This window comes from Sphingomonas qilianensis (genome assembly GCF_039614825.1).
Classification (GTDB): domain Bacteria; phylum Pseudomonadota; class Alphaproteobacteria; order Sphingomonadales; family Sphingomonadaceae; genus Sphingomonas; species Sphingomonas qilianensis.
In genome coordinates, this window is the sequence record NZ_JBDIMF010000004.1 from 171,650 (window position 1) to 228,245 (window position 56,596).

A 56,596-nucleotide genomic window follows, 5' to 3' on the forward strand; every position below is an offset into this window, starting at 1 on the left:
CAAGGACGGTACGCTGATCCCCGCGAGCCTCGTCGTGATGGCGGTCGGAATCCGCCCGTCGGTTGCGCTCGCGCGCGATGCCGGGTTGGAGATCGGTCGCGGGATCAAAGTCGATGACCATATGGTCACCAGCGACCCGTCGATCCTCGCGGTCGGCGAATGCGTCGAACATGACGGCAATGTCTACGGCCTCGTCGCACCGCTATGGGACATGTGCCGCGCGCTCGCCGATGGCCTGACCGACAGTCACAGCGGTTATCGCGGATCGGTGACCTCGACCAAGTTGAAGGTCGCCGGGCTCGACGTGTTCTCGGCGGGCGATTTCTCGGGTGGCGGGGCGTGCGAGGACATCGTCCTGCGCGATGCGTCGCGCGGCATATACAAGCGCGTCGTGGTGAAGGACGACCGGATCGTCGGCGCGGTGCTGTACGGCGACACGACCGATGGCGGCTGGTATTTCGACCTGCTCAAACGCGGCGAGGATATCGCCCCCATCCGCGACATGCTGATCTTCGGCCAAGCCTTCGCCTCGGGAGGGGCGCAAGCGGACCCTAAGGCGGCCGTTGCGGCGCTCTCCGACGATGCGGAGATCTGCGGCTGCAACGGCGTCACCAAGGGACAGGTGGTGGCGTGCATCGGCGCCGGCAATGCGACGCTCGATGCGGTCCGCGCGACCTGCAAGGCGTCGGCGTCGTGCGGATCGTGCACCGGGCTGGTCGAGACGCTGCTCGCGGTCACGCTCGGCGACGACTATTCGGGCGAACGCACCGTCAAGACGATGTGCAAATGCACCAGCTTCGGCCACGACGACGTCCGCCGCGAGATCGTCGCGCAGGGCATGCGCTCGATCCCGGAAGTCATGCAGAAGATGAGCTGGTCGACGCCCGACGGCTGCTCGTCGTGCCGCCCTGCGCTGAATTACTATCTGCTCTGCGCGCTGCCGGGCGATTACAAGGACGACCAGCAGAGCCGCTACGTCAACGAACGGCTGCACGCCAACATCCAGAAGGACGGCACCTATTCGGTCGTGCCGCGGATGTGGGGCGGGCTTACCAACCCGCGTGAGCTTCGCGCGATCGCCGACGTCGTCGAGAAATACGATGCGCCGATGGTCAAGGTGACCGGCGGCCAGCGGCTCGACATCTTCGGCATCAAGAAGGAGGATCTGCCCGCGGTCTGGGCCGATCTCAACGCCGCCGGGATGGTCAGCGGCCACGCCTACGGCAAGAGCTTGCGTACCGTGAAGACGTGCGTCGGCTCCGACTGGTGCCGGTTCGGGACGCAGGATTCGACCGGGCTCGGCGTCAAGGTTGAGCGGATGACCTGGGGCTCGTGGATGCCGCACAAGTTCAAGATCGCGGTCAGCGGCTGTCCGCGCAACTGCGCCGAGGCGACGATCAAGGATTTCGGCGTGGTCTGCGTCGACAGCGGCTACGAGTTGTCGGTCGGCGGCAATGGCGGGATCAAGGTCCGCGCGACCGACTTCCTGTGCAAGGTCGCGACCGAGGAGGAAGCGATGCACTATTGCGCCGCCTTCATCCAATTGTACCGCGAAGAAGCACGCTATCTGGAACGCACCGCGCCGTGGATCGAACGGATCGGGGTGGAGTATATCCGCGAACGGATCGCCGATGATCCCGCCGGCCGCGAGGCGCTGGCGGCTCGGTTCCTGTTTTCGCAGCAGTTCACGCAGGACGATCCGTGGGCGGCGCGCGCCGCGGGCGAACATCGCGAACAGCACGCGCCGATGGCGCGCTTCACCCCCATCGACAACACGCGAGAAATGGCATGATCGGCGAATGGCTCGATATCGGCTGGGTCGATGAGATTCCGGTGCGCGGCAGCCGCACGGTGCAAGTCACCGGGGGCGACGACATCGCGGTGTTCCGCACCGGCGAGGGCAAGGTCTTCGCACTGGCCGATCGTTGCCCGCACAAGGGCGGACGGCTCAGCCAAGGCATCGTCCATGGCGGTGCCGTCGCCTGCCCGCTGCACAATTGGCGGATCGCGCTCGATACCGGCGAAGCGCTGGGCGAGGACAAGGGTTGCACGCCGGTGATCCCGGTTAAGGTGAGCGGTGGACGCGTGCTGCTGTGCCGGGCGAGCACGATGGCGGCGGCGGCGTGAAGGTGCCCCGGTGAGCACCTCGGTCCGCACCACCTGCGCGTATTGCGGCGTCGGCTGCGGCATCCTGGCGACACCGACCGGCGCGCGCAGCGCATCGATCGCGGGCGATCCGGATCACCCCGCCAATCGCGGCAAGCTGTGCTCCAAGGGTACGCACCTCGGCGAGACGATCGGGCTCGAGGGGCGCCTGCTCACGCCGATGATCGGCCAGCGCCGCGCGAGCTGGGACAAGGCGCTCGACCTCGTCGCGCGGCGCTTTCGCGACACGATCGCGCAGCACGGGCCGGGCAGCGTCGCCTTCTACGTGTCGGGCCAGTTGCTGACCGAGGATTATTACGTCGCCAACAAGCTGATGAAGGGCTTTATCGGCTCGGCCAATATCGACACCAATTCGCGGCTGTGCATGGCGAGCGCGGTGGCCGGGCACAATCGCGCGTTCGGCGAGGATATCGTGGCCGCCAGCTATGACGATCTCGACGCCGCCGATCTGATCGTGCTGGTAGGATCGAACACCGCCTGGTGCCACCCGATCGTCTATCAGCGGATCCGCGCGCGCTGCGCGGCCGGCGCCAAATTGGTGGTGATCGACCCGCGCCGCACCGAAACCGCGGACGAGGCCGATCTGCATCTGGCGATCCGCCCGGGCACCGACGTCGCGCTGATGAACGGGTTGCTCGCCTGGTGCCGCGAGGCGGGCGTGATCGACGACGTTTATTTGGCAGCGCACGTCGCGACGCCGGAGAATTTCTGGGACCGGGTTGGAGAGGGAAGCGACCTGTGGTCGGTGGCGCGCATCTGCGATGTGCCGCCGCAAGACCTCAGGCGCTTTTTCGAATTGTTCGCCGCGCATCCGCGCACCGTGACGATGTTCAGCCAGGGGGTGAACCAGTCGCTCTCGGGCACCGATCAGGTCAACGCGATCACCAATCTCCACCTCGCCACCGGGCGCATCGGCAAGCCGGGTGCGGCGCCTTTCTCGATCACCGGCCAGCCCAATGCGATGGGCGGGCGCGAGGTGGGCGGGCTCGCCTCCAGCCTGGCCGCGCATATGGATTTCACGCCAGACAATATCGCGCGCGTCGGGCGCTTCTGGGCCGCGCCCAACATGGCGACCAAGGCGGGGCTGAAGGCGGTCGATCTGTTCCGCGAGCTCGGCCATGGCCGGATCAAGGCGATCTGGGTGATGGCGACCAACCCGGCAGTGTCGATGCCCGATGCCGGCCGGGTGCGCGAGGCGCTGGCGGCGTGCCCGTTCGTCGTCGTCTCCGACGTGATCGCTGAGACCGATACCTCGCTCCACGCGCATGTCCGCCTGCCCGCCACCGCCTGGGGCGAGAAAGACGGCACCGTGACCAATTCGGACCGCACGGTCAGCCGCCAGCGCGCTTTCCTCCCGCCACCGGGCGAGGCGCAACCCGATTGGTGGATCGTCACCCAGGTCGCGCGGCGGATGGGGTGGAAGACCGCCTTTGCCTATGACCGCGCTGCCGATATCTGGCGCGAGCATTGCCGCCTGTCGACCTATGAAAATGGCGGCGCGGGATCCCCCGGCGGGCGCCTGTTCGCGCTGCCCGGGCATGCGGCGGCGGGCAATGCCGCCTATGACGCGATGGCGCCGTTTCGCTGGGGCGGGGCGCCGTTTGCCGATGGCCGCTTTCCGACCGCCGATGGCCGCGCGCGCCTTGTCTCGGTGGCGCAGAAGCCGGTCGCCGCCCCGCTCGCCAACTGGCCGATGACGCTCAACACCGGTCGCTACCGCGATCATTGGCACAGCATGACGCGCACCGGCCTGTCGCCCAAGCTGGCGCGCCACCGCGAAGAACCGCTGGTCGAAATCCATCCCGACGATGCCGCGCGGCTGGGCATCGTGGATCGCGGCCTCGCGCGCGTAATCACGCCACAGGGCGACAGCGTGTTTCGCGCGAGCGTGGTGGCCACGCAGCGCGCCGGCGACCTGTTCGTGCCGATCCACTGGACCGACCACACGGCGCGCGGCGGCCGCGCCGGGCTGCTGCCCCGCCCGCTTGCCGATTCCGTTTCCGGCCAGCCGGGGTTCAAGCTGACCCCGGCGCGGATCGAGCCCGTCGCCAGCGCCTGGCGCGGCTTCGCCGTCATGCGCGGCGAACTGGCTACCATGCCCGACTGTTTGTGGGCGACGCGCGTCGCCGTGCCCTGCGGCACCGCCTGGGACCTTGCCGGGGACGGTGATCCCGCCGGGCTGGAGACATTGTTGCCAAAGGGCCAGCGGATCGAGGCGATCGATGCCGCGCGCGGCAGCCGCCGCATCGCCATCCTGAGCGGCGGCCGGCTCGCCGCGGCGCTATTCGTCGCCCGCGACGGCGCCCTGCCGCCGCGCGACTGGTTGGTCGCGCAGCTCAGCGAAGCGGTCGCCGCGCCCACCCTGCTCGCCGGGCGCGCGCCCGGCGTACAGGTCGATCGCGGGCCGATCGTGTGCGCCTGTTTCGATGTCGGCCTGAAGACCATCCTCAGCGCGATCGCCGACCAGCATCTGGCCGACGTCGCCGCGATCGGCACCGCACTCGGCGCCGGCAGCAATTGCGGATCATGCCGCCCTGCCCTCGCCAAACTCCTCGCCAGCGAAGGATCGATCCATGCCGCATGATTTCCCGCCGGGATCGGTCTGGCTGGTCGGCGCGGGGCCGGGCGATCCCGACCTGCTGACGCGCAAGGCCGAGCGGCTGCTGGCCGACGCCGACATGGTCTTTTACGATGCGCTCGTCGGCCCGGCGATCCTCGCGCTGGTGCCGCGCGGCACGGAGCTGGTCGCCGTGGGCAAGCGCTCTGGCCGCCATTCGAAGGATCAGGGTTCGATCAACGATCTGCTTGCCGCCGCCGCGCTGGGCGGCAAGCGCGTCGTGCGCCTCAAGGGTGGCGATCCCTCGATTTTCGGGCGTTCGACGGAAGAGATCGCGCATCTTACCACCCGGGGCATTGCGGTTCAGATATGTCCGGGCGTTACCACCGCCAGCGCTGCCGCCGCTTCGGCCGGTGCATCCCTGACTCTCCGTGGACTTGCGCGCAAACTGACCTTCGTCACTGCCCACGCCCGCGCCGGCGAAGCGCTCGACCTCGACTGGGTCGCCCTCGCCACCGCCGATGCGACGCTCGCTATCTATATGGGTCGCGCGGCGGCGGCCGAAATAGCATGCCAGTTGATCGCCGCCGGTCGCGCGCCCGATACGCCGGTCATGGTCGCCGTGAATGTGTCTCTCCCCGCCGAGCGCATCGTGCGCGGCAGGCTTTCAGCGCTTGCCTTCCTGGTCGAGACGATCAGTGATAGCGATCCATCACTGCTCCTAATTGGCGAGGCGATCGCGCCCGTTGAGCGCGGTCGGGTGGCCGTGCCGGCCAGGACCGTTTGCGAAGGTGGAAACTGAGACGCCGTAGCGCCATCTGCGCTTGGATCGCCCCGGCTCACGGCTCACACGCCGCTCTCTGCGCCCTTCAGCGTGCGCCTTACCAGCCAGCTTAATGCGTCTCCAGCACGACACTGTCGCATTGAAGGGGCGGGAAGGACACGCGCCACAGCGCCTAGCTAGCCGTTTGACGCGAATATGCTGTAGCGCTCGCGCCAGGCGTCCACCTCGTCCCGCAAATATGCTGGTGCGGGATCTCCTGAGATCACAAGGCGGGCCACGTCATCTTCAGGATGCAGCAACATCTTCTTTGATCCGTCGCTGAACCAGACGGGGACTAGCTGATTGCACAGACTGTCGAGTATTGCAGCAGCCATCCCGTTCTGTATCGCCTTGCTGCCTGCGAGCGCACGGACGTTGACTGAAACGGCTTCGAAGCAGTTCTGCGGCGCGGGCACGAAATTCAGCGATACGAGGAGACCAGACCGATCCGGGCGGGCGGCATCCGGCAACGTCGCCACTCGTCGCCAGGCGCAGAACCAGGTCCGGCAGATGCGCGGCCGTACGGCATGTATACGGCACCCGTCGGCGGATAGGTTGGCGCACTGCGTTCCCGCAGGTTTGGAAAAACCCGGCGTATCCACCGTGAGCACAGAGCAGCACGCCGTGCACTCGCCACAGTCTCGATTAGCGAGGACCGGTCCCAATAAGATGGTTTCCAAGTCAGGCTCGGTTTGCATCGGCGTCGCGTGCCTCTACCCCGTCTGAAAAACAAGGGGGCGACGCCGATCCAACATCAGTTTCCCTCAGCGTCTACCGAGAAGACCATCGGCTTGCCGCGCGACACCGGCTCCCACCCCGCCATTAGCGCTGCTCGCACCCCGCGGGAAACGGTTGCGTCGTCGAGTTGAAGACGCCCCCGCAGCAATCCCTTCAAGAGGCGCTTGGGCGCCGGGAATTCTAAGAGCGCCTCACGTTGAGCATCTCGCTGTAGCAGCGCAACGGTCATGCCTTTCCAGCCATCGTCATCCGACCATTGCGGTTCGCGCTGGAGGTGCCAATCGTACATGAGGCCATCGACATCAACAGAGCCGGTATTGCTGCGGGATTTTGACATGCCGGCAGCCGTAGCATGCAGATCGTGCCAAGCCACGCGTTCATCGTTGATCGCAAGGCCAATGCCGGGCGCGCAGCGCCGCGACCAGACGAAACGATGAGAAGCGCCGCGCGTTGTTGATCAATGATCTCGCTAACTCTGCTTATGACCGCGTCGTTAATGACCGCGCCTTCCACGACCATCTCTACGATGAAATGGGAGAAGCGCGTGTTGCTCGTTAGCGTGCCCAATGCAAACGACCCTTTGCTGAACGACCAGCGTCGCATCATCGCTCGTTGGAGGTCCGGCGCGGAAGAGCGCGATCTTGCCATCGTCGAGATCGTAGGGGACAAAGTGATAGGAGCGATCGATCCGGCGGCCTCGCTCCGCCGGCGCTACGTGCTGCCTCGCGCCGGTTTCACAATCGTGCTGATCCGCAAGGATGGTAGCGCCAAGCTGCGCGGAACACGGCCAATTTCTGCCGCCATGCTGAGGACGACAATCGACGCGATGCGGATGCGTCTCAGCGACAGGCGCTAGCAACCTTAGCACTGCGGCGACTGGACCTTGCGGACTTTGCCGGCCGCTTACGAAATCATCTCTAGGCATTCGTTCTGCTTCGGCGCGAACGCGCTTGGCGCAAACTCCGGTCGGGACCCATTCGTCTAAGCGAGTGCAGGACGGACAGCGGAACAATGCGGCGCTCGCGCCGTTAATTTATCACAACCGGAGCTGGCCGCAGCGCCGCAGTCAGCGCGCTGGGATCGTATCGTCAGCGCTGGCTCGCGCCGGCAACATCTCGCGCAGATTTTAGGCTGTCGCCAAGGGCGGACGCCCCAACATGCATCAAAAGGATTTGATATGAAGACGAACCTCACCATCGGCGCGGCGCTCTTTGCCGTCGCGCTTGCAGGTTGTAACCAAAGCCCCGCCGACAAGCTCGCCGATCGAGTGGAAAACGCTGCGGACGTTCGTGCCGACGCGATGGAAAACCGGGCTGACACGCTGAAGGCCCGCGCCGAACAGGTCCGCGATACCGGCGAAGAGCGGGCCGATGCGATCTCGGCTGCCGATCGCAACGTTGCGGCCATGTCCGAGGAACGGCGCGATGCCGTCGTTGCCAATGAAGCGCCGGCCGTCCGCTAATATTGCCCATGCCGAGCACCATTAGCCAGCAGGGTATGATGCGCGATCGCCTGTGGTTGATTGCCGTGTTGCTGACCGCCGTCGTCGTACCGATCTTTGCTCCGTCAAGGGCGGCTGTCGCCGCCGTCCCGCAAGACGCCAGCGTGTGGAACGCCGCGTCAGTTGCGGCGCTGCAAACGGCGCTCGCTGACCGTGCGCACCATGGCCTTGATCATATCGACTTTCTACCGGCGGGAAATAACCCGCCTGACGCAGCGCTCAACGACGCCGCTTTACGATATGCTCGGGCCTTGGCGCACGGCGTGATCGATCCGGCGACGTTACACGATCCGTTTACGCTGGCGCGGGCTGAGAGCGATTTAGAACCCGCGCTCCACGCAGCGCTGTCTCGCGGCACGTTGCTTGAGTGGCTCTCCAGCCTGGCGCCATACGATGCGGAATATGAGCAGCTTTCTCTTTCCTATCGACAGGTCGCCGCGCAGCCCAATACAGCGGAGGCGCTGATCGGTGCGGGGCTGCTCAATGTGGGCGGGGCGGACGCGCGCCTGCCTGCGATCATCGCGCAGCTCATCCGGCGCGGCCTGTTGCCGGGGGATTACCCGGGGCAACCCGCGTCCCCTGGCGACCGTCCGCTGCGATACACTGAGCAAATCGCCGACGCGGTCAAGGCGCTGCAAACCGAATTCGGCCTTGCCGCGGACGGGGTCATCGGGCCCGACACGCTAGGCATCCTAAATCGGGGCGCCAGCGATCGGGCACGGGCGCTGGCCGTTGCGCTCGAACGGCGTCGCTGGCTTTCGCGCAAACCGCCGGCGACGCGGATCGACGTCAATACCGCTGCCGCGCTGTTATACTATTATCGCGACGACACGCTGGTCGATACGCGCCGGGTGGTGGTGGGCAAGACCGGTACCGAGACGCCGCCGCTTCAGTCACCGATCTATCGGCTCGTCGCCAACCCTACTTGGACCGTCCCCAAATCAATTCAGAACGGCGAACTCGCCAATGTTGGTGCGGATTATTTCGAAAGTCACAATATGGCGCTTCGCGGGGGCTGGATCGTTCAGGGATCAGGTCCTGACAACGCGCTCGGCTTGGTCAAGTTCGACATGTACAACCAGCATGCCATATACCTGCACGACACTTCGGCGCCGGAGTTGTTTGATCGCAGCCAGCGGCATCGCAGCCACGGCTGCGTCCGTGTCGAGGATGCTTTGGGCTTTGCCCAGCTCCTGGCCGAAGATCAGGGCATCACCGAAGCGTGGCAAGCCGCGCGAGCGGACGGCGGGCAACAGTTCGTCGCGCTGACCAAGCCGATCCCAGTTCGGCTCCTTTATCATAACGCTTTCGTCGGCGATGATGGACGGTTGGCGTATCGCACCGATCCCTATGGCTGGAACGGCCCGATCGCCCAGAAGCTGGGTTTGCCGGCGCGGGTCGAGCCGCATTCGCAGCAAGATGAGGGGGATCTCGCGCCATGAACGCCCGCGTCGGTCAGGCCAGCGGCATGAGTTCGCGCTGGTCATGGCTGGTCCGCCTGCTGTTCCGTCGCATCTGGTTGCGCGCTGCCTTGTTTAGCCTGTGTTCGGTCGGGCTGGCACTGCTGGCAGCGGTCTTAGCGCCCTATATCCCCTATGATATCAGCACCAAGATCGGCTCGGACGCAGTCGACAACATACTCGGCATTCTCGCCTCGTCGATGCTGGCGGTAACCACTTTCTCGCTGACCGCGATGGTCTCGGCGTTCGCGGGCTCCGCTAGCACGCTTTCGCCGCGCGCCACGCAACTGTTGGTTGAGGATTCGACCGCCCAAAATGCACTGTCGACTTTCCTCGGCGCGTTTCTCTTCTCGATCGTTGGCATTTGCGCGCTGTCGACGGGCATCTATGGCAAGTCGGGTCGCGTCATTCTGTTCATCGGCACGATCATCGTCATTGCGATCATCGTCATCACCTTGCTGCGCTGGATCGGGCATTTGTCCAATTTCGGCCGCGTCGGCAATACGATCGATCGCGTCGAAAAGGTCACCACGGCGGCCATCGATCGCTCCGGCTATGCGCTAGGTGTTGCATCCGTCGACCGCGTTGCCTCTATCGGTGGTCATGTCGTATTTCCGGAGCAGATCGGCTATGTCACCCATATTGATGTGACGGCGCTCGAGGCGGTTGCGTCGCGCCTGGGCTGCGCGATCGAGGTGCAGGTAATGCCGGGAGCATTCGTGACGACGACGCGTGCAATCGCTTGGCTGGAGCGCCGAGCGGTCGAAGGCGACGCCGATATTCGCGCCGCTTTCACGTTCGATCATCACCGTCTATTCGATCATGATCCCCGGCTTGGGCTCATCGTGCTGTCGGAGATCGCCGCGCGCGCGCTTTCGCCTGCCGTCAACGATCCGGGGACCGCGATCGCCGTGCTCGGATCCGGCGTGCGGGTGATAACCGCGATGGTCGATCAGGAGCGCCCTGCTGCGGCAGGTAGCGATCTTGTCCAACTGCCCCGATTGGCGATCGGCGATCTGCTCGACGATCTGTTTCGCCCCATCGCCCGCGATGGCGCCGGTATTGTCGAAGTCGCGATCAAGCTGCAACGCTCGCTCGCCGAAATCGCGGCTGTCACGCCGCAGGCGTATGGCTTGCTGGCGCTACGCGCCGCCGACGCGCTCGCGCGCTGCGAGGCGGCAATGCCGTCCAAAGCGGATTTGGAGGCTGTGCGATCCACCCATCGCGCCTGGTGGGGGAAGGATATCCGATCCGCCACGAGCCAATGTGCCGGCGAAGCATGACGACATATAGCCAGGTGCCGCAGAACCTTGTCCCCGATCTCTGACCGGCGGCACTGGCATTGTAAGAGCACCCTTTGAGATCAACGTTGGGCAGCATCTGCCGTATTCGGCGCATGCGATGGCTACGCGACCTGCGCCGAGAAGCGCGGCCCCGGCCATTCTTGACGCGGCCTATCGCCGACCAAGGTCATGCCGGCTCCTTCTGTCGCGCGCACCGGAAGCGATGCTGCATCACAACCGTCGAGACAGAAGATGTTCACCCCGTAGTGATCCGGGGCGGCGCGTTTGCGGTGGAAAACGTAAATGCCACAGCGGGTGCAGAAGTGGTGCTTTGCGCGCCGGCTGTTCCACTCGTACACCGCCAGGCAATCTTCACCGGCGTCGATCCGCAAGGCTGCTTCTGGCACCTTGGCCATCAGCGCGTGACGTTTCACACAAAGGGAGCAATCGCAGGTCGTCAGTTCGACGAGATCATACGTCACGGTGAAGCGCACGGCACCGCAATGGCAGGATCCAGCATGCGTGCTTACCATCGAGCGATTCCCTCCAGATAGAAAACGCACTCCCCCTGCAGTTCGACACGGTCGCCCAGAAGGCGGCAGCGCAATTCGCCACCTCGTGCCGATGTCTGAAAGGCGTAAATTTCATTCTTGCCGAGACGTTCTGCCCAATACGGCGTCAGCGCACAATGAGCGCCTCCGGTCGCTGGGTCTTCCGGAATGCCCTTCGCGGGAGCAAAATACCGGCTTACGCAATCATTTTCGCCATCGCCGGGCGCTGTCACGATCACACCCGCGCACGCCATGCTCTGGATCGCGCGCAAATCAGGCGACAGACAGCGCACATCGTCCGCGCTCGCGAGCACGGCAATGATGTTGAAGCCGTCCCACGCTGTTTCCTCGACCGGGACGCCGAGCACGTCCGCGAGATTTTCCGGTGGCTTCATTGGCTCGCACTGACGCGCCGGAAAATCCATGAGATAGCCGCGTTCCGCGCGACGAACGGTTAGCGGGCCGCTCGCGGAATGAAACACTACAGACTCGCGGTCAGTCTCCAAACGCTCCAGCACCACGGCCGCGCTGGCTAAGGTTGCGTGTCCACAGAGCGGCACCTCTACGGTCGGCGTGAACCATCTGATCCGAAAGTCGCCGCCTTCCGCAACCAGAAAGGCTGTCTCAGCCAAATTATTCTCGTTGGCCAATGCCTGACAAACGCCATCGTCCGGGTAACTTTCGAACAGCATCACCGCGGCCGGATTGCCGGCAAAAGACCGCGAGCTAAACGCATCGAGTTGAAATATGCGTGCTTCCATGTGGACACGCTAGCCGTAACGACCTCCGCATTCCAGCGCATGCCGGTCGTCGCGCTCGATTGTCGCAATTCGCTACGCTACGACTTTCCGATGTCACGCGAGATTTACATGGAAACTGGTGGTGTTCTACCTTGAACCTACAGCCTTCGTGTTATCGATTATTGTTAGTTGATCTGATCTTGGGGTTGGAGGTCTGCGCGACCATGAGAGTGTTTGCAACATCACGGGGGGATGGTGAAATGGGGCTCGCATACAGCGGCGTGACATCCGGCCTGCGCCAGACAGCGTGGCGCGCGCTTGCCCTATGCATTGGCCTGCTGATCACCGCCCCCGCTTCGGCAGAGGCGCCAAGCGCCGCGCTCGTCGGCAAGGTCAACGCCGCGATCGATGCCGATACCGACCGGCTGGTCGCGGTCTTCAAGGATCTGCACCAGCACCCGGAGATCGGCTTTACGGAAACGCGTACAGCGGCAATCGTCACGCGCGAACTCAAGGGGCTTGGTTTTGCCGTGACCACCGGGATTGGCAAGACGCTATGGTTTCGGGCCGACATGGACGCGATTGCCGTGCGCGAATCGACCGGGCTGGCCTATGCGGCGACGAAACCGCAAAGCTTGCCCGATGGCCGAGAAAGCGAGGTCATGCACGCCTGCGGCCATGATGCGCATATCACGTGGCTTCTGGGACTCGCAAAAGCGATGGTCGCGCTCAAATCGGCGTGGACGGGCACCTTGGTGGTGTATGCGCAGCCCGCCGAGGAATTGGGTCTCGGCGCACAAGCCATGATCGACGACGGCCTTCTCACGCGCGGCTTCCCCAAGCCCGATTTCGGCCTGTCGAGCCACACCGCCCCCGGACCAGTCGGCTATGTCTCCAATTCGGCGGGCGTGCGCATGGCGGGAATGGATCAGCTCGACATTAGTTTTACGGGATTGGGCGGCCATGGTTCAGCGCCGGAATTGACAATCGACCCGGTTGTCATGGCCGCTCAGGCCGTGCCGTCGTATCAAACCATCATCAGCCGGAACGTCGATCCGCAGTCGGCGGCTGTGCTCACGGTGGGGGCGATCCAGGCCGGTACGGGAAACAATGTCATCCCGCAGACGGCCAAGTTGCTGATCAACCTGCGCTGTTTCAAGCCCGATGTGCGCGCCTTGATGATCAAGCGGATCGATGAGGTGAGCCGGGGCGTGGCGATCGCGGCGGGCGTTCCTGAAGGCAAGCTGCCCGTGCGGACGATGAAGGGCGGCGCGGGTCCGTTGATCAACGATCCAGCGCTGGTCGATACGGTAAATCCGGCGCTGACCGCGCTGCTCGGGACCGACAAGGTGGTCAACAACTTCCCCGCGGTAATGGGGTCGGAGGATTATCAGGAAGTGATGGACGCGGCCCGCGTGCCGTATGTCTTTCTGCTGATCGGCGTGGCGCCGGTCGATCAGTTCAAGGCCGCATTAGCGGCGGGAAGATCCGCACCCTATTCCAATCACAACCCCGATTTCTTTGTCGATCTGGCCGCGATTCCAATCGGCGCCAAAGCGGACACGATCGCCGCGCTATCGCTGCTGGCCAAATAGATCGCCGCCGGGAGGGCGTAGCAATCATCGCCCCCCTCCCGAGTTCGGCCCTCGTGGAGGCAGCGGCTACCCTTGCTGCGCCATCGTGAGGACGTATGCGCAGGAGGTCGAATGCGAGCATATGGATATTCGTTTATCGAACTTTTCGGCATCGGGCCTGCACGGCTTAGTTGCCGAGGCGTAATGCCACCCGATCAGCGGTTGCCGCTGCCAATTCGGCGCGGGCCGCGGCGATACGGGCAAGTGCATCGACTAGCCGCAGGCGCGCGTCAGTGGCGGTTTCCTCGCGCTGGTTGACCAGGAAGAAATCGCCCGAGCCGAGCTCGAACCGGCGGCGCTCGGCCGCGGCAAGCCGATCAGCGAGGTTACGTTCTTCTTCTGCGATCACTGCGAGCCGCTCGGTGGCGCCGACGGCGATGACGATTGCCTCCACCTCGATCGCAATCTGATCCCGCAGGAAGCGGCTGCGCTGTGCCAGCGCGTCGATTTCCGCACGCGCCTCGGCGAGCCGTCCCTTCGCCGCGCGGTTCTGCAGGGGTACGCTGAAGCGAAAGCCGATCGCCGCGTCGAGCGGGGTTCGGCTCGCGCCGCCCAGACCGACCGCGCCGATATCCTTACCCAGCTCGCCGCGCAGATCGAGCCGCGGTGCAAGGTCGTTCTGCGCGAGCATCAGCCGCGCGGTTGCCTGGTCGATGCGGGTCAGGATCGTTCGGTAATCGGGGCGCGCGACTGCTGCGGCGACTTTCGTGGCGACAGGAACACCGGCCAGCGCGGCGGCGTCCTCGGGCAACCGCGCGTCCGAAACCAGCAGCGGCGCGCCCGCATCGTCACGCAAATACAGCGATAGCGTATTGGCCGCGGATGCGATATCCTGCTCGGCGCGCACCACCAGCGCACGGCGCCGGACGAGGTTCTGGTCATTTTCAGTCAGCAGGATCTCCGGCCGCGCGCCCAGCGTGACCAACCGCCTGAACGCCCCGCGCCGCCGCTCCGCCAGGTCGAGCAGGTCGCGATAGGCGCGCAGTCTGAGGCCGGCGGCGACCCAATTCTGATACGCGTCGATCGCCCGGCGCTGCACGCCGATCGCCACCATCTCCGCCTCGAACCGCGCCACATCGATATCGGCGCCGGCGACGCTGCGCCGCGTGCGTCGCTCGTCGACCACCCGATCGCGGAGCAATGCGAACAGCGCGCCTACCTTCGCCTCGCCCAGCCGGTTGGTATAGGCTTGATCCTCGTACACCGGGAACGTGCCGCGCGACGCCCGGTAGCCGCCATAGACATAGCCGCCATTGCCGGTCAGCGGGCGCGTCGCGCGGCTTTCGACCACGCTGCCATCATAATAGCCGGCGACGCGCGACCGGCCTTCAACGTCGAACACCGTATCGAATGCTCCTTCCGCCGACAGCGAACGCCCCTCGGCCTGCCGGACGCGCGCGAGCGCCTCGACGATCTGCGGCGCCGAGCGGGCAGAGGACTGCAACACCTCGTCGAGCGTCAGCGGCTCCTGCGCGCGCGCGATGCCCGGGCATAGAGCGAGCAGCAGCGCGAGAAGACAGCGCATCATTTCTTTGCGTCCTTCTCTTCACCGTCTTTGCTCGCCATGTCTTTGGCCTCGCCTTTCGCCACGGCGGCCGGACGCCGACCGAATTCGAGCGGAAAATCGTTGAGCTGGCGCCACAGCTCGTAGCCAACGAGCACCGTCTCGCCCTGCACCCAGCCGCGCACTTTGCCCCCCGGGCGGACATAATCGCGCGCCGGCCAGGCGGGCTTGCCCGGCTGGGGTTCGACGAGGATGCGGAACAGCCCATCGGGCGAGGCCGTGGGATCGATCATGCGGACGCGTCCGTCGAACATGCCCTGTGCGACCGACGGCCAGCCGCTGAACTGGATCGCCGGCCAGCCTTCGAACTCCAGCCGGACGGGGCGGCCGGGATGGACGAGCGGCACGTCGCGTCCGTCGATGAACAGTTCGACCGCGCGTTCCACCCGCTCAGGAGCAATCACCGCGAGCACCGTGCCGGGCGCCACCATCGACCCGCCGGTGCTGGCGTTGAGCTGCTGGACGCGGCCGTCGCGCGGTGCGCGCACCATTTGCGCGGACTGGCGGTTGAGCTGGATGTCGATCCGGTTGAGCTTGGCGCGGGCCTCGGCGAGCTTCGCGCCGGCATCGGCGACCTTGATCTGCGTCTGTTCGTAGTCTCGCCGCGCGGCGAGGCCCTCGGCAAATAGCTGCGCGGTGCGCGACACGTCGATCCCCGCGACCGCGCGGCTCTGCTGGATCGCCGCGATCTCTGCCAGAACCTGCGCACGTTCGGCGCGCAGCCGCGATAACAGATCGGGATCGAGATCGACGACGCGCGCGATCGGATCCCCGCGTTCGACATGCTGCCCGTCCTGGACGTACCAGCGCTCGACCCGCCCGGGGACGAACGCGGTGACCTGCTGCTGCCGGTCGTCGGGATCGAGCGCGATGACTTGGCCGGTTGCGTTGGCGGTCTGCACCCACGGCACCAGCGCCATGATCGCACCCGCGACCGCGATGCCGATGACCAGCAGCCAGGCCAGCGTCGCAGCGACACCCGGCGGGCGCATCGCCGCCAGTGTCGGGAAATGCGCGGCGTGATCAGGGCTGTCTGTCATCGCGCGCCTCCGCTTGGGTATCGGCGATCAGCGCGGCCCAACTTGTAAAGCGTTGCTGGCGGTGCGGTTCCAAGCGGAACCAGCCATCGAGGCTGATGTCCTGGGGCCGGCCGGTACATAGCAATGTCGTCGTCCCCGCGGCCTTCAGCCGGCGCAACACCTCTACCAGTCGCTCGGCCGGAAGCAGGTCATAGAGCTGTGACAGCATCAGCACGCGTGGGCGGACGAGCAAAGCGTTGGCAAGCTTTAGCGCCATCACCTCGCCGATCGACAGCGGATAGCCCGGCGCGGCGAGCTGGGTGTCTAGTCCGTTCGGCAATCGCGCAACGCGATCGCGCAACCCGACCGCGTCGAGCGCGTCGAGCATCGCGCCAGAGCCCAAGGTGTTGGAGGCCAACGTCAGATATTCCCGGATCGTGATCTCGACGATCGTTGGGCGATTGATCACCATGACCTGCGAGCGCAACTGATACATGTCGAACGTCGCCATGTCCGCGCCGCCGATCATAACCAACCCCTGCGCCGGCACGACATGCCGCTTCAGCACCATCTCGAGCAGCCGCTCGGTGTCCCCGCCGGCCAGCGTCACAAGCTGTTCCCCCGCCGCCAGCGCAAAGTCGAACCGCGCCCCCGCCACCTCGACACCGTCGAGCCGCACCGCGCCATCGGCGGGCGCTTGTCCCGCTCCCAACTTCGTCACAGCGCGTTCCTGCGGGATGGAGAATAGCAGCGACAGTTCCTCCGAGCTGGCGGTCAGGTCGTACAGCGTATCGAGATACCAGCCGAGCTGCGACACGCCGTAAAACACGCCGCTGAGGATCAGCTCGGCGGCGACCAATTGCCCGATCGACAGTTCGCCGCGCAGGATCAAATTGCCGCCGAGCGCGAGCAATGCCGCACTGGCGAAAGCGTAGAGCAGCAAAAAGGCCACCGTCTGCGTGAAGCTGTAGCGAAAATAGCGGCGGTGCCGGTCTACATAGGCTGCGGTGACGGCCTCGGACCGGTCCATCGCGAAATCGAGATGCCGGCTCGATTTGTAGAAGCCGTTCGACCCGCCGACGCTTTCCAACCAGCGCGCCGCATCATGCTTGGCGTGGCTGAGCGCGACCGCCGAGCGGATCGAGCCGCGCGACCAGAGCATCCAGATCGCCAGCACCAGCAGCAGCAGCAGCGCGTTGAAGGCGAGGAAGAACGGGTGATAAAAGCTCGTGACCGCCAACCCGACCGCAGACTGCAGCAGGATCGTGAAGCCGCCGATAACGAGGCTGGGCACTGCCTTTTGCACCACCACCAGGTCGAAATAGCGGTTGAACAGATCGGCGCGATTCTGATCGGCAAAGAACGGGTTTTGGGCATGGACCGCGCGGCGCGTTATCTCGGCGACGATGCGGGCGTAGAAGCGTCGTTCGAATAGCGCCATGATCCAGAACCGCGCAGCGCTCAGCGCTGCGACAAACGACAGTAGCAGGAACAACAGCCCGGCAAGCGTCCAGAGCGGCGCAGGCAAAGCGGTGTTGGCGACGCTGTTGATCAACAATTGCACCGAGATTGGCGTCGCCAGCGACAATAAACTGATCGCTACGCCGTAGACGATCGCAAGCCGAACGTACGGCATTTCGGGGCCGACGATCTCGGCGAGCCATGCGCCCGCCTCGCGCCACCCTATCTGGTTGTCTGCCATTGCCTTGATCCGCCGTAATTGGTCGGCTCGTAGGATCGCCGCAACAGTTCATTGGCGCAAGTAGCAGTGGACTATACGATCGATAGGATATGCCTATGGGCCAACCGCGCGCAGCAGGTCGGCAATCAGCTGATAAGCTGGCGCGCGTCCGGCCCCGCTACGCCAGAGCAAGCCGATCTCGCGGTACACTCTCCCGCCCTTGATCGGGCGCACGATGATGTCGTCGCCGTCGCGCACTTCCTGGCGGACATAGAGCTGGGGCAGAAACGCGAGGCCCATGCCCATGCCGGCCATCTGGCGGATCGCATCCAGGCTGGTGCCTTCATAATCGTTCAGCACGACCGCACCGACATCCGCCGCGATCGTCGCGACCTGCTGTGCCAGCCGGTAATCGGCGACCAGCGTCAGCAGGTTCTGTCCGGCAAGATCACCCATTTTGATTATCGGCTTCGCGGTGAGCGGATGATCCACCGCCATCGCCAGATACAGCGCCTCGCGAAACAGCCGTTCGCTGTGGAAGCCGCGCCCCGCGACGGGCAGCTGCGCAAGGATCAGGTCATGGTCGCCGGCGGCGAGGCCGGTGGTCAGTGCGGTGGGTAGGCCTTCGCGAACGTGAATCCGCAGGGTCGGGTGCTCGCGGTGCAGCCGCGCGACCAGGCTCGGCAGCAGATAGGCGCCGAGCGTCGGCGACACGCCAAGCCGGATCGTCCCGACCAGCGCATCGGCCGACGCGACGCGGACGTCCTCCAGATCGGCCACGTCGACCAGAATCCGCCGCGCGCGCTCCAGCAACTCGCGACCAAGCGGGGTGAGGATCGCCCGCCCGCCGCGCTCAAACAGCGGCGCGCCGAGGATCGTTTCCAGCGCGCGAATCTGTTGCGACAGCGATGGTTGCGACACCCCCATCTGCTCCGCGGCGCGCGTGAAGCTGCCGGTTTCGGCGAGCGACGCGAAATAGCTCAGTTGACGTATCGTGGTCTTCGGACGGTGCATGGTTCACCCTAGCGGGACAACGTCGATCGGCAGTAGTCTTTTCAAATGCGCCTCGACGACGTCAGCGATTTGCAACATGGGTCCCGCCACGGATGGCGATGTAAGCCGCCTTAAACCATTGCGAAATTCAGCGGCGCATTGGCTCTGGCGCCCTGAAATGTTAGCGCTATGAACAGCGGGGACGATGCGAACAGCATCGCACGACATAGGGAAAGAGGATGGACATGGCGCGATACGCTGCATGCGGGCTGATCGCCGTGCTGTTGGCCGGGACCACCGCGACCACGACAGCTACCGCACAAACGACGATCCGGACGCCGGCTCAGCCAGAAATGGTGCTGGGCAAGGCGGGGTATTACGAAGCGCCCGCAGTCAACGTCCTGGTCTTCTCCAACTGGTATGACGGCCTGTTCGCCGATTCGAAGATCAGCGGCGTCGAGATCATCCAGCAGGGCACACGCACCGCGACCAACGGCGATGTGCGCCTCTCCTCCACGCCCGGACAGTGGGATGCCATCGGGCGGCTCGTCGAGCGCAAGGTTGATACAGCCACCGGCGCCATCACCGTAACGCTCGAATATCCAGATTATAACTGGCGGTATCAGATCCGATCGGAACGCCGCGACGGCGCGGTCGCGGTGTCGGTGATCTTGGACGCGCCGGTGCCCGCCGCTCTCGCGGGCAAGGCGGGCTTCAATCTCGAATTCCTGCCGACCGCGTATTTCCACCACAGCTACATGGCGGACGGGCGCACCGGCACCTTCCCGCTCTACCCCGCCGACGCGATGACCGCGACGCCCGAGCGCAACGCCGCCAGCGGCCGCAACGAAGGGCCGGGGGCGGAGCCGACCGCGATCGCGCAGGGCACCCGCTTCGTCCTGGCGCCCGAAGATCCGGCGCGGCGGGTGACGATCACCTCCACCGCGCCGGTGCAGTTGTTCGATGGGCGCAACCAAGCGCAGAATGGCTGGTTCGTGCTGCGCTCGATCCTGCCCAATGGGCGGACCGGCAAGGTGCTGGAATGGACGATCCAGCCGAACAGCGTTCCCGGCTGGCTACGCCCGCCGGTGATCGCGCATTCGCAACTCGGCTACACCCCGACGGGGGCCAAGGTCGCGACGATCGAGCTCGACCGCAACGATCGTCGGACGCTGCCCGCGCGCCTGCTGCGCATCGGCGAGGATGGACGGATGACGCCGGTAAAGACTGCGCCCGCCAAACGCTGGGGCGATTACCTGCGTTACAATTACCTTCAGCTCGATTTCAGCGCCGTCCGCGATCCCGGCCTCTACGTCATCGAATATGGCGAGACCCGCACCGCCCCGTTCCGCATCGCCGCCGACGCCTATGCCGGGGCGTGGCATCCCACACTCGATGTCTATTTCCCGGTCGCGATGGACCATATGTTTGTCAACGAAGGCAACCGCGTGTGGCACGGCGACGCGCACCGTGACGATGCCCGGCAGGCGCCGGTTGATCATGAACATATCGATCTCTACGCGCAGGGACCGACTACCGACACGCGCTTCAAGCCGGGCGACCATATCCCCGGCCTTGCCGTCGGCGGCTGGTTCGATGCCGGCGATTTCGACATCCGCACCCAATCGCAATATCAGGTCGTCCGTTCGCTGGTCGACACGTGGGAACGCTGGCGCCCGACCCGCGACACGACCAGCGTCGATTGGACGCGCCGGCGCACCGAACTGCACGTCCCCGACGGCACGCCCGACCTCCTCCAGCAGATCCGCCACGGCGCGCTACAACTGATCGCGCAGTTCGACGCGGTCGGCCATGCCATTCACGGCATCGTCGAACCCGATGTCGCGCAATATACGCACCTCGGTGACGCCTCAACCAAGACGGACGGGCTGATCTACGATCCGATGCTCAAGATCGGCGAGGAGAAAAATGGTCGCAGCGGCACGCCGGATGATCGCTGGGCGTTCACGACGAAGGCCTCGGCGCTGAACTACGGCTCGATCGCCGCGCTTGCCGCGACATCGCGCGCGCTGAAAGAGATGGACCCCGCCCTGTCGACAAAGGCGTTGGGCATCGCCACCAAGATCTGGGCGGAGGAACAGTCGCACGCGCCCGACCTTTATCAACACGGCAACACCACCGGTGGCCCGCTCGATGCCGAACGCTTCTCCGCAGCGGTCGAACTGCTGCGCACGACGCGCGATCCGCGCTATGCGACTGCAGTACAATCGCTTTGGCCCGCGATGGAAAAGACCTTTATGTTCAACCCCCGCGATGCCGTCGCGGCCATCCCCGTGATGCCGGCCAGCTATCGCGACGGCATGATCCCCGCCGTCCGCGCCTTTGCCGCCGCCGCCACGAAGAACGCGACTGCCAGTCCGTTCGGCGTGCCGATCACCACGGGCGGCTGGGCCGGGAGCGGCACTGTCCTCAGCACCGCACTCAACGCATATGTCCTCCACAAGGCGTTCCCGGAAATCATGCCCGCCGACCCGGTATTCCGCGGCCTCGAATTCCTGGTCGGCCATCATCCCGGCTCCGACATTTCGTTCGTGTCCGGCGTCGGTACGCAGTCCAAGGAGGTCGCCTACGGCAACAACCGCGCCGACTTTTCCTTCATCGCCGGCGGCGTCGTGCCGGGCGTGCTGGTCATCAAGCCCGACTTTCCCGAAAACCACGAGGACTGGCCATTCTTCTGGGGAGAGAACGAATATGTCATCCCCGAAGGCGCGATGTGGATCGAGCTCGTGCACGCCGTGCAGGATCTGCAAGCGGCCCCGGCAGGCTGACGATGGCCGCTCCTCCACCCTCCATACCCGCCATCACTGACACGGTCGTCGAATATATATCGTTGCCCGGGTGAAGCGGCATTCACGGCATTGTCCGCCTAGGTGGCTTCCAGCCGCCGTGATTGCTCCGGAGTGATCGTGGTCGCCGGCCGAAATGCGTCGCCCGCCATATAGCCCTCCAAGCTGGCCACCAGCTGGCGGCTGACAGGATCCTCTGCATCCGGGCCGTCGACCGCAAAGCCGCAGACGATCACCCGGCCCCGGCCGACCTTCAGTTCGATCACTAGACCCAGCGGGCGGGCGGTGAACCAGTCGTCGATTACCCGCACGTCTATGGGCGTCATCTGCGCGATCGGCTTTGTCTTCATTTTTCGGACGCTGCCCGAAACGCAGGGCAAAACGCTCGAACAAATCGAACAGGACTGGCGTTGATGCCAACGCGGGTCGGAACGCTTAAACCAGTTCAGGCATAGCTTGCCGCTGCGCGCGCCCGACGGCGCAGCGAAGCACCAACCAAACCGAACCCACTGACCATCATCACCCACGATGCCGGTTCGGGGATAGCGGCAGCGAATTGGAAGTTGGACGCCGTGAAGTTCGCCAATGACCCCGGATTTCCAGCCAGGTTCGTCAGGCGCGCCAGGATCTTGAGGTCTGCCGTCGGCTCGGAAAGGTTTGTCGAAAACACCAGCCGCGGCTGATCAAGCGCGCTATTGAAGTAGATAAAGAAACCGGCGCCGTCCGAAGTAATCCGATTGGCTAAAAGATTCGCGGCGCTACCCGCCCCGAATGGGGTGCCTAAATCGGCGTCATTGTCGGTGTCACCCACAACGATCACGTTCAGCCCCGAGGTCGGCAGGCCGGAGACAGTCCCGGTTCCAAAACTGATTCCCCCCCAAAGTCCAAACGCAGATCGATCGAAAACAAACAAATCATTGGCAATATCAAACGTGATGAAGGTCTCGCCGCCGATCACTTGGCGGCCCGGAGTGGTGAGCGCCGTTGTGCCGGCGAAGGGGTCCGAATCAAACACGAACGTGCTGGCAGCAGCCTCGGTGGAGAGGACCATCGCAAGCGCGGCGACCGTGGTGCGGGAAAAAGCCGAAAGGATCATCTTCACACTCCCTCTAAATCAGGACTGGACTCGATTCTTATCGTTATTCGCTTTTATCACAGCCGATGAAGAAGCAAAACTGAGCGACCATTAATTTCACGTCTCGAGACATCGAAGCAGCGGCGTAAACGACCTACTTGGGCCGTTTTTACCGAATTTGGCATGACGTTCGCTCGAAACTGTCGACGATGGTACAACTTGAACACTCGGCGGCAATTGCCGAGATGACAGGATATCAGTCGTTTGGCGGCCGTCACGCGCTGTGTTAAAAATACTCCGCTAATTCTAACCGAGTGCCCCAAACGGGCGCGCCGGCCTCGACCATTTTCAGCGACTTAATACGGATATGACGAACTGATCGGCGAGGAACTACGCATTTGACGCCGCCGTCTCTCCGTCCTGCAGTTAATGTCATTTTGTTAATTTTCCGACAGTCTGCTGCCTTATACTGCCATAGCAAGCCGCCGGTGACGCGGCACAATAGTACAAACATGACAGTCCACCATCATTGCTTCACCGGCACATATATAATAAATTGACATGGAGAATCATCGAGATTTGGCGAATTTTGGTTGCCACTCCGCAGAAATTACTTTTCACAACTTTCTCCACAGGATCTTTAGTAATTTTCTCGGAAGGATTTGGCTTCGGTCGTGTGCGAAGAGGAGCTTTTGTAGTCCGTTCTTCCGACTGCACCCCCGGGATGGCGAACGGCGCAACCAAGCCCCTCCACCGACCTGATAAATGGAAGGACAATCCATGGACGGGAATGCCAGCCACGCTACGCCCACGCTGGGCTTCGCCGCGACCGTGCGGCGCGTCGATGCCCTCTTCAACGCAATGTCCGCCGACTATCTGCTGCGCGAGCAGTTCGTGACCGACCCAGCACAGATATTGGCCGAGTACGTGCATGGCCGGAAGCTGCCGCCGGAAGAAGCTCTGTCGCTCAACCGTCTGATCTATCTCATGATGTCGAATGAAGGACTGGTCAGCTGGTTTCTCGATCGTGCTCTGCGCTATGACGAGCCTCCGGCACAGCAGGTGGAAGATTTTGTCGAGGCATTCAGCGCCGCGGTGCTTGAACATGGCGACGCCTCGCTGCTCGCCGCGCTCATCCGCGGCGCCGCCGTCAGCGTGCCAATTGTGCGTCTTGACGAGCGGCTAATCTCGGAAGCGCTCCGAACGCTGCTGGCCGTGACGGACGGGACGGAGCACTCCCCATCCGGCACGGGAACGCAACAGAGCGGCACACACGTAACAGAGCACAGCACCGGCGGCGGCGGCACCCGGGGCTGGATTCACTCCTTTGCCGCCGGAATGCGCGCCGGGCTTGTCCTGTCGGACGCCACCGAACATTCTCCTGGCGGTACGGGAACGCAGCAGAGCGGCACGCATGTCACGGAGCATAGCACGGGCGGTGGCGGCACTCGCGGCTGGCTCGAACGGGGCTTCTTCGGCCCCCGGCTGGCCACCATATCGTTAGAAGCACTGGCCTTGCATGCGACGAATCTCAAGCGCTTGGGCCTGTTGCAGCGCGATCAGGGCGGCGGATGATGCCACCCTCGCCGATGGCTGCGATCCGCGCTGTCGAACATGGAGCCGGCGTCCGCCGGAATCAGCTGACCCAGCTCGTCATCGCCGGCGCACGTGCCGAAGCGCTACGCCTTTGCCACACAATGTTTGCCGAGGGAGACGACCCGATCCGCTTCCTCGACGATCGGTTTATGGACTGCCTGCGTGGACAGGATATCCACCGCGCTGGCGAATACGCCGCTTTGCTCTCCACCCTTCTTTGGGGCAGCCAGTGGCTGCGAGAAGAGGACGGGCCGCCGGTTTTCCCCAATCAGACGCGCGTTTTCCTGACCGCGTCCAAACTGCGGCATGACTGGGAACAGATTTCCTATCTGCGCGCCCGCGGCATCTTGGGCGACCAGTTCGAACCGATCCTTGCCCACTATCAAAAGCTCATTGAGGCAATGCGACCTGCCGGCCGGGAGACACCCCGGGAGGTACCGACGCCGCTGGACCCCGAGAACAGCGCGCGGATCGGTCATGTCTACAATCGTATTTTGCACCGGCGATCGACCCCGCGGGTACCACGAGCACTTTCCGCCTCGTGGAGCGCCGGGCAAGTCGAAGACGAGTATCTCGCCAGCCGCTGCGGCATTGCCATCGTGGACGAATTCCTGTCGCGGGACGCGCTGGAAAGTCTGCGACTTTTTTGCCTTGAGTCGACCGTCTGGTCGGGCAATCGCTATAATCACGGACGGCTCGGCGCGTTTTTCCGCGACGGCTTTAATTGCCCGCTCCTGCTTCAGGTCGCGGAGGAACTCAGGGACGCCTTGCCCCGGGTGATTGGGCGAAACTACCCCCTTCAGCAGCTTTGGGCGTTCAAGATCGGCCAGCCTTTGCCGGCGGATTCGACCATTCATGCCGACTTCGCCGCCATCAACGTGAACTTCTGGATCACACCGACCAGCGCAAATCGCGACGAAAGCTCCGGCGGAATGGTGATCTATGATGCGCAAGCGCCGCTGAACTGGAATTTCGATTTCTACAACGGAAACCTGGATGCGATCGGTGCTTATCTGCAGCGCAAACAGGCCAGCTCGATTCGGGTGCCATATCGGCAAAACCGAGCAATTATCTTTAACTCCGATCTCTTCCACGCGACCGAAGCCGTTGATTTTGATCCCGACTACGAGAATCACCGGATCAATATCACCATGCTTTTTGGTTACCGGCATCAAGACATGCATCATCTCGACAGTCGCCTGGACCCCGCCGCGCCGCGACCGGCTCTGGGCGCGTCGGGATGGCGCTCCGCTGCCTTTCGGCGGTAATAGCGGGAGCCGGCGTCATGATCTCTCAATACGGCCAGGACCTGTTCGTGCTCGAAATTCTATTCGGACAGCGCGGCGGCTTTTTCCTCGATTCCGGAGCGTCCGATGGGGTGAAATTCAGCAACACGCTGTTGCTGGAGAAATACTATGGATGGCAGGGCATCTGCGTTGAGCCCAATAGTAAATTTTTCCGCCAACTTGAGCATAATCGGAATTGTCCGTGCATCAACGTGTGCTTCTATGACACGAATGGATCTGCGGATTTTCTAGAAGATGCCCTAGCCCTAGGAGGAATATTAGCGGAATATGCACCGGATCACCTCGCCTATGCTCAGGCAAGCTTCAAATTAAAAACGGACAAACAGGGACTTCTGCCAACGGTGCCGAAAGCGACGCGAACCATTCGTTCAGTCTTACAACAATATGATGCGCCAAGGATAATAGACTATTGGAGCCTCGACACTGAAGGATCCGAGCTTACTCTTTTAAAGAGCTTTCCGTTCGACGAATACTCTTTTCGGATATTGACGATTGAACATAACTGGCTGCCGCAGCGAAAGGAAATACGAGAATTTCTCGCTGGGGCGGGATATCGCTTCATTACGCCTCTGGGTTGCGATGATTGTTATGTTCGCGAAAAAGATTATCGCCACGTCCTAGAAGCTCTGGCTGGCGCCGCGTGGCGCAGCGCCGCGTGGCGCCGCCGGGGAGCTTTCGCCAATTGATCGCCCGCCGCCCTTGAACGATCTCTCGCCTGTTTCGCAGAGCCCCTGCCACGCTTTCGCCGGCGCCGTGAACAATATTGGATGGTCGGCTGTGAGCATGCCAGTCCGACCTTTGACAGCGAATAATCCCGGGCCTCCGGTTGATGTGGGCGACCCTCTCCATGATCAACCCATCGATACATTGCGGACGGCGGCCATATCGCCAACATCGCCTGCCCAAATCGGTGCATCTCCGTCGGAGCCAACGACGCCCAGGAAACCAACCATCGATTGACGCTAAGCCGTTATAATATGAAAGAAGGTTGGCTGTTCTTGGAAAACCATGCCGCCGGAGGCCGCGATGAAATTCTGCGTAATCATCGCGGCTGCGCTGGCGGCGGCCCCCGCCGCCGCGCAGGTCACGCCGCACACGGCCCCGGCGGCAGCGCCGCGGACCATTCTGTTTGTCGGCAACAGCTTTACGCAGGGTGCCCTTTCGCCGCTGCGCAATTGGCGCGCGGACACGGTCAGCGATCTCAACAATGCCGGCTATGGCGGCGTGCCCGCCTTGTTCAAGCATTTCACCGAACAGGTGCGGCTCAATTATCAGGTCAGCCTGGAAACGCAGGGCGGGCAGACGCTGGGCTTCCATTATGACACGCGCCGCGGGCTGCTTGATCGCGCCTGGAACGTCGTCGTGCTGCAGGAATATAGCACGCTGGATCCGCAGCGCCCGGGCGACGCCACCGCCCTTGTGCGCGACACGGGCCGCTTCGTCACACTGTTCAAGACGCGCAATCCCGCGGTTTCGGTGCATCTGATGGCGACCTGGAGCCGCGCCGATCAGACCTATCGCCCGACCGGCCATTGGTACGGCAAACCCGTCACCGCCATGGCGGAGGATCTGCGTCGCGCCGCCGATCGCGCGCGCGCCGCCGCGCCCGGCCTGTCCAGCGTGCTTCCCGTTGGGCAGGCCTGGAACCGCGCTTTTGTCACCGGCGTGGCGGATGCCAATCCCTATGACGGCACCGCCTTCGGGCAGCTCGGTCTGTGGTCGTTCGATCAATATCATGCCAGCCTGGCGGGCTATTATCTCGAGGCGCTGATCGTGTTCGGCCGCGTCACCGGCATCGATCCCCGCATCCTGGGCCGGGGCGAGGGCGCAGCGGATGAGCTCGGCCTGTCGCCCGCCCAGGCGGCGGCGCTGCAGACGGTGGCGAGCGAAGAGCTCGCCGCCGACCTGATCCGCCCGCGGCGCTAGCCCCCCCTTAATCCGCGAACACCGCCGCGCGCTTGCCCATATTGGCGGCCACCGCCTCCATCATGTTGGGCTTGCCGATCACCTTCATCTGCTCTTCCGTCTCCGCCACCAGCATCGCACGCGGATCGGCGTCATGCGCCATGTTGCACAGCCGTTTGGCGCCGCGAACGGCATGCGGCGAGCGCCCGGCAATCTCGCGGGCGAGGGCCATCGCCGCGGCGTACGGATCATCCGCAAGCCGCGTGACGAAGCCATGCGCCAGCGCTTCCGCGGCAGCGAATTCGCGTGCGGTATACACCAGCTCGCGCAACACGTCGTCGCGCACCAGCCCGCGCCAGATCGGGAAGCCCGCCATATCGGGCACCAGCCCCCAATAGGTTTCACGAATGGCGAAGCGCGTGTCCGGCGCGGCGATGCGGATATCGGCACCGGACATGATCTGGAAGCCGCCACCCATCGCAACGCCGTGCACCGCAGCGATCACCGGCATCGGCAGAGTGCGCCAGCCCCAGGTGACGTGCTGCGGCAGGATCGCGCCGTGCGCGTTGCGCGGATCGAGCGCCAGGCCGGATCCCCCGGCCGCCATGCTCGCCATATCCAGCCCGGCGCAAAACGCCCTACCCTCGCCCGACAAGACCACGCAACGGACATCCTTGCGCGTCGCCAGCGTATCGATCGCCGCGCCGATCGCCTTGAACATCGCCGGATCGATCGCGTTCATCTTGTCCGCACGGGTAAGACGCACGTCGGCGATATGGTCGGCAATGGCGATGGATACGCGCTCGGTCTGCTCAGTTTGATCGGTCATCGGCCATCTCCTACCTGTCGCCTCTAGCTGCCGCTGCCAGTTGTAATATGCAACCCACCTCAGGCACTTTGCGTCGACCCGTTGGCCGGTATAGACGCGCCTCATGAGCATCCCGAATTTCGTCTTTGATCCTGAGCGCTTTATGAAAAGCGGCGCGGGCGGCCATGGCAGGCATCTTGGCCTCATTTATAGCGCGCACGGCCCCGATTGGGCAGAAATGGCGATGCCCTATGATCCTCGGCTGATCGGCGATCCGGAAAGCGGCGTGATTGCCTCGGGGCCGATCCTGTCGATGATGGATATGGCCACCAGCATGTCGGTATGGCTCAAGCTCAACGGCTTCCGCGCGCACGCCACGCTCGATCTGCGCGTCGATTATCTCCGCCCAGCGACGCCGGGCAAAACGGTGATCGGGCGCGGCGAATGCTACCGCATCACGCGCTCGATCGCCTTCGTGCGGGGCCAGGCGCATGACGGGGATCCGGCCGATCCGCTGGCGCATGTCGCCGGCACGTTCATGGCGCCGGAGGGCTATTTCTGATGCTGCCGCCCTATGCCGAGACGCTCGGCCTGTATGTCGATCCCGAGCGCGCCGATGGCTGCCGCCTGATCATGCCCTATGCCGATGGCGTGCTCGGCCGTCCCGGCTTCCTGCACGGCGGCGCGATCAGCGGGCTGATGGAAATGGCTGCGATCGTCGCCTTGCAGCGTGCCTTGGCCGAGGATGGTGGCGGCCGCATCAAACCGATCAACGTGACGGTCGATTTCATGCGCGGCGGGCGCGACAAGCTGACCTACAGCGCCGGCATCGTCACGCGGCTGGGCAACCGCGTTGCCAATGTCGAGGCGACGGCATGGCAGGATGACGCGGAAAAGCCGATTGCCGCGGCAAGAATGAATTATCTGATTGTGCGGGCGTGATCCGCGCGCCAATGCCCCCCGGCCGTCATCCCGGCGAAGGGTGGGATCTCATGCGGCAGGCGCAGGACGGGAACCGCAGAAGACCACAGCCTTCGCTGCGGTGACGCTATTCGGTTAGGGGGTGGTTGGCGCGACGGCATCACCGCCCCGCCGTCAGCTTGATCAGCCGCCCCTGCGATCCACGCTGGCCATCCTCCAGCACCCAGATCGCGCCATCCGGCCCTTGCTCGACCTCGCGGATGCGCGCGCCCATATCCCATTGATCGCCCTTCGACGCATTGATCCCGTTGAGATCAACGCGGATCAGCGCCTTGCTCGATAACCCGCCGATAAATGCATCACCCTGCCACGCAGGGAACATCTGGCCCGAATAGATCATCAGCCCGGCCGGCGAGATGACGGGATTCCACGATACTTTGGGCGCCTCGAAGCCGTCGCCCGGCGCATGATCGGGAATGTCACGCCCGTCATAATGGCTGCCGTTCGAGGCGTTTGGCCAGCCGTAATTCTTGGCCGGCTGGATCAGATTGACCTCGTCACCGCCTCTCGGGCCCATTTCCTGTTCCCACAGATTGCCCGCCGCATCGAACGCGATACCAAGCAGGTTGCGATGGCCATAGCTCCACACGGCCGGGTCAAAGCCCTTGGCGGCGAGCGGATTGCTCGGCGCCGGCTTGCCATCGAGCGTCAGCCGCAGCACCTTGCCAAGCGTCTCAGTCCGATCCTGCGCCGGATCGAATTTCTGCCGATCGCCATTGGTAAAGAACAGATATTGTCCGTCGGGGGAGAAAGCGATGCGGCCGGAAAAATGCCCGTCGCCCGCGACATAAGGCTGGGCGCGGAACAGCGTTGCGACATTATCGAGCCGCGCCACACCGCCACTTTCGCTCAGCGTGCCGCGCGCCAGCACCACACCCTTGCCGTTCGCGCCAAGCTGCGAGAAGCTGACATAAACCTGGCGGTTTTTGGCAAAGGCTGGCGCCAAGACGACATCCATAAGCCCGCCCTGCCCCTCGCTCGACACCGTCGGCACGCCCGCCACGGTGGTTATGGCGGCGCCATCGGCCGAAACCAATTTCAGCTGGCCGGCCTTTTCGGTCACCAGCATGCGGCCGTCGGGCAGGAAGGTCATCGCCCAAGGTGATTCGAGATCGGCAACCACCGTCTTGGTGAACGGCGCGGTAGCGGGCGCTGCGGCGTTACCGCCGCAGGCGATCAGCAAGGCGGGCAAAGTCAGATATATCGTGCGCATGGTCATCCCCTGATCCGGTTCGTAAAGGCCAACGCGCGGCGCCGATGTTGGATGCTTGCCACCGTCCCTCTACCGGCCTATATCATAGCTACATTCTCTACATCGTCAGGTGAAGAGGCTGGAGCCACCCGGTTCCGGCGGCAACAACCCATGTCTTGCAATCAACGTCTGGAACATCCTTGGCCGATCTCGCCAAACTGACGGCACTCATTGCTCCCGAGGCGGAAGCCCTGGGCTTCGATCTCGTGCGCGTGAAGCTGTTCGGCGGCGCGGGCGACATCACGTTGCAAGTCATGGCCGAGCGGCCCGATACGCGTCAGCTGACGATCGACGATTGCGCCGAATTGTCGCGCCGCATTTCCGACGTGATGGATGCCGAGGATCCGATCGAAAGCGAATATCGCCTCGAAGTGTCCTCCCCCGGCATCGATCGCCCGCTGACCCGTTTGCAGGATTTTGCCGACTGGGCCGGGCATGAAGCGCGCATCGCGCTGAAAGCGCCGATCGAGGCGCGCAAGCAATTGACCGGGGATCTCGTCGGCGTCGAGGGCGATCGCATCTCGATCGACGTCAGCAAGCATGGCATCATGACGATTGGCTTCGATCAGGTCGCCGATGCCAAATTGCTGTTCACCGATCGGCTGCTCGCGGCGACCCGACCGCTCTCGATCGAAGGCGCGGACGAGGAAGAAATCTTCGAAGACGATAGCGACGACATCGAAGACCAAGACAATGACGACGCGGCGCCGACCAGCGCCACCAATAGGCAAGAAGGATAAATCATGGCTCTCAGCGCCGTTTCCGCCAACAAGGCCGAGCTGCTCGCAATCGCGAATGCCGTCGCGACCGAGAAGATGATCGATAAGGCGATCGTGATCGAAGCGATGGAGGACGCGATCCAGCGCGCCGCGCGCTCGCGGTACGGCGCCGAGAACGACATCCGTGCCAAGCTTGATGGCACGACCGGCGATCTGCGCTTGTGGCGCGTCGTCGAAGTGGTCGAGCAGGTCGATGATTACTTCAAGCAGGTGAACCTGAAGGAAGCCGAGAAGCTGCAGAAGGGTGCGGTCGTCGGCGATTATATCGTCGATCCGTTGCCCCCGATCGAATTCGGCCGCATCGCCGCGCAGGCCGCCAAGCAGGTGATCTTCCAGAAGGTCCGCGATGCCGAGCGCGATCGTCAGTATGACGAGTTCAAGGATCGCATGGGCGAGATCATCACCGGCGTCGTCAAGCGCGTCGAATTCGGCCATGTCGTGGTCGATCTCGGCCGCGCCGAAGGCGTCATCCGCCGCGATGCGCAGATTCCGCGCGAAGTGGTGCGCGTCAACGATCGCATCCGCTCGCTGATCCTCAACGTCCGCCGCGAAAACCGTGGCCCGCAGATCTTCCTCAGCCGCGCGCATCCCGATTTCATGAAGAAGTTGTTCGCGCAGGAAGTGCCGGAAATCTACGACGGCATCATCGAGATCAAGGCCGCCGCGCGTGATCCGGGCTCGCGCGCCAAGATCGGTGTCATCTCGCACGACGGTTCGATCGATCCGGTCGGCGCGTGCGTCGGCATGAAGGGCAGCCGCGTGCAGGCGGTCGTGCAGGAAATGCAGGGCGAGAAGATCGACATCATCCCCTGGTCGCCCGACACCGCGACCTTTGTCGTCAATGCGCTGCAGCCAGCTTCGGTGTCGCGCGTGGTGATCGATGAGGAAGAGGATCGTATCGAAGTCGTCGTGCCCGACGATCAGCTGTCGCTGGCCATTGGTCGTCGCGGCCAGAACGTGCGTCTTGCGTCGCAGCTGACCGGCAAGGCGATCGACATCCTGACCGAAGCCGACGCCTCCGAGAAGCGCCAGAAGGAATTCGCCGAGCGCACCGAAATGTTCCAAACCGAACTCGACGTCGATGAGACGCTGGCGCAGTTGCTCGTTGCCGAGGGCTTCGGCGCGCTGGAAGAGGTCGCTTATGTCGAGGTGCAGGAAATCGCCTCGATCGAAGGTTTCGACGAAGATCTCGCCGCCGAGCTGCAGAGCCGTGCGACCGAGGCACTAGAGCGCCGCGAGGAAGCCAATCGCGTGCTGCGCCGCGAGCTCGGCGTGGCCGACGATCTTGCCGCGTTGCCGCACCTCAACGAAGCGATGCTCGTCACGCTCGGCAAGGCCGGTATCCTGACGCTCGACGATCTCGCCGATCTGGCGACCGACGAGCTGGTGCAGAAAAAGCGCCAGGAACAGCGCCGCCGCGCCGAAACGGACAATAAGCGCCCCGAGGACAAGGGCGGCGTGCTTGGCGAATACGGCCTGTCGGACGAGCAAGGCAATGAGATCATCATGGCCGCGCGCGCGCACTGGTTCGAGGATGAGCAAGCCTGATGCCGTTCGTCAGCATCCGCATGGCGGGCAGCGCCACCAAGGAGCAGAAAGCGGGACTCGTCGCCGACGTCACCGCCAGCCTGGTCGCGCGGCTGGGCAAGAACCCCGCTGCGGTGCAGATCGTGATCGAGGAAGTGAATACGGAAAATTACGGCGCCGGGGGGCAGTTGATCGCCGATCGGGACGCGCCGAAACCGCAGGAGGACGCGCATGCGGAATCCTCACGATGACACGCTAGGCGCTACTTCTTCTCCGCTTGCTGGCGGGACCGACGGCGCGCCGGGCGGGGCTCTCCGTTCGGATACGCGCGCCAGTGCCCGTAAATCGAGCGACCCGATCCGCCGCTGCATCCTGATCGGTGATCGCGCGCCGCAGGCCGCGCTGGTGCGTCTTGCCCTCGGCCCCGATGGTAGCGTGCTGCCCGACGTGCGCGCCAAGGCCCCCGGTCGTGGCGCGTGGATCGGCGTGACCAAAGCCGAGCTGGAAACCGCCATCGCCAAGGGCAAATTGAAAGGCGCGCTGGCACGCGCGTTCAAGACCGGGCCGATCGGCATCCCGGACGACCTTCCGCAAAAGGTCGAGACCGCGCTGGAACGCGCCGCGCTCGATCGGCTCGGGCTAGAATCGCGGTCCGGCGGGCTGTTCAGCGGCGCGGAGAAGATTGAGACCGCGGCGCGCTCCGGCAAGCTCCATCTGCTGCTGCACGCGTGCGATGCGGGCGCCGATGGCAACCGCAAGCTCGATCAGGCCTGGCGCGTCGGCAACGATGAAGAAGGCAGCGATCGCAGGGGGTTGGTTCTTCCGGTCCCGCGCACCATATTGGCCGTGGCACTGGGCAGGCAGAATGTGGTACATATCGGCCTGACTGATCCCGATGCAGCCAGGCGGGTGCGTGAAACGCTCGACCGCTGGTTGCATTTCATCGGCCCTGACCCAATCCTCCCGCCTTGCGAAACGGCCTCGCAGGGCGCATCGGCGTCCCAAGAAGACGGCGATGATCTGACTACCGATTTGGCCGACGACAGTTACGAGGAATTCGAGTGAGCGATACCGACAACGAGAAGCCGAAACTGGGTATGCGCGCGCCGCTGGGGCTGAAGCGCACGGTCGAGACCGGCCAGGTGAAGCAGAGCTTCAGCCATGGTCGCTCGAATACCGTGGTCGTGGAAGTGAAGCGCCGCCGCATCCTGGCGCCCGGCGCCGCGCCCGAAGCGCCAGTCGTCGAGGAAGCCGCACCGGCGCCGGTCGCGGCTCCCGCGCCCGCCGCCCCGCCGCGTCCGGCGCCTGCCCCGGTCTCGCCCGCCAATTCGCTGCTGTCCCGCCAGGAACTGCAGACCAAGTTGCTGCGTGAAGCCGACGAAGCGCGCATGAACGCGCTTGAGGAAACGCGCCGTCGCGAGGAGCGCGAGCGTCTCGATGCGGCTGACGAAGCCCGTCGCCGTGCCGAAGAGGCACGCCGCGCCGGTGACGCCGCCGATTCGCCCGCCGCGCCCGAGCCTGCGCCGCAACCCGAGATCAAGGCCGAAGCACCCGCGCCCGCAACGGTGCCGATAACGCCCGAACCGACGCCAGCCGTCGCACCAGCAGCGCCAGCGCCAGCGCCAGCGCCGGTCGCTGCCCCCGCGCCGGTCGCACCACCAGCGCCGGTCGCACCACCGGCGCCTGCGCCCGTCGCCCCACCGGCTCCGCCGGCCCCGACTTTGTTTGGGCTTGATCCCAGCATGCCGGCGCCACGTCGCTTCACGCCCGTGCCCCGCCCCGAGCGCCCCAAGCCGGCGCCGGCGCCCGTCGTCGCGCCCGAGCCGGCGGCGCAGCCGACCTCGTCCAACCCGCCCTCGGCTCCGGCCAGCCCCGGCAGCCCGATCAAGCGCGCCGGCGAGACTCTGCAGCGTCCGCAGCCGACACGCGGCCGGACCGGCGATGAACGTCGCGGTGGCAAGCTGACGGTCAATCGCGCGCTCAACGATGGCGATGGCGCCCGCGCCCGTTCGCTCGCCGCACTGAAGCGTGCGCGTGAGAAGGAAAACCGTCGCATGGGCGGCCCGCGCGAAGTGCAGGCCAAGCAGATCCGCGACGTCGCCGTGCCGGAAGCGATCACCGTCCAGGAGCTCGCCATTCGTATGGCGGAGAAGGGCGCCGATCTGGTCAAGACGTTGTTCAAGCTGGGCATGCCCGTTACTTTGACCGAGACGATCGACCAGGACACGGCCGAGTTGCTGGTTACCGAATTCGGCCACACTATCGTCCGCGTCAGCGATTCGGACGTCGATCTGGCGATCGAGGGCGATGTCGAGGCGGACGAGAACGCTGTACCGCGTCCTCCCGTCGTCACGATCATGGGCCATGTCGATCACGGCAAGACGAGCTTGCTCGATGCGTTGCGCGGCACGGATGTGGTGCGCGGCGAAGCCGGCGGCATCACGCAGCATATCGGCGCCTATCAGGTCACCCTGAAGGACAAGTCGAAGATCACTTTCCTCGACACGCCGGGCCATGAAGCGTTCACCGAAATGCGCCAGCGCGGCGCCAACGTGACGGATATCGTCGTGTTGGTCGTGGCGGCGGACGACAGCATCAAGCCACAGACGATCGAGGCGATCAACCACACTAAGGCGGCCGGCGTGCCGATGATCGTGGCGATCAACAAGGTCGACAAGCACGGCGCCAATCCGCAGAAGGTCCGTGAGGAACTGCTGCAATATGAGGTGATCGTCGAGGAAATGTCCGGTGACGTGCAGGACGTGGAAGTTTCTGCGCTGCAGAAGACCGGGCTCGACGAACTGATCGAGAAGATCCAGCTGCAGGCCGAACTGCTCGAATTGAAGGCCAATCCCGATCGCGCTGCCGAAGGCACCGTGATCGAGGCCAAGCTGGATAAGGGCCGTGGCCCGGTGGCGACGATCCTCGTCAATCGCGGCACGCTGAAGGTCGGTGACATCTTCGTCGTCGGTGGCGAGAGCGGCAAGGTTCGCGCGATGACCAACGACAAGGGCCAGCAGATCAAGGAGGCCGGTCCATCAATGCCGATCGAAGTGCTCGGCCTGTCGGGTGTCCCGCGTGCGGGCGATCCGCTGTCGGTCGTGGAAAACGAGGCGCGCGCACGCGAAGTGGCGGAATATCGCCAAGGCGTGATGACCAGCAAGCGTACCTCGTCGGGTCCCGCCAGCCTCGAGAGCATGTTCAGTGCACTCAAGGAAAAGCAGGCGATCGAATATCCGCTGGTGGTGAAGGCCGATACGCAAGGTTCGGTCGAGGCGATCGTCAACGCGATCAACAAGATCTCGACCGATCTGATCAAGGCGCGCGTGCTGCATTCAGGCGTTGGCGGCATCACCGAGAGCGATGTGACGCTCGCCGGTGCTTCGGGCGCGCCGATCATTGGCTTCAACGTCCGTCCCAACGCCAAGGCACGCGAGATCGCCGAACGGCAGAAGGTCGCGTTCAAATATTATGACGTGATCTACACGCTGACCGACGAGATCCGCGCCGGTATGGCGGGCGAGCTTGGCCCCGAGGCGTTCGAAACGGTCGTTGGCCGCGCGGAAATCCGCGACGTGTTCTCGGCAGGCAAGCACGGCAAGGCAGCCGGTCTGCTCGTTACCGAAGGCATCATCCGCAAGGCACTCAAGGCGCGTATCACCCGGGCAGATGTCATCATCTATCAAGGGGAAATCGCCTCGCTGCGTCGCTTTAAGGACGATGTCGCGGAAGTGCGCGCAGGTCTGGAGTGCGGCGTGACGTTCACGTCGAATTTCGTGGATATCAAGCCGGGCGACTTCCTCGAAACATTCGAAGTCGAGCTGCGCGACCGTACTCTTTGATTTCAGCTGTCATGCCAGCGCAGGCTGGCATCTCGTGCCGCAGGGCTGACCCCGCCGTCTTCCCTGCGGCACGAGACCCCGGCTTTTGCCGGGGTGACGCAGGCAGGAAGGCCGCGTCATGAGATCCACCGATACCTCCGAATCCCGCATTGTCCGCTTGCTGCGGGTCGGCGAACAGATGCGTCACACGCTGAGCGACATCCTCGCCCGCGGCGATGTGCATGACGAGACCTTGGCCAAACACATGGTCACGGTCACCGAAGTGCGCATGTCCCCCGATCTGCGCCACGCGACTGTGTTCGTGAAGCCCTTGCTCGGCAAGGACGAGGAAGCCGTGTTGAAGGCATTGCGCACCAACACCGCATATCTGCAGCGCGAATGCGCCAACCGCATCAGCATGAAATATGCTGCAAAGCTGAAATTCCTGATCGACCAGAGCTTCGACGAAGGCAGCCATATCGAGCAATTGCTGCGCGATCCAAAGGTTGCACGCGACCTGAATTCTGCTGACGATGCAGACAACGCAAACGGCTGATGGCCAAGCTGTACTTCTACTATGCCAGCATGAACGCCGGCAAATCGACCAATTTACTGCAGGCCGATTTCAACTATCGCGAGCGCGGCATGCGTACCGTGCTGTTCACGGCGGCGATCGATGATCGCTTTGCGGCGGGCACGGTTACGTCGCGCATCGGGCTCGGCGCTGATGCCATCGCGTTCGAGCGGGATACCGATCTGGTCGCGATCGTGCACCGCGCGGGCGAGGCACCGCCAGCGTGCGTGTTGGTCGATGAGGCGCAGTTTCTCACCGCTGCCCAGGTCGATCAACTCGCCACGCTGGCTGACGTGCACGGTATCCCGGTGCTCGCATACGGCCTGCGCACCGATTTTCAGGGCGAGCTGTTCGAGGGCTCCGCGCGACTGCTGGCCATTGCCGATACGCTGATCGAGATAAAGTCCGTGTGCATGTGCGGGCGCAAGGCGACGATGAACCTGCGCGTCGATGCCGCGGGCATGCCCGTTGCCGAGGGGCGACAAACGGAAATCGGCGGCAATGACCTGTACGTCGCGCTGTGCCGGCGGCATTTCAACGAAGCGCTTGGTGCCGGCGCCGGAGCGTAAAGATGCATGGCTGGATCATTCTCGACAAGCCTCTCGGGCTCGGGTCGACGCAGGGCGTCTCGGCGGTGAAGCGGGCGCTGCGCGATGGCGGCTATGGCAAGTTCAAGGTCGGTCATGGCGGCACGCTGGATCCGCTCGCCACCGGGGTGCTGCCGATTGCCATCGGCGAGGCGACGAAGCTTGCTGGTCGCATGCTGGACAGCGACAAGGTGTATGACTTCACGATCGGCTTTGGCGTGCAGACGGATACGCTTGATCTGGAAGGCAAGACAATCGCAACAAGCGACGCGCGGCCCACGCTGGCCGAGATCGAAGCGGTGCTGCCGCGCTTCACCGGCCCGATCGAACAGGTGCCGCCGGCCTATTCCGCGCTGAAAGTCGACGGGCAGCGGGCATATGATCTGGCTCGGGCGGGCGAGGAGGTCGTGCTGGCAAGCCGATCAGTGGTCATTCACGCTCTTCAGGCATGTCATCCCAGCGAAAGCTGGGATCTCGATGAGGCACGCGCACCCGTTCCCTCGCAAGTCTCCAAATTTCGCTTGGGTGACAGTGGAGAAGTCGGCGCCGGTTTGGATGCCATCACCCTCACCGCGCACGTCTCCAAAGGCACCTACATCCGCAGCCTTGCCCGCGACATCGCCCTCGCCCTAAACACCGTGGGCCACGTCACCATGCTGCGCCGGACCAAAGCCGGCCCCTTCACGCTCGAATCCGCGATATCGCTGGACATTCTGGCCGAAAACGGTAAGGCCCGCGCGCTAGAAGACAAACTCCTGCCCTTGAGGGCGGCGCTGGACGACATCCCGGCCCTTCCTCTTACCCCCGATCAGGCAGGGCCGCTCCGACAGGGGCGGGTGTTGATCGGGATTGTCGCAGACGACGGCCAATATTTTGCGTGTTTCGGGGATCTCCCCGTGGCGCTGGTGGAGGTCCAGGACCGCGAGGTCCGCGTCGTTCGTGGCTTCAATCTGTAGCTCGATGTCGAAGGACTGAAGAATATGACGATTACCGCAGAGCGCAAGGACGCGCTGGTCAAGGATCACGGCCGCGCCGAAGGCGATACCGGTTCCACCGAAGTCCAGGTCGCGATCCTCACCGAGCGTATCCGCAACCTGACCGAGCATTTCAAGACGCACAAGAAGGACAATCATTCGCGCCGCGGGCTGCTGATGATGGTCAACAAGCGGCGCTCGCTGCTGGATTATCTCCGCAAGACGGAAGGCCAGCGCTACCTCGATCTTATCGCGAAGCTCGGTCTTCGCAAGTAACCCGGAAACGGCGCCTTCGGGCGCCGTTTTCATATCCTCTTTCGCCATTCCGCAATTCGGCGGCTTGGCCAAGCAGGGCCACGACAGGCCCGAAACCGCGCAGGCCGGCTTAGCCTGCACATAGGCCCCATCCGCATCTGGCGGGTGGCGTTGAAGGAAACAATATGTTCGATACCAAGACCGTAAGCGCCCAATGGGGCGGCAAGACGCTGACGCTGGAAACCGGCCGCGTCGCGCGCCAGGCCAATGGCGCCGTGCTCGCCACGCTCGGCGAAACCGTCGTGCTCTGCGCCGTAACGGCCGCACGCACCGTGAAGGAGGGCCAGGATTTCTTCCCCCTCACCGTCCATTATCAAGAAAAGTATAGCGCCGCCGGCCGCATCCCCGGTGGCTTCTTCAAGCGCGAGCGCGGCGCCACCGAAAAGGAAACGCTGACCAGCCGCCTGATCGATCGGCCGATTCGGCCTTTGTTTCCGGAGGGTTTTTATAACGAGATCAACGTTATTTGCCAGGTGCTCAGCTATGACGGCGAGAATGAGCCGGATATGCTGGCGATGGTCGCGGCATCCGCGGCGCTGACCATTTCGGGTGTGCCGTTCATGGGGCCGATCGGCGCGGCGCGCGTCGGCTATATCGACGGGGAATATATCCTCAACCCGACGGTGGAGCAGATCAAGGAGGGCGAGCTCGACCTGGTCGTCGCGGCCACCGGCAATGCCGTAATGATGGTCGAATCCGAAGCCAAGGAGCTGTCCGAAGAGGTCATGCTCGGCGCGGTGAAGTTCGCGCATGACGCGTGCCGCGAGGCGGCCAATCTGATCATCGACCTGGCCGAGCAGGCCGCCAAGGAGCCGTGGGAAATGGCCGAGCAGGCCGATCTCACCGCCGCCAAGGACAAATTGAAGAAGCTGATCGGCAAGGACATCGCCGCCGCCTATAAGGTGACCGACAAGTCCAAGCGTTCGGACCTGCTCAACGCCGCGCGCGCCAAGGGCAAGACCGCGTTCGCCGATGCGACGCCGCAGGACCAGATGGCCGCGGGCAAGCTGATGAAGAAGCTGGAAGCGGAAATCGTCCGCGGCGCGATCCTGAAGGACGGCACGCGCATCGACGGCCGCACCACCACCGAGATCCGCCCGATCGAGGCGATGGTCCACTTCCTGCCGCGCACGCACGGCTCGGCGCTGTTCACGCGCGGCGAGACGCAGGCGATCTGCACCACCACGCTCGGCACGCGCGACGCCGAGCAGATGATCGACGGCCTCAACGGCCTGTCCTACGAAAACTTCATGCTGCACTATAACTTCCCGCCCTATTCGGTCGGCGAAGTCGGCCGCTTCGGCGCCCCCGGGCGTCGCGAAGTCGGCCACGGCAAACTCGCCTGGCGCGCGCTGCACCCGGTGCTGCCGAGCAAGGAAGAGTTTCCGTACACGATCCGCGTGCTCAGCGACATTACCGAGAGCAACGGCTCGTCGTCGATGGCGACCGTGTGCGGCGGCTCGCTCAGCATGATGGACGCCGGCGTGCCGCTGAAGCGCCCGGTCTCGGGCATCGCCATGGGGCTGATCCTCGAAGGCAAGAACTTCGCGGTATTGAGCGACATCCTCGGCGACGAGGATCATCTCGGCGACATGGACTTCAAGGTCGCCGGCACGTCCGAGGGCATCACCACGATGCAGATGGACATCAAGATCGCCGGGATCACCGAAGAGATCATGGGCAAGGCGCTGGCGCAGGCCAAGGAAGGCCGCGCGCATATCCTGAACGAAATGGCCCGCGCGCTCGACCATACGCGTGAAGAACTTTCGGCACACGCGCCGCGCATCGAGACCTTCTCGATCGACAAATCGAAGATCCGCGAAGTGATCGGCACCGGCGGCAAGGTGATCCGCGAGATCGTCGCGCAAACGGGCGCCAAGGTGGATATCGACGACGAGGGCGTGATCAAGGTCAGCTCGTCCGATCCGGCGCAGATCGAGGCGGCGGTGAAGTGGATCAAGGGCCTCGTCGAGGAAGCGGAAGTCGGCAAGGTCTATGACGGCAAGGTCGTCAACCTGGTCGATTTCGGGGCGTTCGTGAACTTCATGGGCGGCAAGGACGGGCTGGTGCACGTTTCGGAAATCCGCAACGAGCGCACCGAGAAGGTCAGCGACGTGCTGAGCGAAGGCCAGGACGTGAAGGTCAAGGTTCTGGAAATCGACCCGCGCGGGAAAGTGCGCCTGTCGATGCGCGTCGTGAACCAGGAAACCGGCGAAGAGCTGGAAGACACCCGCCCGGCGCGTGAACCGCGCGAAGGCGGTGATCGTGCGCCGCGCGGCGAGGGCCGTGGCCCGCGTCGTGATGGCGATGGTGGCCGTGGGCCGCGCGGCGACGGTGGTGCTGGCGGCGGCGGTGGCCGTGGTGACGGCGGCGCCGATCGTGGCCCGCGTGGCCCGCGTCGTGATGGCGATGGCGGCCGTGGCCCGCGTCGCGATGGCGGCGCCAAGGACGATGGGCGTCCGGCGCGCACAGAGAGCGGGAGCGAGGGCGAGCCTGAGTTCGCACCGGCGTTTTTGAACACCGATCGCGACTAAGCGCTAGCGTCTGCTTCGGCGGATAGAGAGGCGGCCCGGTGGCGACACCGGGCCGTTTTTTGTGTTGGCAAGCAGCATGGCGGTTCAAATGCCTCCCGCTCCGGCAAAATTCATAGATAGTCGTCATTTATCAACAGCTTGTCGCCGTTCGACCGTAATGCGCCAACATTGTGACCAACATAATGGATTGGCGGGATTGCGGCATGATCAGTCCTTCGATCATAAGGAGCCTTCACGTTTCCGGCGCATCGGGCGTTTGATAGGATAGCAGATTGCCAAAGTTGAAACCGAAAAACGAGCGCGACACAGAAAACCTCGTCCGTGACCGATATCGTAACCTTGGCTATAATCAGCCGGGAAGCGGGGTAGTCGTGACCGAACAAGCGACGCTGATCGAAGCGGCGCGTAAAGCGCTTTCGGCAGCAAGCAAGGCGGGCGGCGGCGGTAAGGGCGCGCCGGAGTTTATCGTCAGCGATCCGAGCACGCCGGACTTTATCATGGTCGTTGAATGCAAAGCATCGGTAGCCGATCATGCTTCAACCACCGCCGCAATCGATCTGCTGTCTGGCCCGCCGGGGAAATGCCAGACGAGTATAGAAGAAGAGTGTCGCGCTTCGCCGTGGATGGTGCGTTACATTACGCAAAGCACCTTTCAAAAGCGTTTAATGTAATCGCTGTCGGAGTTAGCGGGCAAACGTCTGCTGAACTTATCATATCGACGTATTTGCATACGAGGGACGCTGAAAAGCCTAAGCGCCTTACAACGAAGGGGGGCACCCCGGTTGATGACCTAATTCCATGGCCTGACTATATAGAACATGCAACCTTTGATCCTGCCGTCCAGTCGGTAAGACAGGCCGATTTGATGGCGTTCTCGCGCGAACTTCACGACTTTATGCGATCCGATATTAAAGCCAGTGAGAGCGAGAAGCCGCTTTTCGTTAGTGGAACATTGATAGCGCTGCGAAACAAAATATTCGCTAAAACGTTCAACGACTATACCCCGGATAAGCTACCGGCTGCTTGGCTGTCTGCTATCAAGACCGAACTGTCGGAAGCTGAGCTTCCGAAGTCAAAGCTTCTGACTGTAGTTTTACCATATACCGCTATCGCGGCGCATCCGGAACTTCCAAAGCCTAATAAAAGGTATCCCCGGGGCGTATTAAACGAACTTATCACGCGACTGAATGACAAAGTTTGGCCATTTATTAGTGTATACCATGACTTTGACGTTGTTGGCCAGTTCTACGGCGAATTCCTTAAATACACTGGCGGAGACAAGAAAGCCCTAGGTATTGTTCTTACACCTAGACATATAACGGAACTATTTGCGTTACTAGCCAACGTTAATAAGGATAGCAAAGTTCTTGATCCTTGTGCAGGAACCGGCGGCTTCCTCATCGCCGCTATGCACCAGATGTTCAAGACTGCAATTACTGAAAGTGAGAAAGAATCCATAAAGAAGAATGGATTGATTGGGGTTGAGCAGCAGCCAAATATGTATGCTCTCGCTGCAAGCAATATGCTTTTACGTGGAGACGGAAAAGCAAATCTTCATCAGGCCTCTTTTTTTGAGCCTGACATTCTGAAAGAGATCAAGCTTCGTAATTGCGACGTAGGGCTGATTAACCCACCTTACTCGCAAGACGATGAAGAGTTGCATGAACTATACTTCGTCTTAAAAATGTTAGAGTGCCTAACTCCGGGCGCAACGGGCATTGCTATCATACCAATCAATTGCGCGATCTCGCCCCATAAAGCGCGTGCGGAGCTTTTGCGTCTTCATACCCTAGAAGCTGTCATGTCATTGCCAGTTGACTTATTCGCACCTGTCGGGGTGATTGCATGTGTCATGGTATTCACTGCCCATAAGCCGCATTCAGTATCTAAAAAGAAAACTTGGTTCGGATATTGGAGTGATGACGGGTACGTGCGCACGAAACATTTGGGTAGGATCGATCAAAATCGAACCTGGAATGATACTAGAGATCATTGGGTAGAGACGTTTCGGAACCGGGAAATAATACAAGGATATAGTGTTTCTCGTAAAGTGACGGATGCAGATGAATGGTGCGCCGAAGCTTATATGCAGACGGACTACACCACGATCACGCCGAAGGACTTCGAGAAAGAGGTTCGAAACTATCTAGCCTTTAAGATCACGCATGGCGATCTGCAAGAAGATGCAGTATAATGGTTAAGCTGAATTCGGTATTCAATGTTGAGTATGGAAGTAAGTTGGACCTCAACAAAATGTTACTTGTTGATAAAGCAGGTGGCGGTGTTAATTTTGTTGGGCGATCGTCGGTTCATCACGGCGTCTCGGCGACCGTGGCTCGTTTGTTTGATAAGGAGCCATATCCGGCGGGAAGTTTAACGGTTGCCTTAGGCGGGACAAAGCTGCTTGCATCATTTGTTCAGCTTGAAGAATTTTATACCGCGCAAAACGTCGCGGTTCTGACGCCGCTCGTGGAACTCACCTTGGCCCAGAAGCTGTATGTCTGCCTAGCGATCCGTCATAACCGCTTTAGATATTCTGCGTTCGGCAGAGAGGCCAATCGTACCCTCCGAACATTAGAGATTCCGGCGGTGGCGGATTTTCCTGCATGGATAGGAAGCGTTTCCGCAGACCTAGACGTGAGCAAGTATCAGGCTTCGGCATCTGGCTCAAAGATCGTGGAAATATCCACGGTCGGGTGGTCGCTATATAGACTTGATAATCTTTTTGAGATTAAAAAGGGACTGCGTCTTACTCAATCTAAGATGACAGATGGAGAAATTCCATTTGTTAGTGCGATCGATAAGAACAATGGGATACGTCAGAAGATCGGCGCCGCTGCTAAGCACTTAGGTAATTTAATTACCGTAAGCTATAACGGTAGCGTCGGTGAGGCATTTTATCAACCGACTCCGTTTTTCGCGTCTGACGATGTAAACGTGCTGTACCCGAAGTTTAAGCTTACCGAAAACATTGGATTATTTCTGTGCGCGATTATTCGCAAAGAGGCTTTCCGCTTTAGCTATGGGCGGAAGTGGACTGCTGAAAGAATGCGTGCGACCGAAATACTGCTACCTTCGGTTGGGGGCTTGCCAGACTGGTTGTGGATCGAAGAATTTATGAGTTCGGTCCCGGGGTCAGCGGCTCTAGTACCGGACGTGATCGATGCGCAGCTTCTTTCCTTGGCGAATGCTTGAAAGACCTTTTTCGCCGGACACCGATTTGGATTGCCCCGCGATGGCGTTCTGTCTCGACCGGCGGAAACGTCCAAAAGAGTATGAGCCAGCGAGACAGCCCAATGAGACGGGACATCCGTCTCATTGGGTCTGATTCCAATTGTCGGACTGGAACGATGTGATCGACTTTTAGGCGGAACGACCCTCAGCAAAAAGCAATAGACCACGTCGTCCGAAACCGCTGTGGCGCCGCCGGCCGGCTTCGGTGCCGGTCGCGATTTAGCTCTCGCCAAATCTCGACGCCGGGCTGTCCTACAGACCCCAATCCAGCATATCTGATCCGTTCCTGTCACAGCCCAAGGGAACACATTACCATGAGCGCAAAGACCAGCCCGGCCCGCCGCGCCGCCTTCATGGCGGCGGTGGCGGAGACGGGGAATCGGACGTTGGCGGCGGAGCGGGCCAAGGTGTCGGCGTCATGGGTAACGCTGCACCGCAAGACCGACCCCGCATTCCGCGCCGAGCTGGACGCGGCGCTGGCCAGCGCGCGGGCGCGGCTGACGGCGCAGCGCGGCGGTGCGGCGGGGATGACGCCGGCGGCGGGCTGGCGCGCGCTGGCGGGGGAGGAACTGGTGGTGCGTGGCGGCAACGGGCGGCGCACGCAGATCGCGCGCGCGCGGCTCAGGCAATGGACGCCGCGGATCGAGGCGCGGTTCCTGGCGGCGCTGGCCGGATGCTGCAACGTGCGCGCGGCGTGCGCCGCAGTGGGGCTGAGCGTGGCCTCCGCCTATAATCACCGCGCGCGCTGGGCGGCGTTTGCGCAGGGCTGGGACGAGGCGCTGGCGGTGGGCTATGAGCGGATCGAAGGCGCGCTGCTCGCGGCGGGCTGCGCCATGCTGGAGCTGTCGCGCGCGGGCGGCGGCGGGCCGGATGCGGATCGGGGTGCAAGCGCAGCGCGGGAGCTGGGCGAGATCGCGCCCGAGCTGCTGATTTCCGGCATGACCGTCGACGCGGCGCTGCAATTGCTGTGGCTGCACCGGCAGCAGGTGCGCGGCGCGGGCGGCGCGCCGGGGGCGCGGCCGCGCGCGCGCGACACCAACGCGGTCTATGCGCGGCTCGAACGGCAGCTCGACCGCTTCGACCGCCAGCGCGCGCGCAAGGCCGCGGGCCGGGCGGACGCGGCGGCGGATCGGCGCGGGATCGCGCACGGCGCGGCGGTGGTGCGGGGGCTGGGCTCAGGGGCGGCCCGGGGGGACCGGCCGCCGGAGGTTTGACCTTGCGGGCGGCGGCTGGTGCGATAGGTTGCGGCCATGTTCTGGATCGCCCTGGCTCTCGGGATTGCGCAGCAGCCCGCGCCGGCGCCCCCGCCGGAACCGCCGGGCTTCGACCCGCAGGTGATCGACCCGGCCAGGGACGATCGGCCGCGCATCACCATCCTGTGCGATCCCGTGCGCTACCGCTTTTCGATCCGCGCAAGCGCCGATGCGGCGACGCTCGATCGCAGCTATCCCCGGCGCCTGGTGATCGATCCGGCGACGCTGATCGCCCCGCTGCCCGGCGCGACCGGGGAAGACGACATTCGTGGATTCCTGATCCGCTATGTCACGTGCGGGCCTTATGCCCTGCGGCTGGCGGGCGACGCCTATAATGCCAATGTGCAGGGGGAATCGGGCGCCTATCCCGAATTTGCCACGATCAGCATCACCAGCGGCGCCCGATGGGTGTATCCGGCGCTGCGCGACGGGACGCGGCTAACGGATTGCGACCGTGCGCTGCCGCGTGCGCGGCCCTGCCCGATCGGCTATGCCATCCGCCTCGACGGCGCCTATGATGCCAGGACGAAAAAGCTCGTGCTGACGGAGACGCGGTCCTCCTACGACACGGATGTGGCCGACGCCCGGGGCGAGCGGCAAACCCTGCTGATCGATGACGACGTGTCGCTGTGGCGGGTGCGGCCGAAGGACTGAGCGAACGCTCAGCCTTCGGCGGCGAGCCGCTCGTGGTGGCGGATTACTTCATCGATGATGAAGCGGAGGAATTTTTCGCTGAATTCGGGATCGAGATCGGCCTGCTTGGCGAGCCCGCGGAGCCGCGCGATCTGCGCCTCCTCGCGCCCCGGATCGGCCGGGGGGAGGCCGCTGGTCGCCTTGTAGCGCCCCACCGCCTGCGTGACCTTGAAGCGTTCGGCGAGCAGGAAGACGAGCGCGGCATCGATATTGTCGATGCTCTGGCGAAAGCCGCTCAGCGTCTCGTCGGTCACGTGCCTGTCTCCCCCATTGCCGCGCGTCTTGTGCGGGGCGCGGGGGCCTGGCGCAAGCCCGAAAGGCTTGCCTTTGGCGCGCCCTGTCGCCACATGGCGGGGACATGAGCGCCACCCTCCACCGCCTCGACGCGCGCCACGGCCGCGCGCCCTCGCTCGACCCCATGGTCCAGCTGGTCGCGGGGGACATGAACATGGTCAACGCGGCGATCCTGGATCGCATGCAATCGCAGATTCCGCTGATTCCGGAGCTGGCCGGGCATCTGATCGCCGGCGGGGGCAAGCGCATGCGGCCGATGCTGACGCTGGCGAGCGCAAGGCTGCTGGGCTATACCGGCAACCGGCATTACCGGCTGGCCGCGGCGGTGGAGTTCATCCACACCGCGACGCTGCTGCACGACGATGTGGTGGATGGCAGCGATCTGCGCCGCGGCAAGCGCACCGCCAATCTGATCTGGGGCAATCCGGCGAGCGTGCTGGTGGGCGATTTCCTGTTCAGCCGCAGCTTCGAGCTGATGGTCGAGGATGGCAGCCTCAAAGTGCTCAAGATCCTGTCCAACGCCAGCGCGGTGATCGCGGAAGGCGAGGTCAACCAGCTGACCGCGGCCAGGCGCGTGGAGACGAGCGAGGAGCGCTATCTCGATATCATCGGCGCGAAGACCGCGGCGCTGTTTGCCGCGGCGTGCCGCATCGCCGCGGTGGTGGCGGAACGGCCCGAGGCGGAAGAAGCGGCGCTGGATGCCTATGGCCGCAATCTCGGCATCGCGTTCCAGCTGGTCGACGATGCGATCGATTACGTGTCGGACGCGGGGACGATGGGCAAGGATGCCGGCGACGATTTCCGCGAGGGCAAGGCGACGCTGCCGGTGATCCTGGCCTATGCGCGCGGCGGGCCCGAGGAGCGCGTGTTCTGGAAGGCGGCGATGGAGGGGCACCGCGCGAGCGATGACGATTTCGCGCATGCCGTGGGGCTGATCCGCTCGACCCGCGCGATCGACGATACGCTGGCGCGCGCGCGGCATTATGCGCAGCGCGCGATCGATGCGCTGGGCGGGTTCGCCGCCGGCCAGGCCAAGGAGGCGATGATCGAGGCGGTCGAGTTCGCCGTGGCGCGCGCGTACTGAGCGCTAAACGGTGGCGGTATCGGCCATCGCGCACTCTTCCCGCCCGGTTTCGACCTGCAACGTGGCGTGGCCGATGCCGAACTTGTCGTGCAGCATGGTGCGGGCCGCATTCAGGAACGCGTCGCCGGGCTGACCCGCGGGCATGACGAGATGCGCGGTGAGCACCGGCTCGGTCGTGCTCATCGGCCAGATATGCAGATCGTGCACGCGCACCACGCCCGGCAGCTCGCATAGCGCCTCATCGACATGATCGAACTCGATCCCGCGCGGCACCGCGCCCAAGGACATCTCGACCGATTCGCGCAGCAATCCCCAGGTCTGCCAGAAGATCAACGCGGCGATGACCAGGCTGACAAGCGGATCGATCCAGCTGAGCCCGGTGCGCCAGATGACCAGCCCGGCGACGACCACGCCGGCCGAGACCAATGCGTCCGCCGCCATGTGCAGGAAGGCGCCGCGGATGTTGATGTCGCCCTTGCGCCCGCGGGCGAACAGCCAGGCGGTGACGCCGTTGACGAGGATGCCGACGCCGGCCACCACCGCGACGGTCGGCCCCAGCACCGAAGTGGGTTCGCCGATGCGCTGCACCGCCTCCAGCACGATCGCGCCCAGCGCCACCATCAGCAACAGCGCGTTGAGCAACGCCGCCAGGATCGAGGAGCCGCGCAGGCCATACGTGAAGCGCTTGGAGGGCGGGCGCGCGGCCAGCGTGGCGCCGGCCCAGGCCACCGCGAGGCCGAGCACGTCGGACAGATTGTGCCCGGCATCGGCGAGCAGCGCGACCGAATTGGCGGCAAAACCGTAAATCGCCTCGATCACCACGAAGGCGAGATTGAGCGCGATGCCGATCGCGAAGGCGCGGCTGAAATCGGCGGGCGGGGCATGATCATGCCCGTGGTGGCCGCCGTGCCCCCCGTGCCCCCCGTGCGCTGCGCCATGCGCGTGGCCGTGATGATGATGGTGGCCGGCCACGTGATTCTCCATTGCTGCAGTGCGGCTTAACATTGCTGCGGCGTGAGATACTAGGACGCTGAGCGCCTAGGTGGTCATCCCAGCGCACGCTGGGATCTCAAGCGGCGGGCGCTGAACGAGAGCCGCATGAGACCCCAGCGTGCGCTGGGGTGACGCGAACGGAGGATCGCGCGAAAATGTCGCTGTGCTATCGGATGCCGTTTGTGGCAGCAGCACAGCGCCGATGACCGACCTGCCGATCCTTGCCGTCCTGCCCGACCTGCTCGCCGCTCTCCGCGACGGATCCAACGCCGTGCTGGTCGCGCCGCCGGGCGCGGGCAAGACGACGGCGGTGGCCCCTGCCCTGCTGGCGGAACCGTGGTGCAGCGGCGAGATCCTGCTGCTCTCGCCGCGCCGGCTGGCGGCGCGCGCCGCCGCCGAGCGGATGGCGGCGCAGGCGGGCGAGCCGGTGGGGCAGACCTTCGGCTATGCCACGCGGATGGACAGCAAGCGTTCCGCAAGCACGCGCGTGACGGTCGTCACCGAGGGCATTTTCGTCAACCGCATCCAGGCCGATCCCGAGCTGGCCGGCGTTTCCGCCGTGTTATTCGACGAAGTGCATGAGCGCAGCCTGGACAGCGATTTCGGGCTGGCGCTGGCGCTCGACGTGCAGGGCGCGCTGCGCCCCGATCTGCGGCTGGTGGCGATGTCCGCCACGCTGGATGGCGGGCGCTTCTCCGGGCTGATGGGAGGCGCGCCGGTGATCGAGAGCGAGGGGCGCTCCTATCCGCTGAAGCTGCAGTATCTCGGGCGCGCGGCGGAAGCGCGGATCGAGGACTCGATCGCCGCCGCCATCCGCACGGCGCTGCGCGACGAACAAGGCGGCGTGCTCGCCTTCCTGCCCGGCGTGGCGGAGATCGAGCGCACCGCCGAGCGGCTGGAGGGGCTGGGCGACGGCATCGTGCTGCACCGGCTGCACGGCAGCCTGGACCCGCAGACGCAGCGCGCGGCGATCCAGCCCGATGCCGAGGGGCGGCGCAAGATCGTGCTGGCGACGTCGATCGCGGAAACCAGCCTGACGCTGGATGGCATCCGCGTGGTGGTGGATTCGGGGCTGGCGCGGCGCCCGCGCTATGATCGCGCCGCGGGGATGACACGATTGGTGACCGAACGCGCGAGCCAGGCCGCGGTGACGCAGCGCGCGGGGCGCGCGGCGCGGCAGGGACCGGGCGCGGCCTATCGGCTGTGGGAGGAGGCGGCGACCGCCGGGCTGCCACGGTTCGATCCGCCGGAGATCCTGGAGGCCGATCTCTCCGCGCTGACGCTGGATTGCGCCTTGTGGGGCGTGGCGGATCCGCGCTCGCTGGCGTGGCTCGATCCGCCGCCCGCCGCGGCGGTGGCCGAGGCGCGCGCGCGGCTGGCGGCGCTGGGCGCGATCGACGCGGATAGCCGGCCGACGCCGCATGGCCACGCCATTGCCAAGCTGCCACTGCCGCCGCGGCTGGGGCATATGCTGGTGCGCGCGGGCGAGATGGGGCTGGCGCAGACCGCAGCGGAGATCGCCGTGCTGCTGGGCGAGCGTGGGCTGGGCGGGAATGATCCGGATCTGGAAGCGCGGCTGCGGCGCTGGCGCGGGGAACGTGGGGCACGGGCCGAGGGCGGGCGGAAGCTGGCGAGAAGGTGGGCACAGCTGGCTCCCCTCCCGCAAGCGGGAGGGGGGAAGAGGTCGGCATCTGCATCGCGCTGGCCTTTCCGGATCGTATCGCGCGGCGTCGCGACTCGAGCGGCGAAACCTGGGCGTCGGCGGGCGGGCGCGGATTCAAACTGGACTCCGCCACGTCGCTTGCCCGCAATGACTGGCTCGCCGTGGCCGAGACGCAGGGCATGGCAGCGGGCGCGCGGATCCTGTCCGCCGCGGCGATCGACCAGGCGATGGTGGAAACGCTGTTCGGCGACCGGATCGAGACGCGGCGGAGCGTGAACTTCGATCCCGCCACCGGGGGCGTGCAGGCGATGCGCGAGCGCCGGCTGGGCGCGATCCGGCTGGCGAGCGGCCCCGATAGTGCGGCGGAACCGGCGGCGATCGCGGCGGCGCTGGGGGAGGGACTGCGCACGCATGGGCTGGGGCTGTTGCCGTGGAGCGATGCCGCGCTGGCCTTGCGCCACCGTGCCGCTTTTGCTGCGCAGCATGGCGGCAGCGATGTGGCGCTGGACGATGCCGCGCTGCTGGCGCGCGCGGACGAATGGCTCGTGTCTTTATTGGACGGCAAGCGCCGGCTGAGCGCGATCGAGCCCGGCGCGCTGACCGACGCGCTGCGCAACCTGATCGGCTGGGACGCGATGCGCACGATCGACCGCCTCGCCCCGACGCATTTCGACAGCCCGGCCGGCAGCAGCCATCCGATCGATTACGAGGCCGAGGGCGGCCCGCGCGTCGATCTGCGCCCGCAGCAATTGTTCGGCCTGGCGACGCATCCGATGATCGGCGGCGGGCGCGTGCCGCTGGTGCTGAGCCTCACTTCCCCCGCGGGGCGCCCGATCCAGACCACGCGTGACCTGCCCGGATTCTGGGCGGGCAGCTGGGCCGATGTGGCGCGCGAGATGCGCGGGCGCTATCCGCGCCACCCCTGGCCCGACGACCCGGCATCCGCGGCGGCGACAATGCGGACGAAAAATGCGGATGCACGCGCGCGCCAACCGCGATAGAGACGCGGGCAGGATTCGAAGGACCGCCCCCCAATGCCCAACCCCTTGCCCACCGCCCGCATCTTCCAGCGCCCCAAAAACTCCACCCAGTCCGGCCGCGCGCGCACCGACGCCTGGGTGCTGGAATTCGAGCCGGCCGAGCCCAAGAAGCCCGATCCGCTGACCGGCTGGGCAGGTTCGGGCGATACGCGCGATCAGGTGAAGCTTGGTTTCCCCACCGCCGAGGCGGCGATCGCTTATGCCGAGCGCGAGGGACTGGCCTTCACGGTGATCGCGGCGCCCGAGCGCAAGCTGAAGCTGCAGGCCTATGCGGATAATTTCCGGTAGGATTCGACCTACTCGACATCGGGCCGGGGTCGTTCCCCGGCTATCGCAGGTCGGTTGCCTCACTATCTGTCACCCCGGACTTGTTCCGGGGTCCACCGCGCCGCTGGCGATGGCGTAGCTTGCGGCGCGGCAGACCCCGGAACAAGTCCGGGGTGACGGCGGGGGGATGGTCACCAATCAGGGTGGCGCTCGTTCGCCGGGGTTGCTCCTCAACCAGCGTGGCGCTCGATCGCCGGGGTGATCGCTACGCGGCGGGGTCGAGCAGCGCGCCGCTGATCAGCAGCAGCATCTTGACGTCGATCGCCACGCCTTCGGCACGCTTGGCGGCGACGAACGCCGGCAACGCCGCCAGCGCGACGCGGTGGACGGCGATATCCTCGTCCGCCGTGCCGCCGCCCTCGGCCACCCGGGTCAGGCCGGTGGCGCGGACCAGGGTGAAGCCTTCGCTGACCATCCCGGGAGAGGAATAGAACATGCCCAGCGACACGAGTCGCGCGGCGCGGTAGCCGGTTTCCTCCTCCAGCTCGCGCCCGGCGGACTCGAGGACGTCCTCGCCCTCCGTTTCATCGCCGACCAGGCCGGCGGGCAGTTCGAGGCAGCGGCGCCCGAGCGGCACGCGATATTGCTCAACCAGCAGGACATGATCGTCCGCATCGATCGCCACGATGACGGCGGCCTGGATATTGCGCGCGCGCGCGACATATTCCCATTTGCCCTGCCGCTTGGCGGCGATGAAGCGGCCCTGCCAGACGGTTTCCACCGGGTCGTCGCTCATAATTCGATCAGCCTGTCGGGGAGTTCGTTGCGATCCCCGGTGACGCGCGGGAAATGCTCGGCCAGCACGACGCCGACCTGCGCCACCGCCGCGGCCATGCCATCCCCCGGGCGGTCATCCTTGACCGCCGCGATCAGCGCGGCCATCGCCGCACCCCAGATTTCGGGCGGCACTTTGCCGTGGATCGCGGCATCGGCGATCAGCTCGGCGCGATGCTCATCGAGGCTGAGATAGATCAGCACGCCGGTGGCGCCGGCGGTGCGCTTTTCGGCGCTGGCGCGGAACAGATCGAGCGCGCGCGCGCGCGCCCGCCGCGTCTTGGTCGCGCCGGGCGTGAGCGCGATGCGCAAGGGGAGCGACGCCAGCGCATAGCGCCCGACGAGGAAGGCGAGCGCCGCCAGCACGAGCGCGATGGCATAAGGCGCGCCCGGATGCGGGCCTTGCCAAGGATCATAGAATAAGGCTTCCAGCCGCGCGGCGAGCTGCGGCCAGATCGACAGCACGGCCAGCACCAGCAGCATTGCCAGCACGCCGGCATGCGCCGCCACGTCATTATATTGATCGGACCGTCGCGCCACGACGGTGACGATCTCGCCCGCTGTGTGCCGCTCGGCCGCCGCCACCGCGGCGGTGACCGTGGCATGATCCTGTTCGGTCAATCGCATCACCAGCTCCCCGAGGCGCCACCGCCCCCAAACGAGCCGCCACCGCCGCCGGTGAAGCCGCCGCCACCCCAGCCGCCGCCGCCGGAATCGCCACCGCCGCCCCAGCCGCCGCCGCCGCCGCCGCGCATCGCGCTGTTGCCGATTTCATTGGCGATCGACCACAAGACGACCGGCAAGATCCCGCTGCCACCGCCATTGCCGCGATAGCGCTGCCCCCGGCCACTTTTACGGCGCAGGAACGACAGGCCGACAAAGCCGAGCACCAGCGCCCAGAAGATCAGCCCGAACGGCACGCCGCCGCCGCTTTGCCGGCGCGCGCGCGGCTGCGCCTTGTCGAACGCGGCGACCGAGGCATCGACCTTGGCCTGCGCTTCTTCGGGCGAGGCGCGCAGCTGCGCGATGATCGCATCGGCGCCGGCGGTCAGCGCGCCGGGCACGTCGCCGCCATTCTGCAGCCGCGGCATCATCTCCGTATTGATGATCACGCTGCTCAGCGCATCGGTGAGGATCGGTTCGAGCCCGCGCCCGACCTCGATCCGCGGCCCGCGCTGACCGGCTGGATTGTTGGGCGCGATGAACAGGATCGCGCCGTTATCGGCATCCTTCAGCCCCACGCCCCAGGCGCGGCCGAGCTTGTAGCCATAATCTTCCAGCGGATAGCCCTGCAGATCGGCGATCGTGGCGACGACCAGCTGCCGGTTGGTATCCTTTTGCAGCGCCTCCAGCTTGGTGGTCAGCTCGGCTTCGACCGCGGGGGGCAGCACGTTGGCGTCATCGACCACCAACCCGGTGAATTTGGGGAAGGTCTGCGCCTGCGCGGGCAGCGCGACGAGGCACAGCAGCGCCAGCGCGATACCGGCCCAGAGGCGCTGCACGGTGAGGGACAATGAACTCGGAGCCACACCTTGGCCTTCCCGCTGGAGAAAGGGGCCGCACGATGGCGGCCCCGGAAGGCGGCTCAGCTACCGAAATTGACCGTCGGGGCGGTTTCCGCGCCGGGCGTCGTCGCCTGGAACGGCACCAGCGGCTTGGCGCCGTAGAACACCTTGGCGCCGATCGCGTCGGGGAAGGTGCGGATGCGCGTGTTATAGGCCTGCACCGCGCCGTTATAATCGTTGCGCGCGATGGTGATGCGGTTCTCGGTGCCCTCGAGCTGGCTCATCAAAGTGGTGTAATTGCCCTGGCTCTTGAGCTCGGGATACGCCTCCTGCAGGCGCTGCAGCGACAAGGTTACCGCGCCCTGCGCGCGCTCGAAATTGGCCATGGCGGCGGGATCGCTCAATTGCTCGCCCGACAACCGGACCTGGCTGGCGGCGCCGCGCGCCTGCGTCACCTGGACGAGAATGTCCTTCTCCTGCGCGCCTGCCGCCTTCACGGTGGAGACGAGATTGGGGATGAGATCGGCGCGGCGCTGATACTGGTTCTGCACATCGGCCCAGCGCGCCTTGGCATTTTCCTCGGCAGTGGGAACGCTGTTGATCCCGCATGCGGACAGCATGACGGCGGACATCATGGCAATAGCGGCACGAGTGTTCATCTGGGATCTCCAACCTTGGCAAGCGCGGTGATAGGCGGCTAGCGTAACCACCGCTACGCGAAATCGGAAGGCCGCGCGATATGTTCAAGGAGTTCAAGGCGTTCATTGCGCGGGGCAACGTGCTCGATCTGGCCGTGGCGGTGATCATCGGCGCGGCGTTCGGCAAGATCGTGACCTCGCTGACCGACGACATCATCATGCCGGTGATCGGCTGGATCACCGGCGGGCTCGATTTCTCGAGCTATTTCGTCGTGCTGGGCAAGGCGCCCGCCGCGCTGGCCGGATCGACCGATTATGCCGCGCTGAAAAAGGCCGGCGTGTCGGTGTGGGGCTATGGCGCGTTCGTGACCGCCGCGGTCAATTTCCTGATCCTGGCGTTCATCATCTTCCTGCTGATCCGCGTTGTGAACCGGCTGGTGCCCAAGCCGGACGAGGCACCGGTGGCGCCGGCAGTCGAGCCGGCTGATATCGCGCTGCTGCGGGATATTCGGGATGAGTTGCGGAAGGTGCGCACTTAACCCAACCCGTCACCCCGGACTTGGTCCGGGGCCCACTGTGCCGCAACCGATGCCGCAAAACGTCAGTCGTTGCGAAAACCGCTTGGTGGACCCCGGACCAAGTCCGGGGTGACGGTTGTTGTTAGGCGGCCGCCAGCTCCTCGGCGGCGGCATCGGCGAGGCTGGTGCCATCGAGGATGCGCGCGGTTTCATCGCGCACGCGCATCATGGCGTGGCGAATCGCGCAGGTCGCCTCGTCCTGGCAATCGTTGCACGAGCGGTACGCGGTGCGGCTGACGCAGGGCACCAGCGCCAGTGGCCCCTCGATCACGCGGATGATCTCGCCCAGGGAAATCAGGTGCGTCGGGCGCGACAGGCAATAGCCGCCCATCTTGCCGCGGTGGCTGTGCAAAAAGCCCGCCTCGCGCAGATCGGCGAGGATCAGTTCGAGGAACTTGCGCGGCACATTGGCCTGCGCGGCGATGCGGCCCATCGGGATCGGCGGGCTGCCGGCCGGCGCTTCGGCCAGGAACAGCATCGCACGAAGCGCGTAACGGGATCGCTGGGTGAGCATTATACTCCCCCCATGCCGCGAATTTGTGGCGAGTAAAAGGCGGGGCTTTGCAAATCCTGCGCCTGTTCCTATATCCGACCTGTCATAAGGGGCTTGCCCCGGAGACTATGGTGATAAATGGCGGCGCATAATAGACGCAACGGACCCGGGGGCAGTACCCGGCGGCTCCACCACAACCCGCTCTCAAGCCTTTCAGGCACGGGCAGGTTCTGACGGGGCCGAAGCAGGATCGACGTGTGTTCAAAGGCGCTGTTTTTGCCACGGCTGAGTAACCGTTTATAGGCTCAAAACCACAAGTGCTAACGACAACGATGCACTCGCGATTGCGGCGTAAACCGGACCTAACGGTCTAGTTTACTAACGACAAAAGCGCGGTTGGACCGCACCGGGCAACAGAAGCGGATTCCGGCGGTACGGGGAGCACCGAGCAACAGAAGCTCCCCACCTTATTCCT

Annotated in this window: 53 protein-coding genes, 1 other RNA gene and 1 pseudogene (1 of these 55 only partly in view); 36 read left to right on the forward strand and 19 right to left on the reverse strand. The window is 64.3% G+C overall.

Annotation, left to right across the window (positions count from 1 at the left end; genetic code table 11):
- The 4 genes in view from nirB to cobA are tightly spaced (at most 10 nt apart) and all read left to right on the forward strand, a layout consistent with a single transcriptional unit that may run on beyond the window.
- Positions 1-1,792, forward strand: the 3' portion of a protein-coding gene (gene nirB / locus ABC969_RS10955) for a nitrite reductase large subunit NirB (protein ID WP_345864920.1). Its footprint begins 725 nt before the window's first position; the window shows 1,792 of its 2,517 coding nt (coding positions 726-2,517); its start codon lies off the left edge, out of view; it ends in the stop codon at positions 1,790-1,792.
- Positions 1,789-2,127 carry a nitrite reductase small subunit NirD gene (nirD, locus tag ABC969_RS10960; RefSeq protein WP_345864921.1) on the forward strand — a complete coding sequence of 113 codons (339 nt, stop codon included), beginning with the start codon at positions 1,789-1,791 and terminating at the stop codon, positions 2,125-2,127. The genes nirB and nirD overlap by 4 nt, the downstream gene beginning before the upstream one ends.
- Positions 2,128-2,137: 10 nt before the next feature.
- A complete protein-coding gene (locus tag ABC969_RS10965; RefSeq protein ID WP_345864923.1) occupies positions 2,138-4,750 on the forward strand; it encodes a molybdopterin-dependent oxidoreductase in 2,613 nt (870 codons plus the stop codon).
- Positions 4,740-5,525: a uroporphyrinogen-III C-methyltransferase gene (gene cobA / locus ABC969_RS10970; protein ID WP_345864925.1), complete on the forward strand. Its 786-nt coding sequence runs from the start codon at positions 4,740-4,742 to the stop codon at positions 5,523-5,525. Before ABC969_RS10965 ends, cobA begins: the two co-directional genes overlap by 11 nt.
- A 158-nt stretch (positions 5,526-5,683) precedes the next feature.
- Here the strand turns inward: cobA and ABC969_RS10975 are convergent, their stop codons facing one another.
- Together ABC969_RS10975 and ABC969_RS10980 are read right to left on the reverse strand one after the other, a co-directional pair.
- The gene (locus ABC969_RS10975; protein WP_345864926.1) at positions 5,684-6,244 is read right to left on the reverse strand and encodes a YkgJ family cysteine cluster protein; all 561 of its coding nucleotides are present in this window, start codon (positions 6,242-6,244) and stop codon (positions 5,684-5,686) included.
- 56 nt (positions 6,245-6,300) lie between these two features.
- Positions 6,301-6,621, reverse strand: coding sequence for a hypothetical protein (locus ABC969_RS10980; RefSeq protein ID WP_345865160.1), 321 nt, complete (start codon positions 6,619-6,621; stop codon positions 6,301-6,303).
- Positions 6,622-6,780: 159 nt separating this feature from the next.
- On the opposite strand from ABC969_RS10980, the gene ABC969_RS10985 reads away from it, so the two are divergent.
- The 4 genes from ABC969_RS10985 (at position 6,781) to ABC969_RS11000 (ending at position 10,528) form a co-directional block, all read left to right on the forward strand.
- Positions 6,781-7,140, forward strand: a complete 360-nt coding sequence (locus tag ABC969_RS10985; protein ID WP_345864928.1) for a DUF4174 domain-containing protein — start codon at positions 6,781-6,783, stop codon at positions 7,138-7,140.
- Between the two features lie 321 nt (positions 7,141-7,461).
- Positions 7,462-7,746 carry a hypothetical protein gene (locus ABC969_RS10990; RefSeq protein WP_345864930.1) on the forward strand — a complete coding sequence of 95 codons (285 nt, stop codon included), beginning with the start codon at positions 7,462-7,464 and terminating at the stop codon, positions 7,744-7,746.
- Between the two features lie 8 nt (positions 7,747-7,754).
- The gene (locus tag ABC969_RS10995; protein WP_345864932.1) at positions 7,755-9,227 is read left to right on the forward strand and encodes a L,D-transpeptidase family protein; all 1,473 of its coding nucleotides are present in this window, start codon (positions 7,755-7,757) and stop codon (positions 9,225-9,227) included.
- Positions 9,224-10,528, forward strand: coding sequence for a DUF2254 domain-containing protein (locus tag ABC969_RS11000; protein WP_345864934.1), 1,305 nt, complete (start codon positions 9,224-9,226; stop codon positions 10,526-10,528). The genes ABC969_RS10995 and ABC969_RS11000 overlap by 4 nt, the downstream gene beginning before the upstream one ends.
- Positions 10,529-10,650: 122 nt before the next feature.
- On the opposite strand, the gene ABC969_RS11005 is transcribed toward ABC969_RS11000, so the two are convergent.
- Both ABC969_RS11005 and ABC969_RS11010 read right to left on the reverse strand, forming a co-directional pair.
- On the reverse strand, positions 10,651-11,061 hold the full coding sequence (locus tag ABC969_RS11005) for a GFA family protein (RefSeq protein ID WP_345864935.1): 411 nt from the start codon (positions 11,059-11,061) through the stop codon (positions 10,651-10,653).
- Complete coding sequence (locus ABC969_RS11010; RefSeq protein WP_345864937.1) at positions 11,055-11,840, reverse strand: PhzF family phenazine biosynthesis protein; 786 nt, start codon at positions 11,838-11,840, stop codon at positions 11,055-11,057. The genes ABC969_RS11005 and ABC969_RS11010 overlap by 7 nt, the downstream gene beginning before the upstream one ends.
- A gap of 239 nt (positions 11,841-12,079) precedes the next feature.
- Between ABC969_RS11010 and ABC969_RS11015 the strand changes: the two genes are divergently transcribed.
- Complete coding sequence (locus ABC969_RS11015; protein WP_345864939.1) at positions 12,080-13,414, forward strand: amidohydrolase; 1,335 nt, start codon at positions 12,080-12,082, stop codon at positions 13,412-13,414.
- 166 nt (positions 13,415-13,580) lie between these two features.
- Here ABC969_RS11015 and ABC969_RS11020 read toward each other — a convergent pair whose 3' ends face one another.
- From ABC969_RS11020 to ABC969_RS11035, 4 genes are all read right to left on the reverse strand, one after another.
- On the reverse strand, positions 13,581-14,981 hold the full coding sequence (locus tag ABC969_RS11020) for a TolC family protein (protein WP_345864941.1): 1,401 nt from the start codon (positions 14,979-14,981) through the stop codon (positions 13,581-13,583).
- Positions 14,978-16,057: an efflux RND transporter periplasmic adaptor subunit gene (locus ABC969_RS11025; protein ID WP_345864943.1), complete on the reverse strand. Its 1,080-nt coding sequence runs from the start codon at positions 16,055-16,057 to the stop codon at positions 14,978-14,980. Before ABC969_RS11025 ends, ABC969_RS11020 begins: the two co-directional genes overlap by 4 nt.
- Complete coding sequence (locus tag ABC969_RS11030) at positions 16,041-17,738, reverse strand: ABC transporter transmembrane domain-containing protein (RefSeq protein WP_345864945.1); 1,698 nt, start codon at positions 17,736-17,738, stop codon at positions 16,041-16,043. The genes ABC969_RS11025 and ABC969_RS11030 overlap by 17 nt, the downstream gene beginning before the upstream one ends.
- A gap of 93 nt (positions 17,739-17,831) precedes the next feature.
- Complete coding sequence (locus ABC969_RS11035) at positions 17,832-18,731, reverse strand: hydrogen peroxide-inducible genes activator (RefSeq protein ID WP_345864947.1); 900 nt, start codon at positions 18,729-18,731, stop codon at positions 17,832-17,834.
- 224 nt (positions 18,732-18,955) lie between these two features.
- Between ABC969_RS11035 and ABC969_RS11040 the strand changes: the two genes are divergently transcribed.
- Complete coding sequence (locus ABC969_RS11040; RefSeq protein WP_345864949.1) at positions 18,956-21,499, forward strand: glycoside hydrolase family 9 protein; 2,544 nt, start codon at positions 18,956-18,958, stop codon at positions 21,497-21,499.
- A 98-nt stretch (positions 21,500-21,597) separates the two neighbouring features.
- Here the strand turns inward: ABC969_RS11040 and ABC969_RS11045 are convergent, their stop codons facing one another.
- Positions 21,598-21,867, reverse strand: a complete 270-nt coding sequence (locus tag ABC969_RS11045; protein ID WP_345864951.1) for a hypothetical protein — start codon at positions 21,865-21,867, stop codon at positions 21,598-21,600.
- Between the two features lie 95 nt (positions 21,868-21,962).
- Positions 21,963-22,613 (reverse strand): PEPxxWA-CTERM sorting domain-containing protein, encoded by a 651-nt coding sequence (locus ABC969_RS11050; RefSeq protein WP_345864953.1) that lies wholly within the window; start codon positions 22,611-22,613, stop codon positions 21,963-21,965.
- A 759-nt stretch (positions 22,614-23,372) separates the two neighbouring features.
- On the opposite strand from ABC969_RS11050, the gene ABC969_RS11055 reads away from it, so the two are divergent.
- The 4 genes from ABC969_RS11055 to ABC969_RS11070 all read left to right on the forward strand — a co-directional run bounded on the left by ABC969_RS11055 (position 23,373) and on the right by ABC969_RS11070 (position 27,421).
- On the forward strand, positions 23,373-24,167 hold the full coding sequence (locus ABC969_RS11055) for a hypothetical protein (protein ID WP_345864955.1): 795 nt from the start codon (positions 23,373-23,375) through the stop codon (positions 24,165-24,167).
- Positions 24,164-25,456 carry a hypothetical protein gene (locus ABC969_RS11060; protein WP_345864957.1) on the forward strand — a complete coding sequence of 431 codons (1,293 nt, stop codon included), beginning with the start codon at positions 24,164-24,166 and terminating at the stop codon, positions 25,454-25,456. Before ABC969_RS11055 ends, ABC969_RS11060 begins: the two co-directional genes overlap by 4 nt.
- Before the next feature lie 17 nt (positions 25,457-25,473).
- On the forward strand, positions 25,474-26,181 hold the full coding sequence (locus ABC969_RS11065; RefSeq protein WP_345864959.1) for an FkbM family methyltransferase: 708 nt from the start codon (positions 25,474-25,476) through the stop codon (positions 26,179-26,181).
- A 340-nt stretch (positions 26,182-26,521) separates the two neighbouring features.
- Positions 26,522-27,421: a PEP-CTERM sorting domain-containing protein gene (locus ABC969_RS11070; protein ID WP_345864960.1), complete on the forward strand. Its 900-nt coding sequence runs from the start codon at positions 26,522-26,524 to the stop codon at positions 27,419-27,421.
- A 7-nt stretch (positions 27,422-27,428) separates the two neighbouring features.
- Here the strand turns inward: ABC969_RS11070 and ABC969_RS11075 are convergent, their stop codons facing one another.
- Positions 27,429-28,229 (reverse strand): crotonase/enoyl-CoA hydratase family protein, encoded by an 801-nt coding sequence (locus tag ABC969_RS11075; RefSeq protein WP_345864962.1) that lies wholly within the window; start codon positions 28,227-28,229, stop codon positions 27,429-27,431.
- A 103-nt stretch (positions 28,230-28,332) separates the two neighbouring features.
- On the opposite strand from ABC969_RS11075, the gene ABC969_RS11080 reads away from it, so the two are divergent.
- A complete protein-coding gene (locus ABC969_RS11080; RefSeq protein WP_345864965.1) occupies positions 28,333-28,770 on the forward strand; it encodes a PaaI family thioesterase in 438 nt (145 codons plus the stop codon).
- On the forward strand, positions 28,770-29,150 hold the full coding sequence (locus tag ABC969_RS11085; protein WP_345864967.1) for a PaaI family thioesterase: 381 nt from the start codon (positions 28,770-28,772) through the stop codon (positions 29,148-29,150). Before ABC969_RS11080 ends, ABC969_RS11085 begins: the two co-directional genes overlap by 1 nt.
- Positions 29,151-29,289: 139 nt before the next feature.
- Here ABC969_RS11085 and ABC969_RS11090 read toward each other — a convergent pair whose 3' ends face one another.
- Positions 29,290-30,402: a PQQ-dependent sugar dehydrogenase gene (locus ABC969_RS11090; RefSeq protein ID WP_345864968.1), complete on the reverse strand. Its 1,113-nt coding sequence runs from the start codon at positions 30,400-30,402 to the stop codon at positions 29,290-29,292.
- 179 nt (positions 30,403-30,581) lie between these two features.
- On the opposite strand from ABC969_RS11090, the gene rimP reads away from it, so the two are divergent.
- The 15 genes from rimP to ABC969_RS11165 all read left to right on the forward strand — a co-directional run bounded on the left by rimP (position 30,582) and on the right by ABC969_RS11165 (position 46,693).
- Positions 30,582-31,181, forward strand: a complete 600-nt coding sequence (rimP, locus tag ABC969_RS11095; RefSeq protein ID WP_345864969.1) for a ribosome maturation protein RimP — start codon at positions 30,582-30,584, stop codon at positions 31,179-31,181.
- 3 nt (positions 31,182-31,184) lie between these two features.
- On the forward strand, positions 31,185-32,768 hold the full coding sequence (gene nusA / locus ABC969_RS11100) for a transcription termination factor NusA (protein WP_345864971.1): 1,584 nt from the start codon (positions 31,185-31,187) through the stop codon (positions 32,766-32,768).
- Entirely contained in the window at positions 32,768-32,998 is a 231-nt protein-coding gene (locus tag ABC969_RS11105; protein WP_345864973.1) for a tautomerase family protein, read from the forward strand. The genes nusA and ABC969_RS11105 overlap by 1 nt, the downstream gene beginning before the upstream one ends.
- Positions 32,979-33,812, forward strand: a complete 834-nt coding sequence (locus tag ABC969_RS11110) for a DUF448 domain-containing protein (protein WP_345864975.1) — start codon at positions 32,979-32,981, stop codon at positions 33,810-33,812. Before ABC969_RS11105 ends, ABC969_RS11110 begins: the two co-directional genes overlap by 20 nt.
- Positions 33,809-36,589 (forward strand): translation initiation factor IF-2, encoded by a 2,781-nt coding sequence (gene infB, locus ABC969_RS11115; RefSeq protein ID WP_345864976.1) that lies wholly within the window; start codon positions 33,809-33,811, stop codon positions 36,587-36,589. The genes ABC969_RS11110 and infB overlap by 4 nt, the downstream gene beginning before the upstream one ends.
- 118 nt (positions 36,590-36,707) lie before the next feature.
- Positions 36,708-37,124, forward strand: a complete 417-nt coding sequence (gene rbfA / locus ABC969_RS11120) for a 30S ribosome-binding factor RbfA (protein ID WP_345864977.1) — start codon at positions 36,708-36,710, stop codon at positions 37,122-37,124.
- Entirely contained in the window at positions 37,124-37,711 is a 588-nt protein-coding gene (locus ABC969_RS11125; RefSeq protein ID WP_345864978.1) for a thymidine kinase, read from the forward strand. Before rbfA ends, ABC969_RS11125 begins: the two co-directional genes overlap by 1 nt.
- Positions 37,712-37,713: 2 nt before the next feature.
- Positions 37,714-38,685 carry a tRNA pseudouridine(55) synthase TruB gene (gene truB, locus ABC969_RS11130; RefSeq protein ID WP_345864979.1) on the forward strand — a complete coding sequence of 324 codons (972 nt, stop codon included), beginning with the start codon at positions 37,714-37,716 and terminating at the stop codon, positions 38,683-38,685.
- Positions 38,686-38,709: 24 nt separating this feature from the next.
- On the forward strand, positions 38,710-38,979 hold the full coding sequence (rpsO, locus tag ABC969_RS11135) for a 30S ribosomal protein S15 (protein WP_261293249.1): 270 nt from the start codon (positions 38,710-38,712) through the stop codon (positions 38,977-38,979).
- A gap of 164 nt (positions 38,980-39,143) precedes the next feature.
- Positions 39,144-41,552: a polyribonucleotide nucleotidyltransferase gene (gene pnp / locus ABC969_RS11140; RefSeq protein WP_345864981.1), complete on the forward strand. Its 2,409-nt coding sequence runs from the start codon at positions 39,144-39,146 to the stop codon at positions 41,550-41,552.
- Positions 41,553-41,824: 272 nt separating this feature from the next.
- Positions 41,825-42,223 (forward strand): hypothetical protein, encoded by a 399-nt coding sequence (locus ABC969_RS11145; RefSeq protein ID WP_345864983.1) that lies wholly within the window; start codon positions 41,825-41,827, stop codon positions 42,221-42,223.
- The gene (locus ABC969_RS11150; protein WP_345864985.1) at positions 42,157-43,746 is read left to right on the forward strand and encodes an HsdM family class I SAM-dependent methyltransferase; all 1,590 of its coding nucleotides are present in this window, start codon (positions 42,157-42,159) and stop codon (positions 43,744-43,746) included. The genes ABC969_RS11145 and ABC969_RS11150 overlap by 67 nt, the downstream gene beginning before the upstream one ends.
- Positions 43,746-44,747 carry a restriction endonuclease subunit S gene (locus ABC969_RS11155; RefSeq protein ID WP_345864986.1) on the forward strand — a complete coding sequence of 334 codons (1,002 nt, stop codon included), beginning with the start codon at positions 43,746-43,748 and terminating at the stop codon, positions 44,745-44,747. Before ABC969_RS11150 ends, ABC969_RS11155 begins: the two co-directional genes overlap by 1 nt.
- Before the next feature lie 353 nt (positions 44,748-45,100).
- The gene (locus tag ABC969_RS11160; RefSeq protein ID WP_345864988.1) at positions 45,101-46,000 is read left to right on the forward strand and encodes a hypothetical protein; all 900 of its coding nucleotides are present in this window, start codon (positions 45,101-45,103) and stop codon (positions 45,998-46,000) included.
- A 36-nt stretch (positions 46,001-46,036) separates the two neighbouring features.
- Positions 46,037-46,693: a hypothetical protein gene (locus ABC969_RS11165; RefSeq protein ID WP_345864990.1), complete on the forward strand. Its 657-nt coding sequence runs from the start codon at positions 46,037-46,039 to the stop codon at positions 46,691-46,693.
- A gap of 8 nt (positions 46,694-46,701) precedes the next feature.
- Here the strand turns inward: ABC969_RS11165 and ABC969_RS11170 are convergent, their stop codons facing one another.
- Positions 46,702-46,986 carry a chorismate mutase gene (locus ABC969_RS11170; RefSeq protein ID WP_345864992.1) on the reverse strand — a complete coding sequence of 95 codons (285 nt, stop codon included), beginning with the start codon at positions 46,984-46,986 and terminating at the stop codon, positions 46,702-46,704.
- 104 nt (positions 46,987-47,090) lie between these two features.
- On the opposite strand from ABC969_RS11170, the gene ABC969_RS11175 reads away from it, so the two are divergent.
- A complete protein-coding gene (locus ABC969_RS11175) occupies positions 47,091-48,110 on the forward strand; it encodes a polyprenyl synthetase family protein (RefSeq protein WP_345864993.1) in 1,020 nt (339 codons plus the stop codon).
- Positions 48,111-48,113: 3 nt separating this feature from the next.
- Here the strand turns inward: ABC969_RS11175 and ABC969_RS11180 are convergent, their stop codons facing one another.
- Positions 48,114-49,082, reverse strand: coding sequence for a cation diffusion facilitator family transporter (locus ABC969_RS11180; protein WP_345864995.1), 969 nt, complete (start codon positions 49,080-49,082; stop codon positions 48,114-48,116).
- A gap of 223 nt (positions 49,083-49,305) precedes the next feature.
- On the opposite strand from ABC969_RS11180, the pseudogene hrpB reads away from it, so the two are divergent.
- Both hrpB and ABC969_RS11190 read left to right on the forward strand, forming a co-directional pair.
- Positions 49,306-51,767: pseudogene (hrpB, locus tag ABC969_RS11185) on the forward strand (ATP-dependent helicase HrpB).
- A 33-nt stretch (positions 51,768-51,800) separates the two neighbouring features.
- The gene (locus ABC969_RS11190; protein ID WP_427916130.1) at positions 51,801-52,094 is read left to right on the forward strand and encodes an ETC complex I subunit; all 294 of its coding nucleotides are present in this window, start codon (positions 51,801-51,803) and stop codon (positions 52,092-52,094) included.
- 244 nt (positions 52,095-52,338) lie between these two features.
- Here the strand turns inward: ABC969_RS11190 and ABC969_RS11195 are convergent, their stop codons facing one another.
- From ABC969_RS11195 to ABC969_RS11210, 4 genes are all read right to left on the reverse strand, one after another.
- Entirely contained in the window at positions 52,339-52,869 is a 531-nt protein-coding gene (locus tag ABC969_RS11195) for an NUDIX hydrolase (protein WP_345864996.1), read from the reverse strand.
- Positions 52,866-53,534, reverse strand: a complete 669-nt coding sequence (locus tag ABC969_RS11200; RefSeq protein WP_345864998.1) for a TPM domain-containing protein — start codon at positions 53,532-53,534, stop codon at positions 52,866-52,868. Before ABC969_RS11200 ends, ABC969_RS11195 begins: the two co-directional genes overlap by 4 nt.
- Positions 53,534-54,421, reverse strand: a complete 888-nt coding sequence (locus tag ABC969_RS11205) for a TPM domain-containing protein (protein ID WP_345864999.1) — start codon at positions 54,419-54,421, stop codon at positions 53,534-53,536. The genes ABC969_RS11200 and ABC969_RS11205 overlap by 1 nt, the downstream gene beginning before the upstream one ends.
- 71 nt (positions 54,422-54,492) lie before the next feature.
- Positions 54,493-55,071 (reverse strand): LemA family protein, encoded by a 579-nt coding sequence (locus tag ABC969_RS11210; protein WP_345865000.1) that lies wholly within the window; start codon positions 55,069-55,071, stop codon positions 54,493-54,495.
- Positions 55,072-55,151: 80 nt separating this feature from the next.
- Here ABC969_RS11210 and mscL point away from each other — a divergent pair, with 80 nt between their 5' ends.
- Positions 55,152-55,589: a large conductance mechanosensitive channel protein MscL gene (gene mscL / locus ABC969_RS11215; RefSeq protein ID WP_345865002.1), complete on the forward strand. Its 438-nt coding sequence runs from the start codon at positions 55,152-55,154 to the stop codon at positions 55,587-55,589.
- A gap of 121 nt (positions 55,590-55,710) precedes the next feature.
- On the opposite strand, the gene ABC969_RS11220 is transcribed toward mscL, so the two are convergent.
- The gene (locus ABC969_RS11220; protein ID WP_345865004.1) at positions 55,711-56,142 is read right to left on the reverse strand and encodes an RrF2 family transcriptional regulator; all 432 of its coding nucleotides are present in this window, start codon (positions 56,140-56,142) and stop codon (positions 55,711-55,713) included.
- 42 nt (positions 56,143-56,184) lie between these two features.
- On the opposite strand from ABC969_RS11220, the gene ssrA reads away from it, so the two are divergent.
- Positions 56,185-56,549, forward strand: a transfer-messenger RNA (tmRNA) gene (gene ssrA, locus ABC969_RS11225).
- The last annotated feature ends 47 nt before the right edge of the window (positions 56,550-56,596 follow it).

Coding starts and splice junctions, on each gene's coding strand:
- ABC969_RS11110 (WP_345864975.1), top strand. CDS start 32,979: ATGCGGAATCCTCACGATGACACGCTAGGCGCTACTTCTTCTCCGCTT.
- ABC969_RS11020 (WP_345864941.1), bottom strand. CDS start 14,981: ATGATGCGCTGTCTTCTCGCGCTGCTGCTCGCTCTATGCCCGGGCATC.
- ABC969_RS11175 (WP_345864993.1), top strand. CDS start 47,091: ATGAGCGCCACCCTCCACCGCCTCGACGCGCGCCACGGCCGCGCGCCC.
- ABC969_RS11090 (WP_345864968.1), bottom strand. CDS start 30,402: ATGCGCACGATATATCTGACTTTGCCCGCCTTGCTGATCGCCTGCGGC.
- nirD (WP_345864921.1), top strand. CDS start 1,789: ATGATCGGCGAATGGCTCGATATCGGCTGGGTCGATGAGATTCCGGTG.
- ABC969_RS11210 (WP_345865000.1), bottom strand. CDS start 55,071: ATGAACACTCGTGCCGCTATTGCCATGATGTCCGCCGTCATGCTGTCC.
- ABC969_RS11200 (WP_345864998.1), bottom strand. CDS start 53,534: ATGCGATTGACCGAACAGGATCATGCCACGGTCACCGCCGCGGTGGCG.
- rbfA (WP_345864977.1), top strand. CDS start 36,708: ATGAGATCCACCGATACCTCCGAATCCCGCATTGTCCGCTTGCTGCGG.
- ABC969_RS11165 (WP_345864990.1), top strand. CDS start 46,037: ATGTTCTGGATCGCCCTGGCTCTCGGGATTGCGCAGCAGCCCGCGCCG.
- ABC969_RS11155 (WP_345864986.1), top strand. CDS start 43,746: ATGGTTAAGCTGAATTCGGTATTCAATGTTGAGTATGGAAGTAAGTTG.
- nusA (WP_345864971.1), top strand. CDS start 31,185: ATGGCTCTCAGCGCCGTTTCCGCCAACAAGGCCGAGCTGCTCGCAATC.
- ABC969_RS11040 (WP_345864949.1), top strand. CDS start 18,956: ATGGCGCGATACGCTGCATGCGGGCTGATCGCCGTGCTGTTGGCCGGG.
- ABC969_RS11060 (WP_345864957.1), top strand. CDS start 24,164: ATGATGCCACCCTCGCCGATGGCTGCGATCCGCGCTGTCGAACATGGA.
- ABC969_RS10990 (WP_345864930.1), top strand. CDS start 7,462: ATGAAGACGAACCTCACCATCGGCGCGGCGCTCTTTGCCGTCGCGCTT.
- ABC969_RS11025 (WP_345864943.1), bottom strand. CDS start 16,057: ATGACAGACAGCCCTGATCACGCCGCGCATTTCCCGACACTGGCGGCG.
- mscL (WP_345865002.1), top strand. CDS start 55,152: ATGTTCAAGGAGTTCAAGGCGTTCATTGCGCGGGGCAACGTGCTCGAT.
- ABC969_RS11125 (WP_345864978.1), top strand. CDS start 37,124: ATGGCCAAGCTGTACTTCTACTATGCCAGCATGAACGCCGGCAAATCG.
- ABC969_RS10995 (WP_345864932.1), top strand. CDS start 7,755: ATGCCGAGCACCATTAGCCAGCAGGGTATGATGCGCGATCGCCTGTGG.
- ABC969_RS11055 (WP_345864955.1), top strand. CDS start 23,373: ATGGACGGGAATGCCAGCCACGCTACGCCCACGCTGGGCTTCGCCGCG.
- ABC969_RS11075 (WP_345864962.1), bottom strand. CDS start 28,229: ATGACCGATCAAACTGAGCAGACCGAGCGCGTATCCATCGCCATTGCC.
- ABC969_RS11010 (WP_345864937.1), bottom strand. CDS start 11,840: ATGGAAGCACGCATATTTCAACTCGATGCGTTTAGCTCGCGGTCTTTT.
- ABC969_RS11080 (WP_345864965.1), top strand. CDS start 28,333: ATGAGCATCCCGAATTTCGTCTTTGATCCTGAGCGCTTTATGAAAAGC.
- ABC969_RS10985 (WP_345864928.1), top strand. CDS start 6,781: ATGACCGCGCCTTCCACGACCATCTCTACGATGAAATGGGAGAAGCGC.
- ABC969_RS11000 (WP_345864934.1), top strand. CDS start 9,224: ATGAACGCCCGCGTCGGTCAGGCCAGCGGCATGAGTTCGCGCTGGTCA.
- ABC969_RS11030 (WP_345864945.1), bottom strand. CDS start 17,738: ATGGCAGACAACCAGATAGGGTGGCGCGAGGCGGGCGCATGGCTCGCC.
- ABC969_RS11050 (WP_345864953.1), bottom strand. CDS start 22,613: ATGATCCTTTCGGCTTTTTCCCGCACCACGGTCGCCGCGCTTGCGATG.
- ABC969_RS11015 (WP_345864939.1), top strand. CDS start 12,080: ATGGGGCTCGCATACAGCGGCGTGACATCCGGCCTGCGCCAGACAGCG.
- ABC969_RS11105 (WP_345864973.1), top strand. CDS start 32,768: ATGCCGTTCGTCAGCATCCGCATGGCGGGCAGCGCCACCAAGGAGCAG.
- ABC969_RS10980 (WP_345865160.1), bottom strand. CDS start 6,621: ATGTCAAAATCCCGCAGCAATACCGGCTCTGTTGATGTCGATGGCCTC.
- truB (WP_345864979.1), top strand. CDS start 37,714: ATGCATGGCTGGATCATTCTCGACAAGCCTCTCGGGCTCGGGTCGACG.
- ABC969_RS11085 (WP_345864967.1), top strand. CDS start 28,770: ATGCTGCCGCCCTATGCCGAGACGCTCGGCCTGTATGTCGATCCCGAG.
- ABC969_RS11065 (WP_345864959.1), top strand. CDS start 25,474: ATGATCTCTCAATACGGCCAGGACCTGTTCGTGCTCGAAATTCTATTC.
- ABC969_RS11045 (WP_345864951.1), bottom strand. CDS start 21,867: ATGAAGACAAAGCCGATCGCGCAGATGACGCCCATAGACGTGCGGGTA.
- cobA (WP_345864925.1), top strand. CDS start 4,740: ATGCCGCATGATTTCCCGCCGGGATCGGTCTGGCTGGTCGGCGCGGGG.
- rpsO (WP_261293249.1), top strand. CDS start 38,710: ATGACGATTACCGCAGAGCGCAAGGACGCGCTGGTCAAGGATCACGGC.
- ABC969_RS11220 (WP_345865004.1), bottom strand. CDS start 56,142: ATGCTCACCCAGCGATCCCGTTACGCGCTTCGTGCGATGCTGTTCCTG.
- ABC969_RS11190 (WP_427916130.1), top strand. CDS start 51,801: ATGCCCAACCCCTTGCCCACCGCCCGCATCTTCCAGCGCCCCAAAAAC.
- ABC969_RS11195 (WP_345864996.1), bottom strand. CDS start 52,869: ATGAGCGACGACCCGGTGGAAACCGTCTGGCAGGGCCGCTTCATCGCC.
- ABC969_RS11005 (WP_345864935.1), bottom strand. CDS start 11,061: ATGGTAAGCACGCATGCTGGATCCTGCCATTGCGGTGCCGTGCGCTTC.
- pnp (WP_345864981.1), top strand. CDS start 39,144: ATGTTCGATACCAAGACCGTAAGCGCCCAATGGGGCGGCAAGACGCTG.
- ABC969_RS11035 (WP_345864947.1), bottom strand. CDS start 18,731: ATGCACCGTCCGAAGACCACGATACGTCAACTGAGCTATTTCGCGTCG.
- ABC969_RS11160 (WP_345864988.1), top strand. CDS start 45,101: ATGAGCGCAAAGACCAGCCCGGCCCGCCGCGCCGCCTTCATGGCGGCG.
- ABC969_RS10975 (WP_345864926.1), bottom strand. CDS start 6,244: ATGCAAACCGAGCCTGACTTGGAAACCATCTTATTGGGACCGGTCCTC.
- ABC969_RS11070 (WP_345864960.1), top strand. CDS start 26,522: ATGAAATTCTGCGTAATCATCGCGGCTGCGCTGGCGGCGGCCCCCGCC.